The sequence below is a fragment of the Paenibacillus shirakamiensis genome, from assembly GCF_017874255.1.
Classification (GTDB): Bacteria; Bacillota; Bacilli; order Paenibacillales; family Paenibacillaceae; genus Fontibacillus; species Fontibacillus shirakamiensis.
The window spans coordinates 57,672-115,342 of record NZ_JAGGLD010000007.1 but is presented as its reverse complement, the minus strand read 5'-3'; the positions used below and the strand labels follow the sequence as shown (position 1 = coordinate 115,342).

Annotated in this window: 54 protein-coding genes and 2 pseudogenes (2 of these 56 cut by a window edge); 35 read left to right on the top strand and 21 right to left on the bottom strand. The window is 41.6% G+C overall.

What is annotated here, in order from left to right; genetic code table 11:
- The 8 genes and pseudogenes from J2Z69_RS16485 to rlmH form a co-directional block, all read left to right on the top strand.
- Positions 1–375 carry the final stretch of a S1C family serine protease gene (locus J2Z69_RS16485; protein ID WP_209865142.1) on the top strand. The gene continues 882 nt to the left of window position 1, outside the view, so only the last 375 of its 1,257 coding nucleotides appear in the window; its start codon lies off the left edge, out of view; the stop codon is at positions 373–375.
- Between the two features lie 15 nt (positions 376–390).
- On the top strand, positions 391–1,881 hold the full coding sequence (gene glpK, locus J2Z69_RS16480) for a glycerol kinase GlpK (protein ID WP_209865139.1): 1,491 nt from the start codon (positions 391–393) through the stop codon (positions 1,879–1,881).
- Between the two features lie 110 nt (positions 1,882–1,991).
- On the top strand, positions 1,992–3,731 hold the full coding sequence (locus J2Z69_RS16475; RefSeq protein ID WP_209865137.1) for a glycerol-3-phosphate dehydrogenase/oxidase: 1,740 nt from the start codon (positions 1,992–1,994) through the stop codon (positions 3,729–3,731).
- A 114-nt stretch (positions 3,732–3,845) separates the two neighbouring features.
- Positions 3,846–4,013 carry a CxxH/CxxC protein gene (locus J2Z69_RS16470; protein ID WP_209865134.1) on the top strand — a complete coding sequence of 56 codons (168 nt, stop codon included), beginning with the start codon at positions 3,846–3,848 and terminating at the stop codon, positions 4,011–4,013.
- A 229-nt stretch (positions 4,014–4,242) separates the two neighbouring features.
- Positions 4,243–5,250, top strand: coding sequence for an agmatine deiminase family protein (locus J2Z69_RS16465; RefSeq protein ID WP_342591607.1), 1,008 nt, complete (start codon positions 4,243–4,245; stop codon positions 5,248–5,250).
- A 388-nt stretch (positions 5,251–5,638) separates the two neighbouring features.
- On the top strand, positions 5,639–6,514 hold the full coding sequence (gene aguB, locus J2Z69_RS16460; protein ID WP_209865128.1) for an N-carbamoylputrescine amidase: 876 nt from the start codon (positions 5,639–5,641) through the stop codon (positions 6,512–6,514).
- Between the two features lie 207 nt (positions 6,515–6,721).
- Positions 6,722–6,955: pseudogene (locus J2Z69_RS16455) on the top strand (serine hydrolase domain-containing protein); the annotation flags it as partial.
- Between the two features lie 103 nt (positions 6,956–7,058).
- Positions 7,059–7,538, top strand: a complete 480-nt coding sequence (gene rlmH / locus J2Z69_RS16450; RefSeq protein ID WP_209865121.1) for a 23S rRNA (pseudouridine(1915)-N(3))-methyltransferase RlmH — start codon at positions 7,059–7,061, stop codon at positions 7,536–7,538.
- Positions 7,539–7,674: 136 nt separating this feature from the next.
- Here the strand turns inward: rlmH and J2Z69_RS16445 are convergent, their stop codons facing one another.
- Positions 7,675–8,550 carry an Abi family protein gene (locus J2Z69_RS16445; RefSeq protein ID WP_209865118.1) on the bottom strand — a complete coding sequence of 292 codons (876 nt, stop codon included), beginning with the start codon at positions 8,548–8,550 and terminating at the stop codon, positions 7,675–7,677.
- A 481-nt stretch (positions 8,551–9,031) separates the two neighbouring features.
- On the opposite strand from J2Z69_RS16445, the gene J2Z69_RS16440 reads away from it, so the two are divergent.
- Complete coding sequence (locus J2Z69_RS16440; RefSeq protein ID WP_209865116.1) at positions 9,032–10,762, top strand: ATP-dependent nuclease; 1,731 nt, start codon at positions 9,032–9,034, stop codon at positions 10,760–10,762.
- Positions 10,763–11,381: 619 nt separating this feature from the next.
- On the opposite strand, the gene J2Z69_RS16435 is transcribed toward J2Z69_RS16440, so the two are convergent.
- Both J2Z69_RS16435 and J2Z69_RS16430 read right to left on the bottom strand, forming a co-directional pair.
- Complete coding sequence (locus tag J2Z69_RS16435; protein ID WP_209865113.1) at positions 11,382–12,572, bottom strand: hypothetical protein; 1,191 nt, start codon at positions 12,570–12,572, stop codon at positions 11,382–11,384.
- Between the two features lie 814 nt (positions 12,573–13,386).
- Entirely contained in the window at positions 13,387–13,827 is a 441-nt protein-coding gene (locus tag J2Z69_RS16430) for a MarR family winged helix-turn-helix transcriptional regulator (RefSeq protein WP_209865111.1), read from the bottom strand.
- A gap of 386 nt (positions 13,828–14,213) precedes the next feature.
- Between J2Z69_RS16430 and J2Z69_RS16425 the strand changes: the two genes are divergently transcribed.
- From J2Z69_RS16425 to J2Z69_RS16410, 4 genes are all read left to right on the top strand, one after another.
- On the top strand, positions 14,214–15,185 hold the full coding sequence (locus J2Z69_RS16425) for an aldo/keto reductase (protein ID WP_209865109.1): 972 nt from the start codon (positions 14,214–14,216) through the stop codon (positions 15,183–15,185).
- A 690-nt stretch (positions 15,186–15,875) separates the two neighbouring features.
- Positions 15,876–16,544, top strand: coding sequence for a Type 1 glutamine amidotransferase-like domain-containing protein (locus tag J2Z69_RS16420; protein ID WP_209865107.1), 669 nt, complete (start codon positions 15,876–15,878; stop codon positions 16,542–16,544).
- A gap of 500 nt (positions 16,545–17,044) precedes the next feature.
- Positions 17,045–18,583, top strand: coding sequence for a GNAT family N-acetyltransferase (locus J2Z69_RS16415; RefSeq protein WP_209865103.1), 1,539 nt, complete (start codon positions 17,045–17,047; stop codon positions 18,581–18,583).
- Positions 18,584–18,601: 18 nt separating this feature from the next.
- Positions 18,602–19,477, top strand: coding sequence for a carbon-nitrogen hydrolase family protein (locus J2Z69_RS16410; RefSeq protein WP_209865096.1), 876 nt, complete (start codon positions 18,602–18,604; stop codon positions 19,475–19,477).
- Positions 19,478–20,703: 1,226 nt separating this feature from the next.
- On the opposite strand, the gene J2Z69_RS16405 is transcribed toward J2Z69_RS16410, so the two are convergent.
- Positions 20,704–20,961, bottom strand: coding sequence for a GlsB/YeaQ/YmgE family stress response membrane protein (locus tag J2Z69_RS16405; RefSeq protein WP_209865273.1), 258 nt, complete (start codon positions 20,959–20,961; stop codon positions 20,704–20,706).
- 187 nt (positions 20,962–21,148) lie between these two features.
- Entirely contained in the window at positions 21,149–21,625 is a 477-nt protein-coding gene (locus J2Z69_RS16400; RefSeq protein WP_209865086.1) for an SRPBCC family protein, read from the bottom strand.
- 111 nt (positions 21,626–21,736) lie between these two features.
- Between J2Z69_RS16400 and J2Z69_RS16395 the strand changes: the two genes are divergently transcribed.
- The gene (locus tag J2Z69_RS16395; RefSeq protein WP_209865084.1) at positions 21,737–22,156 is read left to right on the top strand and encodes a winged helix-turn-helix transcriptional regulator; all 420 of its coding nucleotides are present in this window, start codon (positions 21,737–21,739) and stop codon (positions 22,154–22,156) included.
- A 59-nt stretch (positions 22,157–22,215) separates the two neighbouring features.
- Here the strand turns inward: J2Z69_RS16395 and J2Z69_RS16390 are convergent, their stop codons facing one another.
- Entirely contained in the window at positions 22,216–23,274 is a 1,059-nt protein-coding gene (locus J2Z69_RS16390; RefSeq protein WP_209865081.1) for a bifunctional transcriptional activator/DNA repair enzyme AdaA, read from the bottom strand.
- Positions 23,275–23,540: 266 nt separating this feature from the next.
- Between J2Z69_RS16390 and J2Z69_RS16385 the strand changes: the two genes are divergently transcribed.
- A complete protein-coding gene (locus J2Z69_RS16385) occupies positions 23,541–24,125 on the top strand; it encodes a hypothetical protein (RefSeq protein WP_209865079.1) in 585 nt (194 codons plus the stop codon).
- A gap of 199 nt (positions 24,126–24,324) precedes the next feature.
- Here J2Z69_RS16385 and J2Z69_RS16380 read toward each other — a convergent pair whose 3' ends face one another.
- Together J2Z69_RS16380 and J2Z69_RS16375 are read right to left on the bottom strand one after the other, a co-directional pair.
- Positions 24,325–25,650: a hypothetical protein gene (locus J2Z69_RS16380; RefSeq protein ID WP_209865076.1), complete on the bottom strand. Its 1,326-nt coding sequence runs from the start codon at positions 25,648–25,650 to the stop codon at positions 24,325–24,327.
- Positions 25,640–26,173 carry a sigma-70 family RNA polymerase sigma factor gene (locus J2Z69_RS16375; protein WP_342591606.1) on the bottom strand — a complete coding sequence of 178 codons (534 nt, stop codon included), beginning with the start codon at positions 26,171–26,173 and terminating at the stop codon, positions 25,640–25,642. Before J2Z69_RS16375 ends, J2Z69_RS16380 begins: the two co-directional genes overlap by 11 nt.
- A gap of 485 nt (positions 26,174–26,658) precedes the next feature.
- Between J2Z69_RS16375 and J2Z69_RS16370 the strand changes: the two genes are divergently transcribed.
- Together J2Z69_RS16370 and J2Z69_RS19210 are read left to right on the top strand one after the other, a co-directional pair.
- The gene (locus tag J2Z69_RS16370) at positions 26,659–26,886 is read left to right on the top strand and encodes a helix-turn-helix transcriptional regulator (protein WP_209865073.1); all 228 of its coding nucleotides are present in this window, start codon (positions 26,659–26,661) and stop codon (positions 26,884–26,886) included.
- Between the two features lies 1 nt (position 26,887).
- Positions 26,888–27,240: pseudogene (locus J2Z69_RS19210) on the top strand (DUF2178 domain-containing protein).
- Between the two features lie 312 nt (positions 27,241–27,552).
- Here J2Z69_RS19210 and J2Z69_RS16365 read toward each other — a convergent pair.
- From J2Z69_RS16365 to J2Z69_RS16355, 3 genes are all read right to left on the bottom strand, one after another.
- Positions 27,553–28,206, bottom strand: coding sequence for a cysteine hydrolase family protein (locus tag J2Z69_RS16365; RefSeq protein WP_245339411.1), 654 nt, complete (start codon positions 28,204–28,206; stop codon positions 27,553–27,555).
- A 302-nt stretch (positions 28,207–28,508) separates the two neighbouring features.
- A complete protein-coding gene (locus tag J2Z69_RS16360) occupies positions 28,509–29,888 on the bottom strand; it encodes a DUF1214 domain-containing protein (RefSeq protein WP_209865070.1) in 1,380 nt (459 codons plus the stop codon).
- 324 nt (positions 29,889–30,212) lie between these two features.
- A complete protein-coding gene (locus J2Z69_RS16355; RefSeq protein WP_209865067.1) occupies positions 30,213–31,565 on the bottom strand; it encodes an MATE family efflux transporter in 1,353 nt (450 codons plus the stop codon).
- Between the two features lie 135 nt (positions 31,566–31,700).
- Between J2Z69_RS16355 and J2Z69_RS16350 the strand changes: the two genes are divergently transcribed.
- On the top strand, positions 31,701–32,399 hold the full coding sequence (locus J2Z69_RS16350) for a TetR/AcrR family transcriptional regulator (protein WP_209865064.1): 699 nt from the start codon (positions 31,701–31,703) through the stop codon (positions 32,397–32,399).
- 399 nt (positions 32,400–32,798) lie between these two features.
- Here the strand turns inward: J2Z69_RS16350 and J2Z69_RS16345 are convergent, their stop codons facing one another.
- A complete protein-coding gene (locus J2Z69_RS16345) occupies positions 32,799–33,668 on the bottom strand; it encodes a helix-turn-helix transcriptional regulator (RefSeq protein ID WP_209865061.1) in 870 nt (289 codons plus the stop codon).
- 35 nt (positions 33,669–33,703) lie between these two features.
- Between J2Z69_RS16345 and J2Z69_RS16340 the strand changes: the two genes are divergently transcribed.
- The gene (locus tag J2Z69_RS16340; protein WP_209865058.1) at positions 33,704–34,408 is read left to right on the top strand and encodes a DUF4386 domain-containing protein; all 705 of its coding nucleotides are present in this window, start codon (positions 33,704–33,706) and stop codon (positions 34,406–34,408) included.
- A gap of 391 nt (positions 34,409–34,799) precedes the next feature.
- Here J2Z69_RS16340 and J2Z69_RS16335 read toward each other — a convergent pair whose 3' ends face one another.
- Entirely contained in the window at positions 34,800–35,249 is a 450-nt protein-coding gene (locus J2Z69_RS16335) for a VOC family protein (protein ID WP_209865056.1), read from the bottom strand.
- A gap of 148 nt (positions 35,250–35,397) precedes the next feature.
- Between J2Z69_RS16335 and J2Z69_RS16330 the strand changes: the two genes are divergently transcribed.
- The 3 genes from J2Z69_RS16330 to J2Z69_RS16320 all read left to right on the top strand — a co-directional run bounded on the left by J2Z69_RS16330 (position 35,398) and on the right by J2Z69_RS16320 (position 36,979).
- Positions 35,398–35,832 (top strand): Lrp/AsnC family transcriptional regulator, encoded by a 435-nt coding sequence (locus J2Z69_RS16330; RefSeq protein ID WP_209865053.1) that lies wholly within the window; start codon positions 35,398–35,400, stop codon positions 35,830–35,832.
- Between the two features lie 205 nt (positions 35,833–36,037).
- Positions 36,038–36,529, top strand: a complete 492-nt coding sequence (locus J2Z69_RS16325; RefSeq protein WP_209865050.1) for a MerR family transcriptional regulator — start codon at positions 36,038–36,040, stop codon at positions 36,527–36,529.
- A 12-nt stretch (positions 36,530–36,541) separates the two neighbouring features.
- Positions 36,542–36,979, top strand: coding sequence for an SRPBCC family protein (locus J2Z69_RS16320; RefSeq protein WP_209865048.1), 438 nt, complete (start codon positions 36,542–36,544; stop codon positions 36,977–36,979).
- 345 nt (positions 36,980–37,324) lie between these two features.
- On the opposite strand, the gene J2Z69_RS16315 is transcribed toward J2Z69_RS16320, so the two are convergent.
- The gene (locus tag J2Z69_RS16315) at positions 37,325–38,152 is read right to left on the bottom strand and encodes a MerR family transcriptional regulator (RefSeq protein WP_209865045.1); all 828 of its coding nucleotides are present in this window, start codon (positions 38,150–38,152) and stop codon (positions 37,325–37,327) included.
- A gap of 123 nt (positions 38,153–38,275) precedes the next feature.
- On the opposite strand from J2Z69_RS16315, the gene J2Z69_RS16310 reads away from it, so the two are divergent.
- The 10 genes from J2Z69_RS16310 to J2Z69_RS16265 all read left to right on the top strand — a co-directional run bounded on the left by J2Z69_RS16310 (position 38,276) and on the right by J2Z69_RS16265 (position 49,351).
- On the top strand, positions 38,276–38,728 hold the full coding sequence (locus tag J2Z69_RS16310) for a GNAT family N-acetyltransferase (protein WP_209865043.1): 453 nt from the start codon (positions 38,276–38,278) through the stop codon (positions 38,726–38,728).
- 221 nt (positions 38,729–38,949) lie between these two features.
- Entirely contained in the window at positions 38,950–40,365 is a 1,416-nt protein-coding gene (locus J2Z69_RS16305) for an AcpB/EbpR/MafR family transcriptional regulator (RefSeq protein ID WP_245339410.1), read from the top strand.
- A 172-nt stretch (positions 40,366–40,537) separates the two neighbouring features.
- Positions 40,538–41,245: a purine-nucleoside phosphorylase gene (gene deoD, locus J2Z69_RS16300; protein WP_209865036.1), complete on the top strand. Its 708-nt coding sequence runs from the start codon at positions 40,538–40,540 to the stop codon at positions 41,243–41,245.
- A gap of 40 nt (positions 41,246–41,285) precedes the next feature.
- On the top strand, positions 41,286–42,470 hold the full coding sequence (locus tag J2Z69_RS16295; protein ID WP_209865032.1) for a NupC/NupG family nucleoside CNT transporter: 1,185 nt from the start codon (positions 41,286–41,288) through the stop codon (positions 42,468–42,470).
- Positions 42,471–42,974: 504 nt separating this feature from the next.
- On the top strand, positions 42,975–43,988 hold the full coding sequence (locus tag J2Z69_RS16290; protein ID WP_209865030.1) for an ABC transporter substrate-binding protein: 1,014 nt from the start codon (positions 42,975–42,977) through the stop codon (positions 43,986–43,988).
- A 21-nt stretch (positions 43,989–44,009) separates the two neighbouring features.
- Positions 44,010–45,005: a FecCD family ABC transporter permease gene (locus J2Z69_RS16285; protein WP_245339409.1), complete on the top strand. Its 996-nt coding sequence runs from the start codon at positions 44,010–44,012 to the stop codon at positions 45,003–45,005.
- Between the two features lies 1 nt (position 45,006).
- Positions 45,007–45,822, top strand: coding sequence for an ABC transporter ATP-binding protein (locus J2Z69_RS16280; protein ID WP_209865027.1), 816 nt, complete (start codon positions 45,007–45,009; stop codon positions 45,820–45,822).
- A gap of 12 nt (positions 45,823–45,834) precedes the next feature.
- Positions 45,835–46,335: a HugZ family pyridoxamine 5'-phosphate oxidase gene (locus J2Z69_RS16275; protein ID WP_209865024.1), complete on the top strand. Its 501-nt coding sequence runs from the start codon at positions 45,835–45,837 to the stop codon at positions 46,333–46,335.
- Positions 46,336–46,347: 12 nt separating this feature from the next.
- Positions 46,348–46,809, top strand: coding sequence for a DinB family protein (locus J2Z69_RS16270; RefSeq protein WP_209865021.1), 462 nt, complete (start codon positions 46,348–46,350; stop codon positions 46,807–46,809).
- Between the two features lie 433 nt (positions 46,810–47,242).
- Positions 47,243–49,351: a TerD family protein gene (locus J2Z69_RS16265; RefSeq protein WP_209865019.1), complete on the top strand. Its 2,109-nt coding sequence runs from the start codon at positions 47,243–47,245 to the stop codon at positions 49,349–49,351.
- 29 nt (positions 49,352–49,380) lie between these two features.
- On the opposite strand, the gene J2Z69_RS16260 is transcribed toward J2Z69_RS16265, so the two are convergent.
- From J2Z69_RS16260 to J2Z69_RS16235, 6 genes are all read right to left on the bottom strand, one after another.
- The gene (locus tag J2Z69_RS16260) at positions 49,381–50,073 is read right to left on the bottom strand and encodes an ABC transporter ATP-binding protein (RefSeq protein WP_209865016.1); all 693 of its coding nucleotides are present in this window, start codon (positions 50,071–50,073) and stop codon (positions 49,381–49,383) included.
- A 22-nt stretch (positions 50,074–50,095) separates the two neighbouring features.
- On the bottom strand, positions 50,096–50,881 hold the full coding sequence (locus J2Z69_RS16255; RefSeq protein WP_209865013.1) for a hypothetical protein: 786 nt from the start codon (positions 50,879–50,881) through the stop codon (positions 50,096–50,098).
- Complete coding sequence (locus J2Z69_RS16250; RefSeq protein ID WP_209865010.1) at positions 50,878–51,492, bottom strand: hypothetical protein; 615 nt, start codon at positions 51,490–51,492, stop codon at positions 50,878–50,880. The genes J2Z69_RS16255 and J2Z69_RS16250 overlap by 4 nt, the downstream gene beginning before the upstream one ends.
- A gap of 148 nt (positions 51,493–51,640) precedes the next feature.
- The gene (locus J2Z69_RS16245; RefSeq protein WP_209865007.1) at positions 51,641–52,438 is read right to left on the bottom strand and encodes an ABC transporter permease; all 798 of its coding nucleotides are present in this window, start codon (positions 52,436–52,438) and stop codon (positions 51,641–51,643) included.
- 165 nt (positions 52,439–52,603) lie between these two features.
- Positions 52,604–53,929 (bottom strand): sensor histidine kinase, encoded by a 1,326-nt coding sequence (locus tag J2Z69_RS16240; protein ID WP_209865005.1) that lies wholly within the window; start codon positions 53,927–53,929, stop codon positions 52,604–52,606.
- The gene (locus J2Z69_RS16235; RefSeq protein WP_209865002.1) at positions 53,926–54,663 is read right to left on the bottom strand and encodes a LytR/AlgR family response regulator transcription factor; all 738 of its coding nucleotides are present in this window, start codon (positions 54,661–54,663) and stop codon (positions 53,926–53,928) included. Before J2Z69_RS16235 ends, J2Z69_RS16240 begins: the two co-directional genes overlap by 4 nt.
- 258 nt (positions 54,664–54,921) lie before the next feature.
- Here J2Z69_RS16235 and J2Z69_RS16230 point away from each other — a divergent pair, with 258 nt between their 5' ends.
- Positions 54,922–55,782, top strand: coding sequence for an MBL fold metallo-hydrolase (locus J2Z69_RS16230; protein WP_209864999.1), 861 nt, complete (start codon positions 54,922–54,924; stop codon positions 55,780–55,782).
- Between the two features lie 96 nt (positions 55,783–55,878).
- Here J2Z69_RS16230 and J2Z69_RS16225 read toward each other — a convergent pair whose 3' ends face one another.
- Complete coding sequence (locus J2Z69_RS16225; protein ID WP_209864997.1) at positions 55,879–56,214, bottom strand: MerR family transcriptional regulator; 336 nt, start codon at positions 56,212–56,214, stop codon at positions 55,879–55,881.
- A gap of 74 nt (positions 56,215–56,288) precedes the next feature.
- On the opposite strand from J2Z69_RS16225, the gene J2Z69_RS16220 reads away from it, so the two are divergent.
- Complete coding sequence (locus tag J2Z69_RS16220; protein WP_209864994.1) at positions 56,289–56,975, top strand: type 1 glutamine amidotransferase domain-containing protein; 687 nt, start codon at positions 56,289–56,291, stop codon at positions 56,973–56,975.
- Positions 56,976–57,321: 346 nt separating this feature from the next.
- Positions 57,322–57,671, top strand: the start of a protein-coding gene (locus tag J2Z69_RS16215; RefSeq protein WP_209864991.1) for a protein adenylyltransferase SelO. The gene runs 1,117 nt beyond the window's last position; only the first 350 of its 1,467 coding nucleotides appear in the window; it begins with the start codon at positions 57,322–57,324; its stop codon lies off the right edge, out of view.

Below are 57,671 nucleotides of genomic sequence, written 5' to 3'. Positions count from 1 at the left end.
TTGAAGAATGGGCAAGTTGTTCGACCTTACCTGGGCGTGTATTCTCTGGATGTGAACAACACCTACTCCCCACTTACAGCAGAACAGAAGAAAGAAATGAATTTACCTGCCGATGTGAAGGAAGGCGTACTTGTACTTGAAAGTCATGGCCCTGCTGCTAAGGCTGGTATGAAGCTAAATGATGTAATCACAGAACTAGATGGCAAAGCGATTGTGTCTACCATTGAACTTCGTAAATATTTATATGAACAGAAAAAAGTTGGCGACGATATAGAAATTACGTTCTGGCGTGGGGGCAAGCAGATGACGCTTATGGCGACTCTGACGGTGAAGCCTGCGACTACAGATGAAGAGAACCCAGATACTCACAAATAAGAGGGGTGCCTGCCTGTGGATACTTATATATTGTCGTTGGATCAGGGAACAACCAGTTCTCGTGCGGTACTATTCGACAAGCAAGGAAGTATTGTCTATACTGCGCAGCATGAGCTCTCTCAATATTTCCCCAAACCCGGTTGGGTAGAGCAGAAAGCCGCTGAAATTTGGAGTTCAGTACTCGCAGTTATCGCTTCTTGTCTGTCGGAATCCGGCGTTAAGCCTTCGCAAATCGAAGCGATTGGTATTACCAATCAGCGAGAGACGACCGTAGTCTGGGATCGCGAGACAGGAACCCCTATCTACAATGCGATTGTATGGCAATCCAGGCAGACGATGGAGATCTGTGAGGAGCTTAAAGCAGCGGGCTGGAACGAGCTTTTCAAGCAAAAAACAGGTCTTCTTATTGATGCCTATTTCTCAGCAACCAAGGTCAAATGGATCCTAGATCATGTCGAGGGCGCACGGGACAAAGCGAATCGAGGGGAACTGTTATTCGGAACGATGGATACTTGGCTCATCTGGAAGTTATCCGGAGGTGCGGTGCATGTAACCGACTACTCTAATGCTTCGAGGACACTGATGTATAACATTCATGAGTTATGTTGGGATGAAGAGTTGCTATCTATTCTGGACATTCCAAAGTCAATGCTTGCTGAAGTCAGACCTTCTTCTGAAGTCTATGGTCATACAGCAGACTATCATTTTTTTGGACGCGAAGTTCCGATTGCCGGTGCGGCAGGAGATCAACAAGCAGCATTATTTGGTCAGGCATGTTTTGAAAAAGGCATGGTGAAGTCTACCTATGGAACGGGATGTTTCATGCTAATGAACACAGGCACGAATCCTGTGATGTCGGAACATGGACTTATCACAACCATTGCTTGGGGATTGGATGGTCAAGTAGAGTACGCACTAGAAGGAAGTATATTTGTGGGTGGCTCAGCCATTCAATGGCTGAGAGATGGACTCCGCATGTTTCGTCATGCAAAGGATAGTGAGGCCTATGCTACACGCGTGGATTCGACAGAAGGTGTCTATTTGGTTCCCGCATTTGTAGGGCTAGGAAGTCCTTACTGGAATAGTGAAGTCCGCGGTGCGATGTTCGGTATAACCCGAGGAACAACCAAGGAGCATTTTATTCGTGCGACACTTGAGGCGCTTGCCTATCAGACCAAAGATATCTTACATGTGATGGAACAAGACTCGGGTATTTCCGTATCTACGTTAAGGGTCGATGGGGGTGCAATTACGAATAACTTTTTAATGGAGTTTCAGTGCGATATGCTAGGGGTGCCTGTCGAACGCCCTGTTATTCATGAGACGACTTCGCTAGGAGCGGCATATCTTGCGGGATTGGCTGTTGGTTTCTGGAAAGATCGCGCAGATATTTGCGATAAATGGGCTATGGATCGGCGTGTTGAACCTACCATGACTGAGGCGAGAAGAGATGAGCTGTATAGCGGATGGACGAAGGCTGTTCAAGCTGCAATGAGCTTTACATAACCACAACGAAGATACCACATCACTCCGAACATGAACGCTTTGCGTCTGGATATGTGGTTTTTTGTCGTAGATATTGAAGTTCGTGATTAGAGGTAGGAGGGAAAGAGAGCATGGCTGGGGCATTCTCAAGTCTACATCGCAGAGCAATATTGGAGAGTATGGCACGCAGCACATTGGATGTATTAGTCATTGGTGGGGGAATTACGGGATCTGGTATTGCCTTTGATGCAGCTTCGAGGGGCATGAAGACGGGGCTACTCGAGATGCAGGATTTCGCTGCGGGCACGTCGAGTCGCTCGACGAAGCTAGTGCATGGCGGTCTTCGGTATTTGAAGCAGTTTCAGGTGGGCTTAGTAGCTGAAGTAGGAAAAGAGCGGGCGATTGTATACGAGAACGGTCCTCACGTGACCACCCCGGAGTGGATGCTGCTGCCTATCTATCGCGGAGGTACATTTGGACGCTTCACTACTAGAATGGGGCTCAGGCTTTATGACTATTTGGCTGGTGTGAAGCGGGAGGAACGCCGCAAAATGCTGTCGATTCAAGATACATTAGAGCGGGAACCTTTATTGAAGGAAGCGGGTCTAAAGGGTAGTGGATTATATGTAGAATATCGAACAGATGATGCTCGTCTTACGTTAGAAGTGCTTAAAGAGGCGGTGCGACAAGGAACGAAGGCCGTGAATTATGCCGAAGTGCAAGGGTTCCTTTATGATCAAGGTAAAATTACTGGAGTTCGCGTTCAAGATGCTGTGAGTGGCAAGCAATATGAGATTCGGGCTCGGCGCATTGTGAATGCCGCAGGTCCTTGGGTAGATCAACTACGCGAACTGGATGGCTCCAAAAAGGGAAAGCAATTGCAATTGACCAAAGGTGTTCATCTGGTCATGGATCAGAATTTCTTCCCACTTAGGCAGGCCATCTACTTCGACCATACTGATGGAAGAATGTTGTTTGCTATTCCTAGGCAGGGCAAGACTTATGTCGGAACGACTGACACCGTCTATACTGCGGATGTGGCGCATCCCCGGATGTTCGAGGAAGATCAAGCCTATATTTTGAATGCAGTAAATGCTATGTTCCCGCAGCTTCAGCTAACGAGTAATCATGTCGAATCTAGTTGGACGGGACTCAGACCGCTCATCTCAGAAGAAGGACGCGGACCCTCTGAAATCTCTCGCCGTGATGAGGTGTGGCAGTCTCCCTCGGGACTTATTACCATTGCGGGCGGCAAGCTAACAGGATATCGCAAGATGGCAGAGTCTGTTGTGAATCGGGTAGCTAAGCAGCTGGAAGCGGAAGGCAGTCCAACTTATCCGATTTGTCTTACAAAGCAGTTACCTATTTCGGGAGGACAAGTGGGTGGTGGTGCGGGGTTCGCACAGTTCTTAAAGCAAGCAACCCAAGAAGGGGAGCGCAGGGGATTATCGACGGAATTAGCCCACTGCTGGGCTGAGCGATACGGCTCCAATGTGTCGATGCTTTTCCGCTTGGCTGAACGACTAGGTGCGGGGCGACATGCGGGGCGTGCAGTGCCAGTAGCGGCTCATGCGCTACTTCCGCTGGAGGTACTAGTTCCATTGATGTATGCCATCGATGAGGAAATGGCGTGGAAGCCTTCAGATTTCTTCATTCGGCGTACGGGTGCGCTTTATTTTGACAGGGATTGGGTACATAAATGGAAGAACCCTGTCACGGAGTATATGGCCCGGACTTTAAAATGGACACCTGCGCAGGCCAGTGCTTATCGCTATGAACTTGACCAGTTGCTTGAACAAGCGGTACAGCCTTTACCTAAGAATCCTATATTCGAATCACCGCGAGAGCTTGAAATGGAAGGGCAGAAGTGAACAGGGAGGTTTTCTTTTGCTGTCAATTATGGTAGAACTGAAAGAGAGAACTAGAAACTTAACGGAATGACCATACTAGCAAGATGCAAGCACAGAAAGGATGCGCTTTGACTTATGTACGTTGTATGCAAGGATCATGTAGAATTAGCGATTGATATGTTCGTGGACGAATTTGAGGATGCTCCCGATATCGTGGATTTGAAGGAGACGGAATTCTCGGACTGGGACCCGCCTGTCAAATGCTCGCAGTGCGAAGAGGCTGCTGTGTTTCTCGTGGTATAATGCAACGCTTCAGCATAGATTTCGATTAAGGGCTCTATACGAGGGCCCTTTTGTTATGTCCAAAAAGATGTCCAGCCATGTTTCCAATCCCTATGTCCAGACGGGGATGTATCATTGAGGGTTAAGTGCTTTTAAGGTATGATGGTAGACGGTAAGACGAGCTAGATTATACGTGATGAAATCTATGATGAAGTGAGTGAATGCTATGAGTGAACATATAAGTTATACGATGCCGCCCGAGTGGGCTCTACATGAACGTACATTTATCTCTTGGCCAGTGCAGGATTCGATGGTCTATCCTGAAGATCATACGAAAGTGACCCAAGGATATGAGGATCTGATTAAGGCCATTGCGGAATTCGAACCCGTGACGGTCATTGTGAACCCTGCGGAAGCTGAAGCTATTCGTGCCCGTTTTACGGAAAATAATATCGATCTACTAGCCATTGAGCACAATGACGCTTGGTTCCGGGATAATGGTCCAACCTTTGTCTTAAATGACCAGCAGGAGATTGCCGGTGTGAATTGGGAGTTCAACGCGTGGGGCGGGAAATATTCGCCTTGGGATCTAGACAATGCAGTAGCCTCGCAGCTCCTAGCCCATTATGGGGTGAAGCAGTTGGACGTACCTATCGTACTCGAAGGAGGCTCCATTCATGTAGATGGAGAAGGGACACTGCTTACTACGGAAGAGTGTCTGCTGAATGTGAACCGAAATCCAGAGCTTAGCCGGGGAAAAATTGAAGAACAGGTCAAAGAAACCCTGAACGTCCAATCCGTAGTCTGGCTGAACCGAGGTCTCGATGGCGATGAGACCGATGGGCATGTGGATAATGCGGCCTGCTTCGCAGCACCGGGCCATATCGTTCTTCAAGTATGTCATGATCCCGAAGATGAGAACTATGCCATTACACAAGAAAACTTGGAAATATTGCGGAATGCTAGAGATGCGAAAGGTCGTACTTTTCAAATCACAGAAATTCAGCAACCGCCCAAGACGTTCTTTGAGGATCAGCGTCTGACGCTCAGTTATTTGAACTTCTATTTCGTGAATGGCGGCATTATCTTGCCGATTTTTGGGGGAACAGCAGCCGAGACCGACCGTCTTGCTCAAGACGTGCTTCAGCGCACCTTCCCTGATCGCCGCATCCGCACGATTGACGGCATGTCGATTATTAAAGAGGGCGGCAATGTCCACTGCACCACGCAGCAGATGCCTGCAAGTACGCGGGGTTAAGTTAAAAAATACGCGAACTCTCGTGTGTTACTTATGGATCGTATGGTGCCATGATGATGGAGAATAAAGAATAAAGAATAAAGAATAAAGAGTAAAGAGTAAAGAGTAAAGAGCGAGTGAAGATTTTAGAGTAAGGATAAAAATCGAGTAATGATCAGAGGAAGACCATAAATCTTCGAGCAAAGATGATACAAGATAGAAAAGTATAGATTAAAAGAGAATAAATAAATTGTGAAGATCAAAAAATCATCATGAAAAATCATAATTATAATTAAAATGAAGATAAAAAATTAGATTAATATAGCAGATAAATGGCGGTTCTTTTGAGCTATGGACATAGTTTTATTGAAATAACTGTTTTGAAATCTTACAGCGAGGTGATTGTACGATGAGAAAGGTAACCGTAGCCGCTACACAAATGAGCTGCTCTACCAATATGGATGAGAATATTGCTAAGGCGGAGAAATTGGTTCGTGAAGCCGCAGCAAAAGGCGCTCAAATCATTTTGATTCAGGAGTTATTTGAGACCCCGTATTTTTGCCAGAAAGAGAAGGCGGACTATTACGTCTATGCGACGGAGCTTGAGAAAAACAAGGCTGTGAATCATTTTAAAGCTATTGCGAAAGAGTTAGAACTCGTATTGCCGATTAGTTTCTACGAGAAAAAGAATTACGCTCGGTACAACTCGCTTGCGGTGATTGATGCCGATGGTGAAGTGATGGGATTGTATCGCAAGAGCCATATCCCAGATGGACCAGGGTATGAAGAGAAATTTTATTTTAACCCAGGGGATACGGGCTTCAAAGTATGGAATACACGATATGCCAAAATTGGCGTAGGTATTTGCTGGGATCAGTGGTACCCGGAAGCGGCACGCTGCATGGCTCTGATGGGTGCAGAACTGCTATTCTATCCAACCGCAATCGGCTCTGAGCCGCAGGATGGGGACATTGACTCGAAGGATCATTGGCAAATGTGTATGCTTGGCCATGCCGCAGCGAATCTGATGCCTGTCATTGCATCGAACCGAATTGGACGCGAAGAAGATGAAGAGTCCAGTATTGATTTCTACGGTTCTTCATTTATCGCAGGGCCGCAAGGCAACCGCATTCAAGAAGCTGGACGCGATGAAGAGACGGTACTCGTGGCAGAATTCGACCTCGATCGTCTGGAGCGAGATCGAATCGAGTGGGGTGTGTTCCGAGATCGTAGACCGGAGCTATACAAAGCGATTGCTACGTATGACGGGAATCAAATCGTATAAAATAAATGGAGACCATGAACCGGCGTAGAGGCTGGGGTTCATGGTCTTTTTTAGTGTCCGTTTTTTTGTATCCTTAGACTAAATACGGGAGTGAAGGTAACTAATTGATTACCTGTATAATTGGATGCTATATAAAACTATCGCGCAGAGATTTTAGTATTCATTTCACAAGTTAGTAAATGATTCAGTTAAATTATAAAAGAAAGTAGTTGGATTCGAGCATCAACAGCTATGAATGCTAATAAATACGGCTATTTCTGGTGGTTAGGGCAGGAAGAAGACGAAAGGGTTACTTTCTTAGCGGTAGGCGATGGAGGTCATGTTATTTGCTGTATTCCTGAGCTAGATGTAGTCGTGGCTATTGCATCAGAATTCATTCCTAGTCCCCGTGATCGGTGGATTCTAATCAAGGATTATATCATTCCAGCTATAGTAGACTAGGTATGTAAGAAATGAGATTAACCGGAAGGTCGCTACCTTTATAAGCATAGATGCACATGTTAAAATGAACCTCAACGAAGATAACTAAAGGGGCGGCCGTGCAGTGAATATACAAATGATATGTGTAGGAAAGTTAAAAGAAAAATACTTAGTACAGGGCATTGCGGAGTACAGTAAACGGCTTGCGCCCTATGTGAAATTATCCATCCATGAAATTCCCGATGAGAAAGCTCCCGAGAACATGAGCGACGCAGAAATTCGCCAAGTCCAGGAGCGAGAAGGGACAGGCATCTTGGCCCATATAAAGCCCGAGACTTACGTCATTGCCCTTGCGATTGGCGGTCAATTGTGGTCTAGCGAAGAACTCGCTTCCCACTTCGACAAGCTGGGTACCTACGGTACAAGCAGCATTGCCTTTGTCATCGGCGGCTCCAACGGACTGTCGGACGAGGTACTACGCCGCGCCCAGACGAAGCTCAGCTTCGGACGCATGACCCTGCCGCATCAGCTGATGCGCTTGGTGCTGGTCGAGCAGGTGTACCGTGCGGTGAAGATTAATCGGGGGGAACCGTATCACAAATAGTGGTAAAGCGGAAGATAGAGCTAGTAGTAAAATTAAATGAAATATAGGTATAAAAAATGTGACCCGAATTAACATTTTAAAGTGTTAATTCGGGTCACATTTTCAAATTGAGAGCTGTTCGAATGAATGTCCATTCTCACTTTTTTTCTAACAATCGGTGCCATTCCTCATTAAATCCCAATAATCGAATATCTACTTCTCTGTACTCTGTTATTAATGCTTCTAGCTTAGTGACCCAAGTGATCCAGATGCTATCCTTAATGAGGTACTTCAAGTTAAATATAACGGCAAAAAGTGTTCTATTAGTTATATCCAAATTCCTATCGATTGAACGAAATTTGATATCCAAACTTAGCGATTGATTAAACAGCCTGCTGTAGTGTGCGCAGCGATTTCTAACAACACTCAAAAGATGCAGCCAGTTAGATATTTCAGTGTAATCCAAACCTCTATAAAACGTCTTAGCGATGCTTTTTTGATTGTCGAGCAATAAGTTTTTATAAAGCATGGAAATAGACGAAAAAGTTAATACTTCAAAAGCAACCCATGAAGGAAATTGCCCTTGGTAACGTGTTCGATGCCATTCTATAAATGGATCTTTTGATTTATCAATTGATTTCGTCAGCTCATTAATAAACGTTTCATGATTAATCAGATTTCTAAAATGAGAAGAATTTTGATAACCTAATGGTCCAAAATTATTAGCGATTTCATGTGCGATATGGGTTCTAAATGCGATCTCGACATGCTCTATTATTTCCATTAAGATATTTCTTAATTTACTGTCAAATTCGTAATGGCGGTATATGGTTTCAAATGTAGTTCCAGGTGTAAAAATATCATTCTTTTTGAATGTCAATGCATATGCAGTTAGACGATAATAGCTTACTCGTTTTAGTATTTCTAAAGCTTCACTATCATCACTTACAATTAATCCTCGCTCCTTGAAACGATTTAATTGCTGGTCATAAGGAAGCGGCGGCTTAACTTGGGGTTGCTGAGCATCACTCATGAATTACTCCCATATAAAAAAATGGCTCGCCCTTATTACGCATGCTTTTTTCAAAGCAGAGGCTCGGCGAGATCTGTTGAGCTAATACTAATTGAAATTGATTTGTTTGTCAATTTAAAATTTAACGGATTCGCTCATTAATTGTGAAGATATCTTCCCCTATGAACAAACCTCAAATCACAATTGAGCGGAGAATCGTATCACAAATAGTGGTAAAGCAGAGAGTGGAACAAAAGGTAGACACTGCAATGATAAATTTAGAGAAGGAAGCAAGGTCACTTGTCATATGTTGGTTATTGCTCGCTAATCTTGGTAGCCAAACTAATTGTGGTGAGATATATTGGCGTAACTAAAGAGAGGTACTGCCTCTCTTTTTGCATTCTGTGAGGAATTAGCGATGAAATACGACAACTTTTGATATATATGACTAAAGAACCAACATATGGTATTATTAACCTAAATCATGAAAGGGGTGTATTAGGTGAGGCTATTGAGTTTTAGTGTGACAAATTACAAGGTGTTTAAGGATACTTTTACAATAGACTTTTCTAATGATTCTATTGTTATATTAACAGGAAGAAATAACACGGGAAAGTCTACTATACTAGAGTCAATTAATTGTTTTTTTCAGAGAGAAGCTAAAGCAAAGACTATCCCCAACGATTGTTTTTCAGATAGAGATAAGGAAATAGTCCTGAAAGCTGAGTTTGGTTCCGATAATGACAAAATCATTATTGTGAAAAAATACAAAGTTGAGTCCGCCCCTGCCTTTTACGATGAAACTGGTGTTGAAATTAAGGCTAGACATGAATTGAAGGAAAAACTGGACAAAATCCTGAGCAATCAGCCCTTTTACATAACTCCATCTATGTTACCTGACGACATCAATGCATTGATTCAAAATATATACTCCGAGATATTAAAAGGTGACTTACAAAAGCTTGAAAGATTTGAGGGTGACACAGAAAAGGAAAGAGAACTTTACTTACTAGCTCAAGAATATTCTCGACTACGGGAGTCTTACCCACAATTTCTGAGAAAAATTAAAATAAATACAGACAAGATACTTCAAAATGTTAGTAGCGATGTTTCACAAAATTTACAAATGCTTTTCTCAAACGAGCATTTATCATTAAATGTTACTGGCGGGGAAAGTGTAGGTTTTTCAGCATCAGATATACTAAAATCAACTAGTTCAAGCGTCCATATTGATAGTAGTAAGCAAACAGGGATGCCATTATCTAATCAAGGTACGGGATTACAAAGAATGAGTTTAATATACCTCATTCAGAATATGATTGAGAAAAAACTTATGGGTGAAGATGAAAACAAATTGCTACTAATAGATGAACCAGAGGCTTTTCTTCACCCCGAAGCTGTACGAGCATTAAGTCGGTCACTATACAAAATAGGTCGAAAAATGCCATTAATGATTTCGACGCATTCCCCAATACTGATAGACTTATCTGAAAAGCATACGTCTATACAAGTCTTTCGGATTGGTGAAAAAGAAGCTATTGAATTATTCAAATCAGTCAGTGAGCAGTTTGGTAAGAATGATATTAAAAACATGAAGGTATTAAATTATGTTGATTCATACGTGAATGAATTTTTCTTTGCAAATAAAGTAGTCATTGTTGAAGGGGATACTGAGTATATTGCCTTTAAACATTTTGCTAAGCAAAAAAATTATAACGTTCATATAATACGTGCCAGAGGGAAAGCGACAATTGCAACGTTAATGAAAGTTCTTAATCAGTTTAATTCTCATTATGTTGTATTACACGATGTAGATAACCATGATAAGCACTCCTCAACTACATTAAAAGCACAACTAACAAACTGCAAAAACATATTTGCTCTAAAAGCGAATGAAAATATAAGGGTTTTTTGTTCAATATCGAATTTTGAAAATGCTATCGGTATTGGCGATGTATCAAATGATAAGAAAACAAAAGTTATATACGAGCTATTACGTGAAAATGACGGTGAAGACTCTGTTTCGGATGAGTATACTGAAGCATATAGAAAAGTAGAAAATTTGTTTGAAAAAATAATTAACCGTGAAGAAAAGGCTGCACTCGATGTTGGGTTCCTTCAGATAAGTCAAGTGGAAGAATATGACGAATTGTTTTCGGAACTAATTTCAAAGAAAAGTGCTGCTGAGGAAGTAGAAAAACGTAAGAAAGACGAAGGCGCTCTTGTCAGCTAATTGATATTGAAGTATTGCATTTTGCAATCAACCGTATAAAAGAAAGGTGGAACCAGTGTGGATTGGGAGATGTTAAAAAAGGATGCAGATTCCAAAGCATCACTAATTGATCAAATTAACGAAATGAGAAAAGAAGAGGTTTCTATAATTTTGCGGAAAGAAATGGAGTAAGTATGGGATATAAGACAACCGTACTGGCTAAAAATTACTTATTCTATGGGCTTCATTCTTCAGGGGTAAAACGAAGAGTGGCGAAAACGTGAATCGCTTATATTATGTGTATGGAGTCTTTCTAAGTAAAGGCAGTAGCGTCTGTTTTTCCAATAGTATTCGGAAGGATACAGCCGAAACGGAGGTCATGAAGCGGCTAAAGCAGGTACTGTCTAAAGACCGTATCTTAAAGGCTATCGTGGCTAAAATAAACCAAAAACTCGTAACCCGGACAGTACCGCCCCAAGCGGAATTATCGCATATTTCCGTAGATATGAAGAGAAGAATAATTAGCGGTAAGCAATCCTTCCGATCATAGGAAGGATTGCTTTATTCTAAAAGTAAACCTGCCCTAAGTGATCGACAAACTTACATATTAAAGCGATGATTTAGCCTATATTATAGTCTTTCAATAGATAGTTAATAGGTCTTTCTCCAAGTCATAATCAAAATTAGGAGTTTTAAATTCTTTGATTAGCTCTCCAGTATGAACATTACTTAGGCAAACAACGTGCTCAAAATTTTTATTAAAGTTATGCGTAATTATTTTATCCTCGTCTAAGGCTATAATCCCGTAACCATTAATTTGCACTACCGTATTACTAGTTAAATCTCGGACGCTAAACCTAATATTCTCGTCGTTCACTGGTTGTACTACGAAGTACTTATCAGTGGTACATACGATCTCGCAAGAGTCTTCAATTTCTTTTCTTTCGAACATCTCGGAGTCTAACTTATACGTAATAATAACATTTTTACCTTCTTTGAAATGATGCTTCATAAAGGTAAGCTTATAACCGTCCCAACCACAAAATGAAATAGCGCTAGTATAATCAGAGCTATCCAAAATACCCGTCAGTTCCTCGTTACGTTTAATCCTATCAATAAACAATTCTGTACTTACAAAAACCAAGCTTTCATTTTGATCAAAATAACTTGGAATTTCACCATTTTCAATACTCTTATCCCAAAATTCTCTCTTTTCAAATATTTGAATTCTACCTGTTTTTATAATTATATTCTTGGTATCATTAACTACCCATATATCTTGCAGTTTTAAAAGGCTATCTCCGTTTATAAACCCGTCTTTTACAGTTATAATTTTATTTTCAAAAGAGTCAATTAGCAGACACTTAGAAAAATAACTTGGTCCGTACTGAAGCTTTTCACAAGGTGCAAAAAATAAGCAGTATCTTTCGTTAATCCCTACAATTTTACTATTCAAGGCTACATAATTAAGCGGCTCATCTTGATCTTTAATATCAATTTCAATAGCGCCCAAATATGTATCTTTCATAGTTTCCAAATCAAGTTTCCTTAACCAAACATTGACGCATGATTTATTATCCCCTAATTCTAATTGAGCATAATAAAACGTATTCTTAGAATTTGTTGAGTTTATTATTTTAGTGTTACTCGGTAGGATATATTGCATAGTATCCATCGATTTAATATTAACAACCAATACGGCTTTATATCCAAATTCACCGCGCTCTGAGTAGTCAGAAGGTTTTATAAAAACTAAGTTATCGTTAAATTCATTATGCACTTTTTCTACTTGATAATTGAACAGGATACAGGCGTCCATAATTTTAATCATATTAACCTCCATGATAATAGAGAAGCACAACACATAAGTATTGGGTCTTATATAGGGAGAGTACTTTAATAAGAGAGGAAAAGACGAACATTACCGCGCTTACTTTCATTACCTTTACAGTTTGTTGATGATAATGATTATAGTATACTCGACCAAATTCATCGTCTGTTCCGTGTAATTCTGGCCTAACAGGAGTGCCAAAATTATTGGCTAAGCTCAAGGCTTTAATTTGGTTTTTACTCCATACGTCCTGACCACCGCCAGCCCGATTATAGCAGTATCTTCGTCAATCGGGTTTCCAATTGCTATTTCATTTTAAAGCATATTCGATTTAAGCTTCATAGTAGTTAGGGGATTTATTTTAAGAGTATCGGAAATCGTAGTAGCTATGCAAAAGATACAGCGACGATTCTCGTCAGGTAGGCGACAAGCGCCTGTCCTAAAATCTCACCCAGTCCCCAAACAATAGGAGCCTGTGCTTTAACTTTGGTATTATCGATTTTAAATTCTTGCTTAGTATCAATATCGGTAACTGCTGCTACCAGTGTAGTCCCTTTTTCTTACTGATCTGCACGTTCATCTTTAGGGTGAACCGTATCATAAGTAGGGGCAAGTTTCTTTCATTTTGGGTTGGTGAGTCTTAGTGATAAAAACTTGGATTATAGTCAGAACGGGGTTCAAGCACGTGGTGGATCGGGAAGGGGAACATATGACAAGGATGCCTGCGGAGAATCTTCCCTCTGCCGATAAGAAAGAAAATGCCCCCTCCGCTATTTTGGCGGAAGGGGCCGGTTCCTTACATCAAGAACAGCAATCAGGATTTTGTTGTTCTTTCCGCCAATGTAGTAATCGACTCAATGTCTTGATCGGTTAATAGATTTAAAAAATGCTTGCGTATTGCCTTTGAGACTATGGGGAGGGCTTCGTCTAAGGCTGACCTTCCGGCGGAAGTAATGATGACTTGAACACCACGATCTGTGTCTAGAGGTTTCCTCAGAACTAGACCTCGTTTTTCCATCCGCGTTAGATGATGTGATAGTCGGCTCTTATCCCAGTCCATCGAGTCAGCTAATTCCTGTTGGCGAAGCTTACCATTGCCATATTGGACTAACCTGTCTAATACTCCAAAATCACCCTCTGAGAGTCCTGTGTGTTCAGACATTTCTTTTACAACGCAACCGAAGATTCGTTTAAAGGAGCCTTTCCACATATTCCATATCCGCATTTCATCTTCGTTAAGTTCGTTTATATCCATACGAATATAATATCATGGTTGACGCATCAACCACAAGGTGTTACTATGTACTCATAGGTTGATGTGTCAACTTAAAGGAGTGGCATTTTTCTGAGGTTGATATATCAACTAAAATGGTATTTAGTGGGTCTGCAGATGATGCAAGGAAGGAAAGGGAAAATGCATATACCCGTCGCCTTGATCACTGGGGTCAACAAAGGAAACGGCTTCAAACATCCCGTGCGCCTTTTGCGCTCCTCGACGAGGACGGTCCGACGGGCACATTTTCAAACGAGAGACGTCAGCTTACTTGGTAATGTAATCACGAGCGACATACCACCGAGAGATCTACGAAACCTAAAGGCGTAACGCCTTCCCTAACAAATATATAAGGAGTGTGTTATTAAATGGAATATGTGAAGCTTGGACGCAGCGGGCTAGAGGTTTCAAAGTTAAGCCTTGGAACCATGAGTTTCGGTGTACCTGAACGCGGCAATACTCCATGGTCTCTGGATGAGGAGCAAAGCAGACTGATTATTAAGAGGGCACTCGAATTGGGCATCAACTTTTTCAGTACCGCCAACATGTATTCCGACGGAACAAGCGAAGAAATCCTCGGGCGTGCCTTAAAGGACTTCGCTCATCGTGACGAAGTCGTCATAGCTACAAAGGTATTTGTTCCGATGCGCAAAGGTCCGAATGCTATGGGACTTTCCCGCAGGGCCATCATGACCGAAATTGATAACAGTCTAAGACGACTCGGAACAGACTACGTCGATGTGTACCAGATCCATCGGTGGGATCCAAATACGCCGATTGAAGAAACGATGGAGGCTCTTCACGATTTAGTTAAGGCGGGCAAGGTCAGATACCTCGGAGCATCTTCCATGCTGGCATGGCAGTTTGCGAAAGCTCAGCATGTTGCAGAGCGCAACGGTTGGACACGGTTCGTCTCTATGGAGAATAGATTAAACCTGCTCTACCGGGAAGAAGAAAGAGAAATGCTCCCCCTTTGCAGAGACGAGGGAGTTGGCATCACTCCATACCTGCCTTTGGCTGCGGGCCGGTTAACTAGGGATTGGAATGAACAGACCTCACGATCCGAGAATGACCAGATAGCTAAAGCGTTGTTTATTAAAACGGAAGAAGCTGATCGTAAAGTAGCAGAGAGAGTTGCGGAAGTCGCTGCTAACCAAGGAATTCCACGCGCACAAGTTGCTCTTGCATGGTTGCTGCAAAAAGAAGAGATTACCGCCCCAATTATCGGTTCGACCAAGACCAGCCATCTCGAAGATGCCGTTGCGGCGTTGTCGGTTAGATTGACACCTGAAGAAATTACCAGTTTAGAAGAACTTTATGTACCACATCCATTAGTATAAATTGGACACATCTATAGAAGGAATCCTATGTATTGAACTCTTCATGGATACAATCCATGAAGAGTTTGATGCATGGAAACTCCCACGAAAGGGGAGCCACAAAAGATGGTTGTAACACTTAAGAATTCTACGGCAGTTTCAAAAACATGCCGCTTCAGCTATCGCGGTGAGCCGTATCATAAGTAAGCACAAAGTCATCGTTAATGGAAGCGCCAAAGAAAAATTCATTGTCCCTGATGCTTTTTTTGTTGTTTCTTTCCAACGTTTACGGTGATTCTTTTATGATGAATTGTAATCAAATCACTTGGATCGAAAAGAAGTGTAAAATTTATGTAGTTTGGAGATCTGAAATAGCTATTTAAATATACTTGCCCATTTATGGGTATGAATTATTAGATGAACAACCACCAGGGGTATAGTTAAGCAATGCACCTTTTTGAGAAGCGGACAAAAGGTGACACATTTTCAGCGGCGCTTAATCGCATTATTAAGCTAACGGGCAGACGAACATGGAAATATAATTCATATACTAAGAATTTCATGTTATGGTAATGCCGAGTTGTTTCTATGAAAAGTGTACAAGGAGTATAAGCGAAAGGGCTAAATAACCTTTCATCTTTCTAGCGTGCAAAATATGTTTTATCGTTAAGAATGGATAAATGTAACTAGTACATATGGAGGTAATTAAGCTTGAATACTCGCTACTATTTAAGTTGGTTTAATGATTTATTCCCAGAGAAGCTGGTCAAATGGTTACATGAGGATATAACAGACAGAAAATCGCTTGTTATGATTAGCGCTCAACCGTCTGGCTTTAAGGGTGAGCAGCTCAACATTGATGATGTTCCTGAAAGGATCTGGTGTAATCAGGCTAACATTATTTTTGATGAATATCACTTAATTGATCTCCGCATGCAGAAAGAAGAAGCCCAGCGATTAATTCAAAACGCTTCTGTCATTTTTTTATGCGGTGGAAACCCTATTTTGCAGAACAATTTTTTGGCTGAATATGAAATAGCGGATGCAATTAAAAACAGTAAAACCGTGGTGATTGGTGCCAGCGCGGGTGCGATAAACATGGCTGCAAAATGGTTATGCTCGAAAAACAATGGCTATAAAGTCGAAACCACTACTATTTATAATGGTATAGGCTTTGATGATTTTGCCTACGAAACTCATTCTAAACTCGACTACGGGGCGCTAGTTCAAGGCTACCTGTTCCCCTTGTCTGAAAAGATTGATGTTTATGCGACAGAACAGGAGAGCACGATGCGTGTAAAGGACGGCAAAATAGACATAATCGGTAATGTATATTTAATTTCTCACTCAAAGATTCAAAAATTGGTTGAGAAGCTTTAATAAGGAAGAGTGGCTGTGATCTACAGAATTAATTCCTTTGAGCAAAATAATTTCAGATCTAGTAACAATATAAAAACAACTTAAATTCTTGCTCATTTTAGCATTATCTAGTCCAAACAAGGACACAAGGGGTTTCATAATGATATATACTAAATCTATAAAAAAATCATGAAACAATGAGGTTAATTGAGGGAATCCCCCCAAAAGGACGTAATCTCCCCTTCAGCGAGCAAGAAAGATGCTAAGTTTGTTTGGTAGAATGCTCCCCTATTTGGCTTGTATATGACCCGATCCTGATGAGGATTATGTTTAAATTCAGCGGATAATAATAACAGAGAATTCTGAATTCTCAGGAAACATGAGATTTAATTCGAACTAGATAATAAATATATCGAAAATTAACCTTAACTGTTTGATTCTTCAGCGGATTATTAGAGGTAATAAGTATATGTTAGTATATATGAATATTTAAACACATTTAATAAAGGGGTCTTATTTCTATGACAACCGATCAAATTTCGCAATTTGAAAAGAAAATTATTATCCGCAACATTGAACGCGAAGATTTCGATAATATTATCGCGCTGCAAAATATTTGTTTTCCGAACATGAGTCCTTGGAAGCTGGATCAACTGGAAAGTCACGTGCGTACGTTTCCCGATGGTCAAATGTGTGTCGAGCTTGACGGTGAAATTATCGGCTCCTGTTCAAGCCTGATCGTGAATTTTGACGAATATTTGGAGCAGCATACGTATTCTGAAATCACGGATAAGGGTTATATTCGCAATCATAATCCTCGGGGCGGGAACCTTTATGGGATGGAAGTGATGGTGCATCCCAATTTCCGTCGCATGAAGATCGGCAGAAGGCTATACGAGGCAAGGAAACGACTGGCGGAGCAGCTTAATCTCAAAAGTATTATCGTAGGGGGACGCATACCCGGCTATCACAATTATTCTGATCAGCTATCACCAAGAGCATATGCGGAAGAAGTGTTGCAGCAGAATATCTACGATCCAGTGCTGACTTTTCAGATGATGAACGGATTTACGCTGAAAAGAATTATTTCCAATTATTTGTCCGATGATGCCGATTCCGAGAATTTCGCGGCCCTCTTAGAGTGGAATAATATTGAATACAAGCCGAGCATCAACAAGACGCTGTATAAAATGTCATTTCCCGTCCGTATTTGCGTGGTCCAATATATGATGAAAAAAATCGATTCTTTCGAGGAATTTGCGAATCAGTGTGAGCATTACGTGGACGTGGCTTCGGATTATAAGTCCGATTTTGCCGTGTTCCCGGAGAACTTCACGATGCAGTTGCTTTCCTTCTTGGATGAACGGTCTCCGAGCTTGGCTGTCCGAAAGCTTACGACTTATACGACCCACTATGTTGAGTTATTCTCCGAACTCGCGGTTAAATACAACGTAAATATCGTAGGTGGTTCCCATTTTGTTGAGAACAACAACCGAATTTACAATGTGGCTCACTTGTTCCGCCGGGACGGCTCCATTGAACAGCAATACAAGCTACATATCTCTCCGAACGAGCGGAAGTGGTGGGGCATCAACGGGGGGAACTCACTCGGGGTGTTCGACACGGATTGCGGTAAAATCTCAATTCAACTCAGCAGTGACATCGAGTATCCGGAATTATCCCGTATCGTGGCGGAAGAGGGAGCGCAGATTATATTCGTTCCTTTCTGTGCAGAAGATCGCCAGACCTTCCTGAGAGTGAAGTACTGCGCACAAGCCAGAGCAGTTGAGAACCAAATGTTCATTGTAACCGCGGGAACGGTAGGAAATCTAACCCATGTAGATAACATAGACGTTCAGTACGCCCAATCCGGTATCTATACGCCGGCTGATTTCTCCTTCTCTCGCGACGGCATCGCAGGGGAGTGCAGTGAGAATACGGAGACCGTTATCATGGCTGAGGTCGACATGGAAACGCTTGAAAGGTACCGTAAATCCAATGATGCCTTGTCATTCAAGGATCGCCGGACGGACATCTACTCCTTACAAATTCGTACTTAAAACATACTAGAGGTGAATATGAAAAAATTAACGATAGCAACTACGCAATACGGTCTCACGGACATCCTTACCGAAAACGAGTTCTGGAGTGGAATCGATATGAAGGTTCGGGAGGCTGCCGAGCAGGGCGCCTCCATGATTGTATTCCCGGAATACATGACGGCTCACTTGCTAAGCTTAGAGCCATCGATGATGCACGATGAAGCGTGTTATTTTCTGAACAATATGACGGCAAAATATATTGAATTCTTCGGAGCGTTAAGCCGTGAATGCGATATTGCTATACTAGCAGGGACGCATATTTGCTTAGAGAAAGAGGGCAAATATTCTAACAAAGCGTTCCTCTTCTTATCAGACGGACGGGTGGAGACGCAGAGCAAGGTGCATCTTACACCGGAGGAGCAGATTCGCTGGCCACTGGTCGCAGGTGACGATCTTAATGTATTCGACACGGAATGGGGCAAAATGGCGATCTTGACCTGTTACGACATTGAGTTTCCGGAGCTGGCAAGATCAGCAGCGCTTCGTGGCGCAGAACTGATTCTATGCCCTTCCTATACCGATAGTTCCTTCGGGTACCATCGCGTGCGGCACTGCGCCCAAGCTAGGGCGATCGAGAATCAGCTGTTCGTCGTATTGAGCGGTCTTGTCGGATCCTTGTCCGAGGATCGTCCGCAGGTAGACATGGGCTTTTGCCAAGCGGGCATATTCACGCCTTGCGATGTACCTTTCGCCGCAGATGGCATCTTGCAGGTCGGTGAAACGAACGAAAACAGGACGGTAATGGCCGAACTTGACTTCCATAGGCTTAGAGAAAATCGTGAACGCGGAGCGGTAGCACCGCTCTACGACCGCCGCCCCGATCTATACGAACACCAAAAGACGCTACTGTAAACCGAACAGCCATAGAGCCTCTTCTTTGCGAAGGAGCGATGAAATCTTTGTATCACGACCTGCTGAGAGTGGAAATATGTTATATACTCCCGTCAGGATATTGCGGTATGCGGTAGCACGCAAGATGACGTAGACCAGTATCGCTTTTTACTTGAGTGCTGAATCTATGAGTTTTATAGGATAGGGATTTAAGCTCCGAATCGTCCTGATATTATAGACCAAAAGAGCTCATCGTAGGATGAGCTCTTTTTTGCTGCTTACCTCAAAAAATTAATTAGGATTGTGCTCTATAGATGTTATGGTGATCCATCTCATAAGTAGGGCGACTGCCTGTGCTGTTTCGTTTCGGAGAGGGCAAAAGGAGTGGTCTTCTGAAGCGTGGAAGAGGGAATTTGTTGCTTAGTAAGACTGTTTTAGTACTTGTGTCAATTTACATTTTTTCAGCATAGATAGTGTTAACAGGTAATAAAATTACTATTGTTATAATTGCAATTATAGCCATACTACTTCATCCTTTTCATCTTACTTTTTCAAATTCAACATTCTCTTCTATTAAAATATGTTATAAAATATATGTTAGTACAGAATTTAACAAATTTTGAATCAGAGGTGTTATACATTACATCTAATATAATAAAGTGGGTACTTATTAGTAGTTTACTGTTCGTAGTTATTCTTATATCCCTATTTTTTTATAATCATTCAGGATCTTCCGTAATAGAACATGCTAAAATTATAAAGATTATAGGTAATAAGATTACGGTTATAAATGATGCCAAGCGCATTACGACAATATCTGTTCCAAAAAATCTGATCGCTTCTGTTAAGCTTGGAGGAACTTACATTGTAGGTTATGATTCTAAGAAATTTCAATCTCCCCACTTGAATTCAATCGAACCTACAGATTGGTGAGTAGATGAACAAAAACTGACATGGCTGTACTGAGTGTGAGCTGCGCTTGCGGCGCAGATTGATGGTAGTAGGTATGTTGATTATAGATGTGCAGAATAACGGGGAATGTATTCCTCAAAAAAAGCCCAAGCAAACCGGTAGAGCATCGGTTCAGTTGGGCTTTTGGTCACTCATGAAATTCCTTCGATTTACTTCTTTAGCAACTATCCGTTAAAAAGGATTAATAATCGATCCAAACTCGATAAACAATTTATTTTCTTATCCATTAAAAATAAGGATTCCGACTTGGAACCCTTACTTTTTCCTTGCGATGGTTAACGTCTTCCAAAAGCACCGCCACGGGCCAGTGCAAAAAAGATCAGTAAGGCGATAATTGATCCAACAATAGCCGGAATGATATGAAATCCACCTATGACTGGTCCCCTCGCACCCAGCAGCTCTACACCTAGCCACGAACCAATAAAGCCTGCAATCACATTGCCTAGCACGCCTCCTGGAATATCCTTACCAATCAAGTTGCCACTTATCCAGCCAATCAATCCACCAACGATTAACACCCAGAGTAGATAAATTGTGTTGTCCCCCTTTTAGTCTTTTTATCAAGATATGTTTAGAATCGGGATTGGTGAACTCTTTTTTGAAAATATTTTTCTCTAAATCACCGCTACACCGGTAGGAAATAAGGAATGAATCGCTGGAAAGGTACATCTAGTTGCGAGGTTTACTTTATTTACTTTATCAAAAGAGATAAAAATATTTTTAATTATTGTTTTTTATGCCCTGTTTTTTTGCGATTCGCTCGCTTTGGTTGGGTTGGCCTTTACCGTTACTTATCAAATCGTGAAGGCTACCATTTATGTAATTGCCCCAGGAGTCCGAACAGATCTCGTAGCACTCATATGCAGGAACGAGGCCTAAGTGACTAAATCTAACTTCAGTTGCGTCGTCTTTCTTGTCAATCTCGAACACAATGTTGGTATCTTTCCACTCACTCTTATCCTTTACAAAGTTAAAATAGTTATCTGTAATGTGCCAGACAACCTTCTGACCTAGAATTAACTCGGTAATTTCGATCGTGCAGTGGTGAATATCTTGATAGTGATACTTAAATAGCCCAAGTTCGTCAGTATTGCCCTCAATTTCTTCTGACCACCATCCCCGAACGTTATTGATAGCAGCAAAAACTTCCTCGGGACTTTGGACTACTTTAAAAGAAGTACTGTAACTTTCATTCATACAAGTTAGCTCCCTTCATTAATTGATGAATACCCAAAGAGTATAAAACACGTACTTGCATATAACAAGTACAAACTTGTAAAATGCAAGCACGCATTGTATAATTCTCTAATGAAAAAGCGAACTTCTACAGTCTGTCCAATCGTATATGCGCTCGACATTTGGGGAGATCCATGGAGTCTGGTCATACTTCGTGATGTCCTTATCCATAACAAGCGGTATTACCGTGAGTTTCTTGGTTCAGTCGAGCATATCTCAACTAATATATTGAGTGCAAGGCTCCAAACCCTTGTTGATTCTGGTCTGCTCATCAGGACAGAAGGAGAATCAAACCGCGCGCAAACGATGTACCGACCTACACAAAAGGCACTTGAGTTATTCCCAGTCATTTTTTCCATTATGCATTGGGGTCTGAAATACAATCCTCATACCGATATGACCATTCCGATTATGCAAGAACTTATAACCAACGAAAAAGGTCTGGAGCTACGTCTGTTGCAGAATTTCGACGATATCAAAGATACTGTATAAATGCTGTATTCTACGCTGAAATAATGAGAGACCCTATAAGGGTCTTTTTTTTATGTTTGTTATTTTTCCACTATCCCTCTCTTCTCATGATTCAGAAGCCATGCTTTGCGTGCAATGCCTCCCCCATATCCCCCAAGCTCGCCACTCGAATTGATCACACGGTGACACGGAATTATGATCGCTAATTGATTTGCGCCGTTCGCTTGCGCCACTGCCCGATAAGCTGTCGGTTGTCCAAGAGACAAGGCGATATCGGCGTAGGAACGGGCTTCTCCCGCTGGAATTTGCATTAATTGATTCCATACTTTTTGCTGAAAAGGCGAACCGAGTAGATGTAATGGAGTCCTCCATTCTGTCAATGTACCTTCGAAATATTGTGTGAGTTCTCTTTCGATGGACTGAATAGGCGCGGTCTGTCCGGGAATAATTGCCGCTTTCATTTTGTTCCTTAGCCGCTCAACTTCGCGTTCTAGTCCTCTGCGATCTACGAACTCCAAAAGATACAGCTCGCTTTCATCCGCAATGGCTACCATAGGGCCAAGCTGCGTATCCAGCCACGCTGCTTTGAGAATGCGGGTATCGTCCAGACGTGTAGGAGGTGCACCCATAATGCGAGAAAATGCGTCTCTAAAACCACTACTGGATTCATAACCAGAAGCTAATTGTGTGTTGATCATTTTTTCCCCCGTTCGGATGCTCTTCAAGGCTAGTCCCATTCGGCGTGCCCTTGCATATTCCACAAAAGTCATACCAAAGCGCTTTTTAAATTGACGGCGTGCAGTAGATTCGTCGATAGACAAAGCCCTAAAGTCTTGCCCTTTCCAGCGCTTTTCCGGGTTCTGTTCAACCGCCTCGACGAGGAGCCGGACGATATCCGAGACTTGATTCGGATGCGACAAGGGCCGGCAGCGCTGACAGGGCCGAAAGGAAGCTAGAAGTGCCTGCTGCGCTGTCTCGTAGAATTCGCAGTTTGTGTACTTTGGTTTCCTCGCTGGACAAGTGGGTCGACAGAATACGCCAGTGGACGTGACACCGACATAGAAGACCCCTTCGTAATCGGATCTTTTCTCAACAAGTGCTTGATAATATTCGGCCTTGCGTTCATGGTTATCAATCATAGGGGCACCTTCAAACTCAGAATAAGCTTATTATATCCTGTGCCTAAAACTTCCGTAGCCGAAAATCAGGCATCTATTATAAATAAGAAATTCAATTAAATAAGCATATTTTCAAACGAAGAGCAGACTGATACAACTTTATACTGTAGTAGACGTTTATAAGTTGTAAGCATACATACTCACTCTTCTGTAATTCCATTAAGATGAACAATTTCAACTAATAACGGACACCATGTAACAAGAACAAGGTGAAGGCGGTAGTAGGGATGAAAAAGCATGTATATATTTTGGTGTTAGCCATTTTTTTTATTAGCAATCTTACAATAATATTCTCAGAAAAAGCCTATGCATGCAGTTGTGCGAGACAAGAACCACACGAAGCCATACAAAGTGCTGAAGCTATATTTGTAGGAAAAGTGTTGAACAGCAAACAGGAACGTCAACAAAAAGGAATAGTTGGAGCCATTGAATATAGAGATGCAAATTTGCTGGAGGTCCAAGAAACTTGGAAAGGTGTAAATCAATCACAGGTAATTGTGTACGATTCTGGTCAAGAGGAATCCTGTGGATTTAAGTTTGAGAAAGGCAAAGTATATCTTAGTTACACTTATAAAAGTAAAGAGGGCGATCTATATACAAGCTATTGTAGTCATACTGCGGGATTATCAAATGCAGGGGAAGGCTTGAAATTACTAGGTCAGGGGAAAGAGGTTGATAAAGAGGTAAATCTTGAAGGCGAGATGAATGAGATTTCAAATAAAGATTATGACACGGGAATTTTTATTGGAGGAAGTGTAGTTGTTTTAGCGATAGCTTTATTGATATTTAAGAAGGTTAGAAGAAAGCATTAATGAAATTTTTAAAGGTGTTAAAGAGGCTTTTATCAAGCCCCTTTGTAAGAAAGTTGTTCGTGCAAAAGAGAGCAACACGGAGTGCCATCCATTTCCGTTGCTCTCTTTTCTAGGCACTCGGCTTCTTCATTAGAAAAATTAAGCGTGTCATTTCGATGCAGTTGCCTACGATCATTCATTCAGATTAGAGAATCTGTGTTTATTTATGTTCGGTGAACTGCTTGCTCTTAAATTTATCTGCTGCTAGATTAAATATCCATGGCCCCTTTATATCAATAATTGGTCTGGATACAGTAACATCCAGTTTCTTTAATACATTAGAATTATAGTGAAGCGTAAAAGAAGTCAGTACGCCAGTTGTATCATCCGTTGACCTCCCTTGTTCAAGTCTGGTGGCATTGGAGACATCGAAATTCTTTAAAGAACGATTTTGTTGTTGCGTACTTGGCATCTCTACTGATATCTCTATCAGGTCTTCGTTTTGTGGCGATTTAATTTTTTTGAAATGAGTTAGATTTACGGAAAAACCAGCTATGTTGAAGGATTGATTTAATAGACCTTCTGTTCCGTCCGGAATGTTGATCGATACGTTAACTTCCTCATGACCGACACTCATTAATTGAGGGATGGTTAACGTGTATTGCTTAACTTCCGAGCTTCCCAAGTAGAAATAAAAATCTTTAAAAGGCCATGATATACCCTTGTTTTCAATTGAATAATCATGACCCAATTCATCTGTAATACTGAGATTGTCATTCAATATAAGATCGCCCTTCTCAGCAAAGCTTTCATCATATCTGAATGCATTTGAGTCTTCTGTATTCAAAAATATTCTGCCTTTATGACCTGAAGGGGTGGGAATAGCGGTAATCGCTAGATTTTGAATTTTCTTGGTTTCTCCGATTGCGTCTAAGCTTTCCATACTACTGACCTTACTTAGCGGAATAGTAACGACTTCTTGAGGACTGTCTGTAAAAAATAACTTCGCATGATCTTTAATATCAACAGGACCATTGAAATCATAAATGACATGTGAAGTGGAAAAGTCATCACCACCATAGGTGGAAATATGTGAGCTTTCATATACTTTACCAGCTTCGTTGATGATTTTAATCGGAGTAATATTTTTCTTAGTTACGTCCATTTCAATTGTAGCTGATTTCTTCTGAACCAACATAGCAGTGACGATACCGGTCTGATTGGAAAATTTAATATCAATGGGTTCTGTTAGCATATAAGAATCTTTGCTGTGGTCTAATTTCTGAACTATGCCTAACCCAGGAACGAATTGCAGTGCTTTTTGAATGGCAGCTGAAATATTCGGACCCATTACAGTTGCGCTTATGGAGAGTACACCAACTATAGAAGCAACAACAATTCGGTGCATGATCCGCTTGCTTCTCAATGGAACCGTTAATGCAGTGTCCCATTCTTCCTTCGCTTGGTGGATACCCATTAAACCTCTTTCATGAAGCATTGCTGGAATAGGAATGTCCTCCATTGCTTTTTTTATATTATTGTTCATATACAGATTCCTCCTTAACCACTTTCCTCAGCTTGTGCAAGGCGCGGTATAAAATGGTTTTGCCAGTACCGAGTGGGATTTGCAGGACTTCGGTAATCTCCTTGATCGTGAAATCATGATAAAATCGCAGTACAATTACGCTTCGTTCATCGTCATCTAATTGTTCAATTAGTTGTTGTAATGAAATCGAAAGCGGCACATCGTAATCCTCATTACTGACAGCGAAATCCAAGTGTTCAGGCGTAAGAAGAATGGCTTTTCTCCGTTGCCGAAGCAGATCCATTGCACAAGTGATGCAAATTCGAATCAACCATGTTTTAAAGTATTTAGGTTCCCTGAGAGTCGCAATTAGCTTGAATGAGCGATAAGCCGTTTCCTGAATAACATCCAAAGCATCCTGTTCATTGTTCACGTATACGAAGGCTGTTCGGTACAGTTGCTGCTCATATTGTTCAAATAGAATGATATAAGCATGGTGATCACCTGATTGTGCTTTGTGTACGATATTTTCGATTTTCCTCACCCTCTTTTAGTTCAGATATCTATTAGACGTACCCATGCAAGGATTGGCTTTATTGTCCACACTTTATTGTAAAAAGGTTAGAGGTCTAGTGAAAAAGTAGAAAAATGCAACTGACCTCTACCACCATAACAGAACCCAAGAAAATCAAGTCGATGGAAAGCCAGCCATACAATTCGAGATAAACGGAGAAATAGACAAAATTAAAATTAGCTATCTGATTACACTTGTAGAAACAAAAGGCAACTTCACTCAATTGCTATTCTGGACTCTTCAAAACCGAATGGATGAAAAACGTGACGTATTCGTCAAAGATGCGAGCAAGTAATGACAACTCGAAAGTCCCGCTCACTTGCTTCATATATGCTGGTCCGAGGTCAGAAACACAAGTAATCTAAGCCAAAAATAAAGGTTATTTTTATGTTTGTATAAGTTTAATTTACTTTTATAAAAACAAATTATATAATTTGAGTTAAGAGGTGACGGTCATGAAGCAAAATTTTGGTGACTCAATATCAAATAAAGTTTATGAATATCGTGTACTTGCCAGAATGTCTCAGCAAGAATTAGCAGAGAAAGTCGGGGTTTCCAAACAGACCATCTTTGTAATGGAAAAAGGAAATTATGTTCCGACTCTGTTGCTAGCTTTTCGAATTTCAGGATTTTTTAATGTCGATGTTAACGATATCTTTACTTATGTGAAAGGAGAGGAATGAAGTGAAAATTAATTCATTATCAGAAATATCAACTACAATCTTTTATCCCTTAAAAACCTGGGCAGATAAATCAACTAGTAATTGGAATATGCTTATTGGTATCGGTATTGTATTGCTTTTATTCGGAGGAATTCTGACATACGTATTTCGAAAAAAATGGGTGAGGCTGACGAAAGAACAAGTCAAATATCTTTAAGAAGTATCCTCATTATGTTATGTGCAGTAGTTTTGTGCGACGTGATTTTGCCGAAAGAATATATGTGGCAGATTTTCTTTTTATTTAAATATTCTCTTGCATTCTTGGCTTCAGGAATCTATCTAGCCATTAGATACAAAAAAGATTTTTTAAACTAAAGAATGAAATAGGAGGATTGGAAAATGCATGTACATTCAATTATCAAGAAATATAGAAGCATTGAAGTACTGGATACTTGATTGAGGAACTTCTAAAGGGCAATTATTTGATGTTTTGAATAAAAAGTAAAAGAATATTCTTTGGGAATGCAAAAGAAATTGGTAATTATCATAAGTCTATTGAATAAGCCAAGTTACGTCTAGATGATCCAACAAACAATATGTACATAGAAACATCCCTCGAAGTATTACAGCAATTAAGAAAAATGGCTAATGAGTGGAATGATTAAGTTTGAAATCTCAAAAAATAAACTATTTAAATCCAGCAGCAGTCACTTTGTCTGTAATATCTGATGTCTTTTCGATGATGACGCCGATATTAGACAGTTCGGTAATCCCTTTCTCGTATACCCCCGATATTGCATCTTGAGCCATGACAATCCGAAAGTCTCGCTCACTTGCTTCATATATGCTGGTCCGAGGACAGTTGGGAAAATTACAGCCTGAAAATACAACGGTGTCGATAGTCTGTTTCTTTAAGAAAGACTCTAAGTTGGTTTGGTAGAATGCTCCCCATCTTGGCTTGTACATGACCCATTCCTGATGACCTATCTGTTGAAATTCACCGGATAATAATAACTCGGGATTGAGACATGGAGCTCCTTCTGGTAAAAGATCAGGAACTAAATTCGATCCTTGGGAATATGGAACGACGATACGCTTGCCCTGCTCAATAGCCTCTTTCCGGCACATATCTGCATTAGAGCCGTCCTCCTTGTAGAAGCGGATGACATGAATAATAGGAAGATTGGCTTTTCGATAAGCATGAAGCAGGTTACTAATCTGTGGGATTACTTCCTGTGTACCAGGAATATGAGCGGGGGCATCCAGCAGTGTAAAATCAATCTGCATATCAATTGTAAATAACGCCGAAGTCGCCCAATTAGCTTTAGTATATGTACTCAAATGTCTCGCCTCTTTTTCAATAATATTGGTTAGAATTTTTCGATTGCTTTATTGGTAATATTATCTAAAAATTTACCGTAATTATAGCACATTAATGAATCATAGAAGCTGGAAGGTGACGCTTCGGGTTGGTTGCTAGCATCATGAAGCCTTTGTATTGCCGGAATTGCCTGTGCGCAAGCTTAACAAGCGTAGTGCATATCACATAAAGGCCCAAGGAGGACATCCTTGGGCCTTGAATTTTGTTCATAGCATCGATAGTAAAGTTGATACGTCTCTAGTGGAGAACGAGGCCTGTTATGTTAGCGAAGGGCATAACCGGCTGCTCGGTCTGCTAACTGCTTGCTACGCTGAGCCGAAGTCACGTATCGTGTATCAGCCGGCAACACCTTACTCAAGTCAGCCAGCTTCACCACCTGTGTCTGTACGGAGGGCCCCCCTGTTGCTGGCGTAGTATTGGGCAGGTTCTGCCAACGCAGCATGATGGTTCCCTCATGCAGTCCTACAGGGTCAATCCAGTTGGCTACGCCCGGGTCTTTGACTGACACTACGAATGTATAGTTCCCATTGGCATTCGATGTTGCCTGAATATTGTTAAGACTGGATTGATGATGAATAGGATCTACAGTCACCATCCAAGGATCTGTAACGGGGAACACGACATAACCTGCGCCGCCAGTTACTACCTTTGCGACCAGCGCTTCGTCATCCGCTAGTCTGAAATGACCGAACGAGCTAGCTTGCGTGACCAGCGTACCTAGTGTAGAGGATGAGGTCGGGCTGGACAATGTGTTCACAGGATTAGTGTGAGTTTTTAAACCTAACGCACCAATGCCATAATCGATGATTGATTCCTGTAGATTTGTCCAAGCATCGGCGGCAATGGCAAGCTGATTCTTAGGAGTATGCTGACTGCCGTCCGGTAGCCGTTCTACCGTAAGTGCATCAGGCGTCTCGGTATTCCAATTGCCAAGGTTATTGCGGATAAATAACTGCACAGCCTCACTCGTAGACTGTATATGGTTGATACGACCATTGGCCGGGTTGCTATCTACGGTGATGGTGTAGCTTCCATCTGCATTCACTACTAGATCGCTGCCGGTCAAATAGGTAATGGTCTGCTGCGAATTGGGGTTGCTAATTAGGGAGAACGTTACATCGGTCGGCCCGGGAAAAGTGCGTTTACCATGAATGATGTATTTGGACGAGCCATCAATGGGGATGGTGCGGTAAATATTGTCCGGATTATCATAAGAATACCGTCCTCCGGGTACGTTCAGATTAGGCCAACTACGTGGTGGGGTGTTTAACCAATATACTTTGGGGAAATAGGGATCATTGTTGACCGCTTTCTGAATTGCACTGAAAGCAAGCTCATTGATTGCGTTATCTAGACGGCCTTCCGCTTCTGTGCTCACCGATCCACCGTCTCCGTAAGCTTGTTTGTACGCCGCCTTAGCTTGGGCCTTCAATAAAGGATAATGGTTAATCTGATTGACCTGAACGCTCAGTGCATCCAGCTTTTGTTGATCTGTGGTCGCCAGCACCGAAGAAGATGCGTGAGCATTTTGCACCGTTACGGAGCTAATGGATACCAGAACGAGTACGCTTAACGTGAGTGTAAGCCACCTTTTATGAAGCTTTTGAGAACCGTTCCGCTTTTCCTTTAAGAGCATGTTCATAGTAATTACCTCCAAATAAATTTTTGCAAAGCTAAAAGAGGCATACTGTGTTAGCCCACTTTAATGGGTATAACTGCATGCCTCTGGTTAACCAGTCAGGTGTATTAAATTACCTTAATATAACAGATTTCCTTGCTTTAATGTAAATTATTCCGATATGTTTTGTCAACAAAATTTTAGAGGATATTACTTCTAAATTATTTTAGCAAAAGGGACAAGTCCTTAGTTTTGCGGCTGCAGACAGCGCGGTGAGCAGGTCATAGATAAAGGCAAAATATATATTATTGATCGGGCATAGCCTTGCCTTTTTGTAACGTAAAATTTTTATTGTACAAGACTATCCATATCCGGCTGTAATTTGTTCCGTAGCACATACAGCATGATAGCACCCACAAGGAAGGCAACGGTGTCCGCAATAACAATAGACCATACTACCCCGTGGAAGCCGTACAAGTGATTGGCGATATAGAGGACAGGGATCAAAGTAATGCCTTGGATGATGGCCATAATAAATGCGGCGGTTCCTTGCGCAGTAGCTTGGAAAATTCCCGTGAACAATGTGGTCATTCCTGTAATGAACAAGGATAAGAATGTTACATGCAGAATATAGCTGCCCATTTGAATTAATTGTGGATCATTCGTGAATAGGCCAATTAAGTTGTCAGAAATTAAATAGACAAGAATGCCGAAGACGACGGCTAAAGTTATAATCGTTTTGAGTGTGAATCCAATCGTCTGCTTCATGCGTAGTTTATTCGCTGTAAAAGTAAAGGCAATAAGCGGCACAACTCCCTCGCACAAGCCCATCACGATAAACTCAGGAAATTGCAATAAGCGGGATGAAATGCCGTAAGCCGCTACAGCCTGATCCCCATATTCGATAAGAAATCGGTTAAAGATCAATGACATGGCTCCCAAGAAGATCATCATAATAAAGACAGGCACGCCAATTTTGAATACATTACTTAGAATTTCCTTAGAAGCTTTGAACCATCTAAAGGATACAGTTAAAAATTGGCTCTTATTTTTCATATAGAAAATGAAGAACACACTTGCCACCAAGTTAGAGATAATGGTAGCAGTAGCAACGCCAGTTACTCCACCATGAAAGACGAAAATGACCAGCACATCGAGAATAATATTAACAACAACGCTGAGAATCATACCGGTCATCGAAGTAATGGCTGCACCTTCAGCACGTACAATATTCTCCAGTGTGAAGAATAGGACTACGACTGGCGAGCCTATAAGCATGACCGTAACATAATCCTTCGTGAATCCGAAAGATTCAGGCGATGATCCTAGACTATGAACAATGGGATCAATGAAGGGGAGACCGACAGCGATCACGATAATACCCAGAACCAAGCTGCTGTAAAAGGCGAATGAAGATACATGCTTGACATCATCATATTTCTTCTCGCCAAGCAAACGGGAGATGAAGGTACCACTACCCATGCCGATCAGATTGCCTAAGGCCATAATAATGGCGAATAACGGCAAGGTTAAGGCGAGTGCAGTCAACATGGCTGTATTATGCAGGGTGCCGAGGAAATAAGCATTTAAGATGGAATAAATGACGTTCATTGACGAGCCAAGCATCATCGGTATCGCGAAGTGAGCTACGGCTTTGGCGATGGGTGCTTTCTCAAAATAATGGAGGTTTTCTGCTTCCATGTGTATCACTACTTTCTTATATAGTTTGTGTTTATCTAACGGTGTAAGTTTGTGTCTTACAGTGTTAGATGATATCATGAACGTATTAAACTGTAAAGTAAAAACTTACACTGTTAGATAAAAGGACGGATAATCATGAAAAAGACTAAGCAGCAGCCTCAGATCACCGAGGAGAAAATCTTGGAAGCGTCATGGGCGTTATTGGGAGATGAAGGTATCGAGAAATTTAGTATGAGACGACTGGCCGATCGGCTGGGCATACAAGCGCCTTCTCTCTACTGGTATTTCAAAAGCAAGCAGAATCTTTATCAGCGTCTGGCCAACCAAGTATCGAAAATGATTTTGGAACAATTCCACTCAGAAGGGGATTGGAAGGAGCAATTGGGGGGACTTGCGGTAACAGTCCGGAGTGTACTCGGCCGATATCCTTGCTCCACGCAGCTCATGATGATGACTCTTCCTCATGAACCGGATATTATTCGGTTCACCAACCGTATGCTGCTTTGCGTAGAATCGACGCCGCTTGAACAAGAGCAGAAAATGCAAGTGGTTACTACCCTTGTGAACTATGTCTTCTATTTTGTTCTGGATGATTATCAGCATGAGCGTAATGTGTCTGCAATGATAAAGGATGAAGCGGAGCTTCCGGGTGATGAGATGATTCGTCTTTTGGACACTATGAATGAGAACGAGGCGGGTTTATTCCGGCGGATGTTCACCAACGGGCTGTTCGAACTCATGGGGACCGACGCGGCCTTCGAGTTCGGCTTGAAGCTAATTTTGCTGGGCATAGAACAGGTCATAAAGGAGCAAGAACACGCCAAACTGCAATAAAACGAATGAGAAAGTAGGCAGTAAACTAAGAATTAAATTAAGAAGTAATTAAGTAGTAAATTAAGGAGTTATATGAATTAAAATTTTAACGAAATAAATTTGATTCCAAAGAGTCCTTATCCATATCAATGGATGTGCTCTTAAAAGCTAGCTACTATCTATAATGAACGGACTCTCCTTGTGAATAAGGAAGTCCGTTTTTGTCGTAGTGACTGGTGATTGCTATTATTCCCTCAACCTAAAGTCAGGTATACCTATACTTTGCTAGACCAGAAGCAAAAATGAGCTGTCTCCTTCTTCTATATTGCACCAGCAGTAAGTAGTTAAGTGGATAATTACAGCAAGATCTGGAAAGTGTGGTGGGGAGCCCTATGATATCTTGAATTTATGGGAGTAGCGCTATTCCTCATCGGTATCGATAGGCAATTTTTTGATTGGAGCGAAGATGTGATAGGTTGACCCAAGGTCGTGTATATCTTCGAAATGTTGGATTAATTCAATATGAGAATCGCCCGTTTCCTGTCTGGAAACCTTCAGAAACCGCGCATAATCCGATTTCAGGACATTACCAATCTCAAGGAGATCCCCGGAGTATTTAAATTTAGCGCAAAAGAGTTGTGGTACGTCAACAGTGAAGAAGAAGGGCTTTTCAATCTGGATATCTAGCGGAACTCCGCAAATGACATTGAATCGGGTGGAATCAGGTTGACAATTCGAATAGACGACATAGCAAGGGCCACGAAAGGAACGGCCTATTTCCTGAATCAACAAGTTCGTATGGGAACGAATTGTCGTCTCATAATCTGTCGCCAAATCTACCTCAAACACGATCCCACTCAGCCGAAGTGGTGTCATTTCCATTAAGGTAAAATCCGCCACTACGTCACCATGGATGTTCTTGATGGGCCTTCGCACAATGGTTGGAATGGGTACGGGCAGAAGGGGGGATTGACTTGTGTTCATCGAGCTTGGCGTAGTGCCATACTGGCGATTAAAAGCGCGCGTGAATGAGGAAGGTGTTCCAAAACCAAGCCCATAAGCTATATCGGTCATCGATAGGTGGCCTGCTTGGATCAGTGATAAAGAAGCGTTCAGCCTGCGGGAGAGAACGTAGTGATTCAAGGAACATCCCATGATGGCAGAGAACAGCCGATGAAAGTAAAACTTGGACATATGAGAGGCCTGTGCCACGTAATTCAGCGATAAAGGCTGGTCCAGACGATCCTCAATAAAAATGAGTGCTTGCTCTACAATTTCATAATGTTCCATCAACGTGTCTCCAATCACATAAGGGGGTTAGAAGAATGACGCAAGACAAAAGAAAGGGTATATTCACCGGCATGATTTATATCGTAGCCGCTGTTACATCCGTCATTGCTGTTCTCTGTTACGATTCCGTGTTAAGAAACAATGGGTACTTGTCCGTCATAGAGGGGTACCAGACAGAAGTGTTAGTCGGCGTCTTGAATGATCTCTTGCTCATCTTATCCGCGGTAGGAACGGCAATCATGCTATTTCCTTATCTTCGCCGCTGGAATGAACATGTGGCTCTTGCCTATTTATGTCTAAGATTTATGGAGGCAGTATTTATTGCAATCGGAGTCATGTGTATTTTGGGACTAGTGTCGCTCAGCATTTACTATGAGGCAAACAGAGGGGCCAATCAAGAGAATCTTCTTGAAATAGGCTACCTGCTTCAACGGCTGTACCGCTGGACAGCAATGCTCGGACCTAACTTGATGCTCGGTGTGAATACCTCCTTGTATAGCTATCTGCTCTATCGGTCCAGATTAGTTCCTAGACCGTTAGCCATTTTTGGTATGGGGACTGCCGTGCTCGTGTTCGTGGCGGGATTGCTGGAGATGTTCGGTATAATTATGCCTTACTCAGCTACAAAAGGGCTTATGGCACTACCTGTAGGTGTCTATGAAATGAGTTTGGCCATCTGGCTAATTGCAAAGGGGTTTGACGTTCGTGATACGGGGATTAACATAAAGCAAGTGGCCTAGAGATGGCTCCGTAGGCTTTGTTGGATGGCGCTTTTAGTGGTAATTGGAGGGAAGTTTAAAAATTAGCTGTGCATTTCCATGCGGATATCATAGTTAATTTAAGTTACCTCTTAAGGAACAATATTTTATCCAGAAACTATAATTCAGATTGTGTTAAAGAGCTTTATACAATTAAGGCATCCAAATGGATGCCTTTTTAGCTAACCTATATCTGGTCATGATTAACCAACAATCCTATTCAGGCATAGGCCGCCGAACTCCTATGGGAAAGGTTAACCTTAAAGCGGATTAGGGATTAATTTCTAAAGGAGGTTCATAGTTTGCTTGCTCTTATCAACCTAGGTGTAAAATAAATCTAAGAAATGTAGTACTTAGAGTTTATTCCTTCATTTTAACCTGACCTATCAAAACTCACCTCTTCAATAAACTCAATCACTTCTCCGTTAGGGCTATGGATGACGGCATTCCTGACTACAAGTGGGGGTTCACCCAGTGAAAGCGAATCTGGTTCTATATAAGCCTTTGCTCCTTGAGCCAGGGCTTTTTGGTAGATTTCATCGACATTGTTAACATAGAAGGCCAAGTGCAATAATGCTCCGTGTGCTATATCTTGCTCTGACGGGGCTTTCTTCCCTTGGGCAGGGATAGTAGCTTCGTTATCAAAAATTTCAAGGCAGGTTCGTAGATCAGGGGCAATTAGCATGGACGCTTCTTTGATGTGAAAGGAAGGCAGACTCCACTGATGACCTACTTTAAAGCCTAATACATCTGTATAAAAAGAGATGGTTGCCTTGTAATCTTGGGCTTGGATCGCCACATGTGCAATTCCGTTGATGCTCATTCATTCATCCCCTTTACTAACAGTTGCTTATAGTATACAAATGTTAGATCATTGAAATACATAACAGATATGAGGAGATTAGGTTGTAAAGAGTATTAAAATAAGTTAATTTTGCTTTTATGCCTTAATTATGGGAGGTAGGATGAGAATGGAACATTTTATCGATGAAATAGATAAAAAGATATTGCAATTGCTTCTGCATAATGCGCGAATGTCTGTAGCTCAGATCAGCAAAGAAATCACTATGTCCCAACCTTCGGTGAAGGAAAGAATGTTGAAGCTGGAAGATAAACAGATTATTAACGGTTACAGGGCCGACTTGAATCTGAAAAATTTACATCGGGGTACAACAACATTTATATTACTCAAGACGGAGCAATGTCAGAATCTTGTTGATTTTTGCGAAGAGGCAAAGGAAGTCACCGACTTGTATCGAATAAGCGGGGAATACAATTATTTGATCAAAGTTCAAACGGCATCCATTGAGGAGCTGGCCGACTTTCAAGATTCTTTAATCCAGTTAGGGCCTTCTAAGTCTCATATCAGCATGAAAAATATAATGGAGCACAGGATTATGCTCTGATTAAATCCCGGTGGTCTTGATTTCGACACTGTTTTGTTTAATGCTGAAGCTAAATTAAACGTATTCTAAAAAATGGTTTTTTGTTCTTTATCGATAAATATTTTCCCTAAAATTATAATCAGGTATCTTGCACCTGACGTAGCGTCATGTTCTACAATGAATTTACCGGTACATAACAGCTAGCGCCAAAGGATGGAGGTGGTGAATGAAATCATTGTGGAAGGTTGGAGAACTTGCCAAGTTAACGGGGCTTACCGTAAGAACTTTGCATTATTATGATCAACTTGGATTGTTATCTCCATCAGGTCAGACGGATGCAGGCCATCGATTATATAACGAGATGAATGTATCGCGTTTGCATCAGATTATATCTCTGAAAGAGTTAGGTCTGTCACTAGAGGAGATCCAACTGGCCTTAAGCAGTGAACAGTTCAGTCCGCTTGAGATCATAGGCTTACAAATACATCAGATTCAAGAACAAATTAGGCAGCAACAGCAACTACTAGAAAAGCTCAGACACATTTCCAAACTTATGCAGGGTCAGAACAAAGTCACAGTGGAGGATTTCACAAGCCTATTACAAGCAATGAAGATAGATGTGGAGAAGCCCGTCATAGCTCGGCAGAGAAGTTGGGAACGACATCTAGAGCTACTGGGAGAATTGCTTACTAAGGAGAATGAGAGTCGAGAATCCTGAGGAGGAATAAGAATGAATGAAAGATTCGTCAAGCATGGTACGTTTGTGGTAGAGAGGACTTATGCCGCTTCGCCAGAACGGGTATATCAAGCATGGTCCGATTCAACGGTCAAGGCAAAGTGGTTCTCCAAGCCTGAAATCTTTGATTTTCGGATAGGTGGACGCGAGTACTCTGAGGGAGGACCGCCTGAAGGGCCAACTTTTATTTTCGATGCTGTCTATCAGGAGCTTGTTCCAGAGCAACGAATTGTCTACACCTATACAATGGATGCAGACAAAGTGCGTATTTCCGTCTCCGTGGCTACGGTCGAGCTTGTTGAAGTAGAAGGGGGAACGAGGCTCATTTTTACAGAACAGGCTGTCTTCTTGGATGGACAAGATACGCTTGAAATCCGGGAACACGGTACAACAATTATGCTGGATAACCTCGGAAAAGTAGTAGCACACTAGAGAACTTAATTATAAGAGGGATTAGAACAATAACCTTTATGTTCAGGATCATAGTTATTGGCTAGTTGGAAAATGAAAAGCGCGTAGACCGAACGCATGAAGTTACAATCACCTGACCAAGAGAATGAGATATTCACAAATTCATCAATTTTCGCCGTTCAGGAACTTCTAAGGGGCTGAACGGCGACTTGGCGTCAGCAGTAACTTCGAGATGCCACATAATCCGACATGCTTAACAATTAATTTGATCTTATACTGTGCAATAAAATGTTCCTCCGACTCCCAGAGTCTTTAAATTAGAGGATGTTGCGTGTCTTAACGAGAAATTCGGTCAAAGAACAGCCATCACTTAACTTCTAGGCTAATCTGTGTAACATAATCCTTTTCTTGTTGGACGCCCACCTCATCAATTAAATACTCCTCAAAAGAAAACTCACCCATAGAAAGTTTATTGTCAGTGATGTATACAAGCAATTTCTCATACGTGGCTCCGATGGTATCATAACCTCCATGATGAAAAGTTACAGCATATTTGCCCTTCGGTTTTACAAGTATAGTGGCCCTCTGTCGATCTTCATCCGTCTTTGTTTTGGCAAATAGATGACTTTTTGATTCGTAACGTCCAGCTAATACATGCTCACGGGATACCATGGAACCTACAAAAGAAGTGTTCATAGACAAAGTAAGATGTTCGAAATTTGTGAAAAAGTCCAACCATTCAATGGGATTGTCGCTATCCGATACTTGGATGGCGGGACTTACAATGATGTATTCTTCTTCATGCTCTTCAAGCCGAATGCCATCCTTCCATGCATTTAACCCTCGATTTGTATACAGAAGTGTTTCTTCAAAAACATGTTTGATTTTGCTGAGTTTAGCCATCTCCAAATCAACCTCATGAATCTTTTTTCTAGATAGATCTAGAATGAGTTCGGGTGTTCTTTGATCTATGTAGGTTTTGATTTCTTTTAAGGGTACACTTAATTCTTTTAATGAAGAGATCATCGTAAATAAATCCAATTGATTTAATGAATAATAACGGTACCCTTTATCATCGACAAAAGCTGGTTTGAACAGCCCAATTGCATCATAATGGAACAGCGTTTTTTTGTTTACATGGCAGATGTTCGCGAATTGGCCTGTGGACACATAATGTTGCGGGCGATGATCCATATCTAGTTCCTCCTACTTGACTATCCTGTTAGGGCACCCCTTAGTCTAGATGTATGTACAATTAAAATCAAACCAAAAGGACGGAACACACGTATTCTTCTGGACTCCAAGAGGGTGGCACACATGAAGATAGCAATTAAGGAAGTAAATCAAGATAACATGGACGACATTATTTCATTGCGTGTAGATGAATCCCAAAAGACCTACATCGAAACCCCGCTACAATGTTTGCAGGAAGCGGAAGAGTGCACATTTTTCAGGCCGGTAGGATTGTATATTGATGAGCTGTTGGTCGGGTTTGCGATGTATGGATATTTCCCACAAGAGAAGCCCAATGGGCGGGTATGGTTAGATCGATATCTTATAGATATGAAGTATCAAGGCCAGGGATGGGGCAAAATTCTGCTACAATCGCTCATAGATCATCTGGTCCGTCTGTATGACTGCGAGCAAATCTATCTCAGTCTTTATGATGACAATGAAATAGCCCTAAAATTATATCAGAAATTCGGTTTCCGTTTTAATGGAGAATTAGACGTCAATGGAGAACGAGTTATGGTTAAACAACTGAATTAATTAAAGGAGATCTAATACTAATATAGTCACTCCATTGAAATGTTAAAATGATACAAGTAACAGACTCAAAAGTCGATTCTTCCCAACAGGAGGGATCGACTTTTTGGTCTCTTTCCTGCACAGTAGAATAACGTCAAAAGGCTAAAACATGGATGCTTGTTTATACTATATATATACAAACTATACGAAACAGGGTGGGGAACATGGACAAGGGGTTCACATTGGCTAGCCAACTCCTAACGATGCTGGATATGGAACAACGATGGTTTACCTTAACCGAAATAGAAAAAAGTCTAGGGATTTCCGTGAAAACTGTAAGCAAGATGGTCGAGGAGATCAGCAAGCAGTTACCCAGTGCGGTAACCATTGAGGTCTCCAGAGGGAAGGGGATATTTCTGCGTCGTGAGGGGGGGAATACAACCCTTAGTGAAGTATTGTCTACAATGTTCAGAAATACCATCTTTTATAGGTTAATGCATGTTCTGTTCATAAATGGGGGTAGCCTGTCCGTAGAAGAGTTAGCTGGAGAAATGTATATGAGCACCTCTTCTCTTAAGAAACTGATTGTACAGCTGAATAATCAAGATCTCAAGGCGTATAAGTTACGGATTACCTATTCGACTCCTATGATCAAAGGGAATGAGATGAACATTCGCTATTTCTATTGGAAATTATATGGCGATGCGTACGAGTTCACAGGATGGCCCTTTGAACAGGTTGATTTTGCTTATATCGATCAGTTCATTACGAATATAGAAAATGAGAAAAATATCGTGTATTTTATCAATTCCAAAAGAAGATTGGCTTTCCTGCTAGCCATTATGGTCGAAAGAGTAGCCAAGGGAGAATGTGTTAACATCGACGAACATCGTTACCCTTGGGAAAAGGGGTTCTTTTATGTACCCGTAACTACTCTAGCGAAGCGTCTGGAGGATGCGTTTGCCATTGAATTCTCCAAAAGTGAGATCTTCTTCATCCAGTCTCTGGTTAGTCTCAGTCAGTATCATTACTACGAAGGCTCAGATATCACACCGAATCAAGAAATTGAATTACACAAGGCCAGAGAAGAATATTCCATGGGCAATCTACTTATTAAGTTATTGACTGATGCCTTTCCGAATCTAGATACGAGTGAACGATTTACTTTAGAGGTGTACGGATTCTTTGACAAGCTATTAATCGATAATGCCATTCCTGAATGGATGTTGATCTCCCAAAGCAATTTATCTACCTATGTGCAAAAGGAATGCCAGTCCATTTACCAAGAGCTACAGACCTGTATGCACACGTGGAATGAAGCCTACCCATCAGTCTCATACAATGATGTCCATATTACCAAACTAACATTAATTGTTCGTTCAAGCCTACGTTATAAGAGCAAGAGGGCATTCTTGGTCATTGGAGAAGAATTCTCCATTCGTCACTACATCGCAGACATGATTAAGAAGGAAATTGGTGATCAATTGATTATAGATACTTCCATTATGAAAGGCTTAACAGACGAGATGATGCAGCATCATCACATTGATTTTGTGATTAGTAACATCCCCGTGGAGCTTGAGACTGTGCCTGTTGTTATCATCTCCACTATTCCGTCCCGAAGAGATTTAGACAACATTCGACAAGCTTTGCTTTAAACATTTGACCAATTATTTTCCGTATCTTACGTAAGTTTTTGGTCTAGTTTGTCCTGATGAAAAACCTTATGCTCAAAGTAGTTTCGGAACTGTACTACTTAACAGCAGCTCAAGTGGAAGCGTTTTCGGAAAGATTTAATTAAGACGAACATGAGATAGTGGGGGATGAAATATGAGTAGGCATTTGGCCGCAAAAAAGGGCGAAATCGCAGAACGAGTGTTGCTTCCAGGAGATCCTTTGCGTGCAAAATTTGTAGCAGAACATTTTCTAGATGAAGCCTATTGTTATAACGAAGTTAGAGGCATGTATGGATATACAGGAACCTATAAGGGTATGCCCGTGTCTGTTCAGGGGACAGGGATGGGGAACCCATCCATGAGTATTTATGCAACAGAATTGATTGTGGATTATGAAGTGAAGAAGTTAGTGCGTATCGGTACATGTGGCGCCATGCAGAAAGAACTCAAACTGCGTGACATTATATTAGCTCAATCCGTGTCTTCGGATAGTAATATGACGGAAAAAATCTTCCATGGTTGCAACTATGCACCTACGGCTGATTTCTCCTTGTTAATGGCGGCTTATCAGCAAGCCCAAAGCAAAGAGGTTAATGTCTTCGTGGGTAACATCTATAATTCTGATGAATTCTACCGTGAAACCATGGATCGACTTCACAAATTTATGGATTTCGGTGTTTTGGCGGTTGAAATGGAGAGCACAGCCTTATATACGTTAGCCGCTAAATATGGTGTACAGGCACTATCTATGTTAACTGTAGGCAGTCAATTGTTGACCCAGGAACACTTAACCCATCAAGAAAGTGAACAATCTTTTCATGATATGGTCGAAATTGCACTGAATACCGTATTGGGTAACTAGGGTCACGTAACACACAATTGATACATTTGGGGGAAACACGATGCATTATCTAATTTCTGTAGTCGGCCTGGTTATTGTCCTGTTGTTGGCATGGCTTGCTAGCAATGATAAGAAAAAGATTAAATACAGACCTATCGTGATCATGATTGTGATCCAGTTTGTTCTGGGGCTTCTAATTCTTAAGACCAGCGTAGGTGAATTCCTAATCAAGGGATTTGCTGATAGCTTTAAAAAATTAATTGATTATGCCAATGAAGGAACGAACTTTGTGTTTGGTGGGATTGCGAATGAAGGCGCCCATACGTTCTTCCTGTTTGTCTTAATGCCTATCGTATTTATGTCTGCATTAATCGGAATTTTGCAACATTATAAAATTCTACCTTTTATCATCAGATATATTGGTCTAGTCTTAAGTAAAGTAAACGGCATGGGAAAATTGGAATCGTATAACGCGGTTGCAGCAGCCATTGTAGGGCAAAACGAAGTATTCATTTCGGTGAAAAACCAGCTTGGAGCCTTGCCGAAACATCGCCTGTACACACTTTGTGCGTCTGCAATGTCAACGGTATCTATGTCCATTGTAGGTTCATATATGACAATGCTTCAACCTAAATATGTAGTAGCAGCCTTGATCTTGAACTTATTTGGTGGCTTTATCGTCTCATCCATTATCAATCCTTATGAAGTAACGCCTGAAGAAGATATTATTGAAGTACAAGAACAGGAAGAGAAACAAACGTTCTTCGAAATGCTTGGCGAATATATTATGGATGGTTTCAAAGTAGCCATCGTAGTAGGAGTTATGTTAATTGGTTTCGTAGGGATCATTGCTTTGATTAACGGAGTCTTTAGTGGCGTATTCGGCATATCGTTCCAAGCTATTTTAGGATATGTATTTGCTCCTATCGCTTTCCTTATCGGTGTACCTTGGAAGGAAGCCGTTGATGCAGGTAGCATTATGGCGACGAAGCTTGTGGCAAATGAGTTTGTAGCTATGCTTGATTTTGTTAAGATTCAAGGTAACTTGAGTGAGCGTACGGTCGCTATTGTATCCGTATTCCTAATCTCTTTCGCGAACTTTGGTTCCATTGGTACGATTGTAGGTGCAGTAAAAGGATTGAATGAGAAACAAGGTAACATTGTGGCACGCTTTGGTCTAAAATTATTGTATGGCGCCACAATTGTAAGCGTTCTATCTGCAATTGTCATCGGTATTATATTCTAATAGAGTCATAGGTAAGAGACTCGTATAACTAGAGATCCAACCCACCCCCAAGATCAATTATCTTGGGGGTTTTTTCTGATTATTTTGTAGATCTATATTTACTCATATCTTAGGTAATGGATTAAATGATAACAGAGAGGCGAAAGCTAATTTTGATACATTTTTAGATAAGAGAATCTGCCCAATGGGACACAAATACATGGTTTGAAGAATACAGAACCTATGCTCTATTGGCGATAAACTCAAGCTCGAAAACAACGGCCCCTTCTTCTAACCAGAATATATAATAAGTGATGGCCCCTTTGTTTATAATTTAGCACAGGGTCATCACTTGAAATTGTCTCTTTGACACATACATGGAATGCGAAGAAAGCTGCACAACGGAAGTTTTGTATATTTATGCATAATTTCTCTTTAAAAATAATATTTTTATTGCTTGGTAGCCATATATATGATAATCTTAATTGATAATGATTATCAATATTAAAGGGGCCTAGACATACTATGACTTCAAAATTCAAAAAACCATCACTACTTCTAGCTTCAATTCTTGCACTGAGTGTTCTAGCGGCATGTGGCAACAATAATGCAACACCGGCGGAGAGCGACTCTAGCAAAACTACAAACAATCAAAATGTAACTCCTTCAACGCCATCAAGCGATTCAACAACGGCTGTAGCTGTAGACGAGACAAAAGCTAAAGAACTTCAAGCAAAATTTGGCGACAAGAAGCCTGAGAAAGTTGTGGTTACATCTGTAGCTATCGCTGAGATGCTGGATGCACTTGGCGTAGTACCTGTTGGTGTACCTACTTCCAAAACTGCGCTTCCTGCCGCGTTTGATAGCGTTACTAAAATTGGTTCAGCACTTAAGCCTGATGCCGAAGTCATCTCGAGCCTGCAACCCGACGTTGTATTAGGTCCAGAATCCATTGAAGATAGCCTGAACAAACAACTCGGTGCTTCCAAGCTTAACTTGATCTATCTTCCGACAGATTCACTCGATGACTTGAAGCTCTCCCTTGTAGTACTAAGTCGGGTATATGGTCAAGAAGCCAAAGCTACTGCACTGATCAATCGTCTGACACAGGAAGAAACGGCAGCAGTGAAGCAAGCCGAAGGGAAAACTGCGCCTAAAGTGATGTTCCTCTTCGGATCTGCAGAATCATTCATGCTTATGAATGAGAGTACATTCCCGGGTAGCTTGGCGAAGAAGCTGGGAGCTACGAACATTGTATCTTCCGTGCTGAAGTCCAAGGAAACTTATGTACCGCTTGATATGGAGAGTGTTGTGACAGCGAATCCGGATGTCATTTTGCTTGTAGCCCATGGAGACCCAGAAGCAGCGAAGAAAGCATTTGAAGCTGACGTGAAAAAGAACGGGGCTTGGGAGAAAATGAATGCTTTCAAAAATAACCGTGTTGAAGCGCTTGATTATAACTTGTTCGGTGTAGCTTCTATTGTGAAAGCTCCTGATGCTTATAAAGAAATTGCAAGCAAGCTATTCCCAGCCAACTAAGACATCCCGGAGGAACAGAAGATGAAATCTCCAACAATGCGACCGTCGAATAGAGTTACCCAGGTTATCACTTTTGTAGTATTAGTAGCCGTTGTGATCGTTTCTATTGGCTTGGGAAGTGTCAAAATTCCAATTGGAGACTTGCTAAGTACATTGTTCGGCCATTCAACGGGTCAATACGACACGATTATGTGGGACATTCGTATCCCTCGTGTGATGCTGGCACTCTTCATCGGAGCGAATCTGGCTATATCCGGAGCGATGCTCCAAGCGGTGATGAACAATCCGCTAGCAGACCCCGGTCTAACTGGTGTATCGAGCGGTGCGGCTGTTGCCGCCCTGTTCGTACTACTCGTAATGCCTGAATTTGGCTCGATGTTGCCGGTTGTGGCCGTTGGCGGAGGCGTGATTGCCTCGGCTATGGTGTATTTACTCTCCTGGAATAAGCGTGGTATAACGCCGATTCGTGTAATTCTGTCAGGTGTGGCTGTTAATGCGATTTTCGGTGGTTTTATTGGTCTGATGTCGATTTTGTACAGTGAAAAGCTTCCAGGCGCGCTGCAATGGCTGAATGGTAGTCTATCTGGTAAAGGCATGGGCGACGCCATGACGATCGTGCCTTATTCGCTCGTGGGTTGGATTGCTGCTTTCTTCTGCATTCGCAAAGCCAATACATTACGGCTTGGAGAACAAGTTGCTGTGAATCTGGGGGAGAGCATGACGAAGGTTCGTATTTTGCTCTCTCTCGTGGCCGTATATCTCGCGGCTGTCTCTGTTTCTGTGGTTGGCTTGATCGGTTTTGTTGGCCTAGTTGTACCACATATGGCTCGTATTTTCGTGGGATCTAATTATAGTCGGCTCATCCCGATGAGTCTTATGCTGGGGGGTATCGTTCTAGTAGTGGCTGACACAGTAGGACGTACGTTATTTGCACCACTGGACATCCCGGCTGGAATCGTTATGGCGATTGTAGGTGGCCCGTACTTCTTGTATTTAATGCGCAAAGGAGAGGTCTGACATGATCGAAGCACAGTCTGTCGCCATCAAGTATGATGGACGCACGATTATTGACAACATTACGCTGCAAGTACAAGAAGGCGAAATTGTATCTATTATTGGCCCTAACGGCTCAGGCAAGTCCACGTTACTTAAAAGCATGTCTCGTCTAATTCCGTGCGAACGAGGTTGTGTCCGAATTGGTGGTCAGGAAATTGGAACCCTGAGTAATAAGAGAGTGGCCCAACTGTTGTGTATGTTATGTCAGTCTAATCAGACACCTGGGGATATGACCGTGGAAGAGCTTGTGTCTTATGGAAGATTACCTCATAAAAAATGGTACGAACGGCTAGATGCTAGCGACAAAGAAGTCGTAGACTGGGCCATAGATCGAACCGGCCTTGCTACGTATCGCGAGCGCTTAGTAGGATCATTATCGGGAGGCGAGGCTCAGCGAGCATGGATCGCTATGGCGCTAGCCCAACGACCGAAAATTTTAATGCTCGACGAACCAACGACCTATCTGGATATCGCTCACCAGCTTGAAGTGCTTGAACTGGTTCGTTCCATTAACCGAGAGTTAGGCATTACCGTTGTCATGGTCTTACATGATCTGAATCAAGCCAGTGCCTACAGCGATCGGATTTGTGTGCTACGAGACGGACAGGTCATGATGACCGGAAGTCCAAAGGATGTATTAACCCCGGAGTTGATTCGAGATGTATATGGCGTGGAAGCAGAAATTACACATCATGCTGTGGATGACAGCATGCGAATCTATATTAATAAAAAAACGGAAGCTGCAAGTACTCGTACTGAGCTAGCTCCCTTACACTAGGAGGACCTACTTATGAAACAACCGAACATTGAAGAAACAAAACAAAAATTTTTAGCGTTCATTGATAGCCGCAAATCCCTTGTGATTAGTTCCCAAGATGAGCATGGCGTACCTTTCGTCAGCTATGCACCTTACGTTCACCTGAACAATAAGCTTTACATCTATATCAGCCGTATTTCGGATCATTATCGTTATGTAGAGACGGGTCCTAAAGTTCATGTCATGCTGATTAATGATGAAGCTGAGGCTCAGAACATTTTTGCTAGAGAGCGTGCACGTTGGGTATGTACGACTAAGAATCTAGGGAATGAAGGGCACGAGGAGATTTTTGCGGCATTCGATTCAGCATTTGGAGATAAAATGATGGGTATGCTTCGCGGCCTAGACTTCTCCTTGTTCGAACTGACCCCTCTTGAAGGGCGCTATGTAATTGGATTCGGACAAGCATTCGACGTTGATTTGAGCGGCGATCGCTTCGAACATGTTGTCGTGGATAAGAAAGATGCAAAATAGGAGTGTGACGGTATGAGTTACGTAGAAATTCATCCTGTATGGCGTACGATACGTGAAAGGTATCAGAAGATGATTCAAGGCTTGCCGCAGGAAGACTTAGGTTTACGCCTTGCTCCCGACGCATCGTCGATCGGTCATATGATTCGGCATAATGCGGAAGTGGAGTATATGTTCGCAAGCTGGTTCTTTGGAAGCCCAGTCCCTGAGCATATTGAGTATCTTGCTAATGGCAAGGGTGGATTGGACAATGAAGCGGAATACACGGCCGAAGAGATAGTTGCCTTCTCAGCTGCTTCCGATGCTCACTTGACGGATGCTATGCGCAATCTACCAGAGCAGGCTTGGGATGTAGCTGTAGATTCCCCAATTGGTCCTTCCACTCCGCGTGAAGCTTTAGGTAGAACGATGTACCACTCAGGCCTACATGCAGGACAGATTTCTTTGATTCGTAAGCATGCGCTGAGAGTTGAATAATTTTAAGTGTAATCGAGTGTAATAGCTCTGAAAAATATTGATAGGTTGCGACTGTTTTCTGGCCACGGGCTGGGGAGCAGTCTTTTTTATTGGGGTAGCTATCATTTTGTTTAGTTAAATATGGAGGGTTCTGTGCAGTTTTGGAGATGGGTAAGAGGGTACTTTTCCAGACAATTAATGATATCGTAATACTTTCACCCTGTTTGGCTACAGTGAGGTATGGGATGATGAGCATATCAAAGATTCGGAATCAATGATTCTGAATGTTGATCTTCAGGCTATGGCGATCCTTCCTTCTCACTCCCTTAGATTTAGGGTCGCGGCTTTCCTGATGCATCTCATTTACGAGAGGAGGTGTCCAGGCTATCATAATCCTTCCTTCTAGCGGATTTTCATGAGGATATTAGGGTTATGGCTTTCCTGGACTCTTTTTATGACGAATAATTCTATCTATGTAAGAAGAGCGAATAAACTGATAGTCGATGAGAATAAAGGGTTTGCTGCTCAGCTTCCGCAGTCTCATGTGGCAACAGCTATGAAAAATATAGAATATCTCGGTTATACCTTCTCCTATCCACTAATGCAAGCTTTACGATCATTAACAGTAGAGCAATTCGAATCCTTATATGATCAATTAATTGATGATCTAAGGGTCATGGTAGGGGCACATGTGGCATACTGTCCGATGTATCCTAATTTCCCAGATCAGGTCATGCAGATGCATGATGCTGACTTGTATCTGAATGAGATATACCATTATATTACATTAGATATGCAGGCGTATGAGGTTAAAGATAGACCTGTATTTGTAGATAATATTCAGCTAAAAGTAATTGATCTAGGAAGCAATGCGGAGTTTTACACGATGATACGTCAACTAATTCAATCTAAGGGATCGATCTCTGACACAGATAAAAAAGATATAGATTTGGCCATAGCCTCTGCAAACCCCGAAGACATAGTAGAGATTCTTCCGTTAGAGATCCCTTTCAAGGAGAATGTAGGATTTGTGGCCGCAGCATTATTGAAGCACGACAAGGCGAGTCTAGAGATGGTTGGACGATATATGAGAACGGCTACTGATGTGCTTCGTCTGGCTGTAGCTTGGTCAGATGGCGATGTTAGTCTATCTCAGGCTACGCGTTTTCGCAAATTCAAGCGCAGTGAGAGAAGATGGCTACTTGGTCTACTCGAACGCTGTCATCCTATGACAGAGGATATGCTGAAATACCGGGATCGCTGGGTACGATTAGGTGAAGTTTTGCATCCATCGGAGTATAAGCATAAGTTCACAAACTGTAAGGTTGCGTTTGATGTACTGCGTAATAAAAAACCTTTTTCGACGTTTAACGGAAGCGTTGAACTGGCCTTTCGGTATCGTCAGTTCGAGGTTTTGCTCGATCTGCTTAAGGAGCGACCTGGTGAATTTGCAAGACGATTAGATCAACTATTGCGTTCAACCGAGCCAACGAAGGATGTAGTGCAGGCTTTCGGTGAAGTTGCGGATCAAGTGTCGACACCTGTATTACTTCAGGTGATCAGCCATTTTAACCATCGCCATGCACCGCCTGAACTGCGAGTATTCTTCCCAAAAGGAAACGTGGCTAAGGCCTTTGCTATTCCGAATATACTTCCTAAGATCGAAATAGAGATCTGCCAAGCTGTAGTGCAAGCATGTGAGCGTGTACTTGTAGAACGTTTCGCTAAGCTTCCTTCGCTGGGAAAAGTATATTTGGATGAACGATTGATGGAATATAATGTACCTTTCTCCCAGAGATCGGCAAGCAAAGCTTTGCATACAATTGTTCGTGGGAGCCAAGTCGAGTTACGGGAAGGCAATACCGTGCGTTTTTTCAGTTGGTGGAAAGAGGGGATGGTACAAGGTGTATCGACGGACCGAGTAGATATTGATCTGTCCGCGGTCATATATGATGCGGAGTGGAACTATGTGGAGCACATTTCTTATACAAATTTGCGATCCTCAAAGTACCAAGCTATCCATAGTGGAGATATCGTAACGGCTCCAGAAGGGGCATGCGAATTTATTGATCTCCATATCCCCTCGACTGTCCATTATGGTGGGCGTTATGTTGTAGCTACTCTTCATTCTTTCACGAATCAACCGTATTGTAACTTGCCGGAATGCTTTATGGGATGGAGTATGCGTAAGGAACCAGGTTCTGGTGAACTATTCGAACCGCTTGCAGTAGCTAACAAAATAGATGTCACTGCTGATACGCAAATTGCAATACCGATGATTCTGGATCTGGTCCAGCGCAAGGTAATTTGGACAGATTTAGCGCTAAGCCGAAATCCACATGACTACAACAATGTAGAAGGGAATCAGAAAGGTATGATTCTAATGGGCAAAGCGTTGACTGATTTACGCAAACCGAATCTCTATGATTTGTTCAAACTGCATGCTGAGGCAAGAGGAGTGGGCGGCTTAGTCACCGCTGATCAGGCTGACACCGTATTTTCTCTGGATAACGGGATTACTCCTTATAATATGGAGCTGATTATGGCTGAATACATAGGGTGAGTCTAATACGATCCATATTCCTTAGATCCTTAGTAGAGGGAGGTTGAAGAAGATTCTCTTCGGAAGTATTTCCGTTTGAGTTCCTCGGTCAGTTGTTCCAGATGGCCGCCCTGAATGATATATAGGACATCACAGAGAGAATCTAGATCCTCGTAATTATGACTTGTGAGGAGCATGGTTTTATTCTCTGCTTTGAGCCGAAGCATGATTTCCTTGATATCGTTATAGGTCTGATAATCTAAGGCGTTAAATGGCTCGTCCAAAATAAGAATATCCTGACCTTCCATAATCGCTTGGGCAATGCCGAGTTTCTGCTTCATGCCGAGGGAGTAGTCGGCCACCCTTGTCTTAAGGTCAGGGTCTAGTCCCACAATACGCATGGCTTCTCTAATTTCATCTGTGCCGATATTGCGCTTAATGTCAGCCAGAAACTTTAGGTTTTTGAATCCGCTATAAATGCTAATATAAGCTGGTGAGTCAATGAGTACACCCATGTGTTCAGGGAAATCAATATCTTTCCCCAATTGTTTGTTCCTTACATATATGCTGCCTTGATCGGGAGCTATAAATCCACAGATGATTTTAAATAACACCGATTTGCCACTCCCATTCGCTCCTACAATGCCCACCGTGGTTCCTTTTTCAATCTCCAGATGAATGTTAGTTAAGACGGGTAGGCCATGAAAAGATTTGGATACACCTGCAACGTTAATTTCTGTCATGCTTGACACCTCACGTTCGATTTTATTGGAATCTTTTTTTGTAGCCAGCTAGCAGGATATAACTCAACAGGAGAGCTATTAATCCAGCAAGGAGTAGCAGGATAAAGTTCTCAGAGAGTCCTTGACTACCATTAGTAAAAAGGGAGTGCTGTGACAGACTAGACATGCCCACAGGCGTGTATTGGACCCATGAGAAGGGAAGTAGGTAAAGGCCATACAGGAGCAAAATGACAACAAACCCGATAGTCACTTGACGGTACAGTAGAAAAATAACGAACAGAAAGAAAAACTGCAACATGAGATCAAGTACCGTCATGCCCGTAATATATAGGACTAGTTCAGTAGTGCCTAGATGAGTATTCGGATGTTCTATGCTTTTTCCCAAAGGCATGCGAGCGATTATAGCGATGAAAAGGCTGCATGTAGGTAATAGAAGGGAATAACTAATCAAAAACAAAGTGCTAGTGCCGAGTATAGATAAAGCCCAGCGTCTCTTGGAGCGTAAGCGGACGGTGAGTATAAGGCTGTAGCCTTCTTGTTCATGTTCGAGAAATGTACTAAGCATATAGATCGGGAGAATATGACTCATGAACATCGCAAAAAAGGGAAGAGGTTCAACATAGCTATGCCCGTGTCCCCAAAAGGTATGAATTAGGACATCCTCTACCGTGCTATCCGGTATGGAACGCATCTCTACCAAGTTCCATAGGGTGAATGCAAGGACAAATACTATCATGAGGAGTCGGTTCATTGAGGAATACAGTTGCGCTAGGTAATAGGGTGTAATTCCTTTGCTTATCCACTTCATTTCCATGTAGTCCTTTTCTGCCAGTAATTATTAATGAAGAATACAATACCAGCCACAATCATGCTCAGTGAGATCAGACTCACTAGTAAAGCATAGGGATAACTTAAGTTATACATAAAAATAATATAGTTGTTAATGAATAGAAATGGGATACGTGTGAGTCCTTGTATTTTGGATTTCATAGCAAAGACCATGAGAATATACAGCATGATGGTAATAACAGCGACGGCCCTTTTTTCTAGAAAATGATGTAGTGTCATGAACAGTGTGGCTAGAATACTAAGTCCGAAAATCATATAGATTACGGTGATGCATATTGCCTGCCAGGGTGAACTGAAATACGTTCCTATAAGAAGTAAATAGTCTGGCGCATAAGGGGGAATGGTAGATCCTCTCGGCAATCCCATGCCTATAATAAGGAATACTGCTAACTGGATGAGTACGAATAGGGTCATGTTCACTGATAAGGCTGCTGCTTTTACTGCGAAATAACGGGAATACGATGTCATGCGAATAAGAACGTAGTCCAAGTCATCTTCGAAATAGTGATAGAGAATATAGAAGAACATAATCGTCAAGAAAGGAGTGATATAGTAGTGGTTGGAAATCATGGAAAGTATAAAATTGTCATAGGATAAGGGAAACCCTTGTCGTTCATTAAGAGTGAATAAGGCACACCCTAGGACTAGAAAAACTAATCTTCCTGACAGGAACCGGCGGACGTTTCGTATAAAAACAGCCTTCATATAGGTATCCCTCCTAAGACGGATAGACCGTTACTTTTTTAATTTTCCGGTAATATATATATACAAATGTAATGAATAATAAGGCCAACAATGGGCCGCATAATAGCGGAAAAGTACCAAATCTCTTTACATTATAGGAATCAGGATTGAAACTTATATAGATCCTATAGGGTTTCAAATTAAGCGTGTTGAGAATAAAATTTTCTACTATAACATAAATGAACGGCCCGGTCAGAATCACAAAAATATTACGGATATATAAGGAAAACACAAATCCTAATGTGGCCAAGATGGCGGATAAGATCCCCTGCCAAAAACTTAATAGTAATCCATATCGTAGTGGATGGTGAACAAAAAAACTGCCCATAAAATGATATTTCTCTGATCTAGGCATAGGTTGTCCAGTTATGGAATCTAGTAAATATAATTTCGGAATAATATCAGGCTTAATATATAATGCCGTAATCACACCAAAACTCATAGCTACGAACATGATGACAAATGAACTGGAGGCTACGACGATCCACTTCGCTAAAATATACTGCCCTTTACTAACCCTTGTTAAGGTGTACCATAGAAATTTGTCCTTCCTCTCGTAATACATCAGCCAACATACCGGAATGACAGCGATGATTGGAAATATAAATACAATAAATGAGATGCCTATCTCCCAAGCTTCTAAATCCTTTTCCAGCGAGTAGTCACGATAAAGGGTTCCAGTTAGGATGGAGACGGCAAGCGTTAAGGTTATAAGTGTGCCAAGTACAGGCCATTTTAATTTGGTCCATTCAAGCAAAAGCAAATTTTTCATAATCATCCTCCCTAAGTCTTACACCGCCGTACTCGTCAATAAAGCGCTGTTGTGTCTACACTATAGCTTGCTCCTACAGTAGGTACAATAGATTGGGCACGAACGAGGGTTGTACAGGAATGAACGTAGCTTCGTTCCCGTACAACCCTTATTCATACTCGTATATTATGGGATTAGCACACCTATGGAGATGTAAGGAATTCCACGGAACATGGTATTCCGGGTAATGATTTTACCTTGATGCTGGACTACAATTTGCTTCACATTATAGAGTCCATATCCTCTGGTCTCGTTAGAATCTCTCTTTGTGGTATAACCCGTGGCAAACATCTGCATGAATTCGTTGGTAGAGCAATGGGCATGAGGGTTCATGACGGTCATCTCTGTCCATAAATGCTCATCTGACCGCTGAACGGTCAGAACAATTTCATCCTGCGGAAAGGAAGATTCTATCGCGCTATCCAGCAAGATCCCCAAAATTTCCAACACTTGATGTTCGTCCGTAATCATCGGTATAAAGCCAGCGTGAATGTGGGTAGTTAATTTAATTTTTTTGAATTTCGCTAACTTCATTTTTGTATATAGAAATCCTCCAATAACTTTATTATCCATTTGTAAAATTTCGCGAATTTCGATCTGCATCATGACATCTTTGGTATAGGTAGATATGAGGGATCGCGCCTCAGGGAGGCTGACCGAAGTCTCGACAATACTATGAATCGCAAGCAGCTTATTATGGAATTCATGCTGTCTTGCCTGAACCTCCGAGACGAGTTCGTCAATAACCGGTAGATACTGCTCCATCGCGGCGAACTTGGTCTCTTGCCGAGCTCGTGTACGGTGCTCAAATATAATCCAAATGTTCATACTAATCACAAAGGAGAACGCAATAACAATGAACAGTAGATTTTCTAACACAAAGGATGTACTGAAGTTGGAATAGCCGAGGATAATAAGGACTGCAATAGAGGATTGAATAATGATAATTTTTGTGAACAATCCACTGAGATCCGCTAGGAAGCGATGGCCATTTCTTATGATGAGGAAGTAATACAAAAGGGTGGCCAATACTATAGTAAATACTTGATGAACATAAGGGTAGGCTATATGGTTCATACTCAGAACCATAGCAACTGCTGAGATGCTGAAGGTTCGGATCAGAATCCATATCAGGAAACTTAGCATCGTGACCACAATCACTTTTATATTTGATAGAGGACGAATATATTCACTGTTCAACATGAACAAGCAAAGTATTAATACTATCAAAATAAAGGGATTATCTGCGGGTAAGAGATCAAAGTTGTTCATTTCAAGACCTGCAAATGGATCAGGGCTGCTAGTACCTAGCATACGAAGCCAGAGATTTAAGATGCTGAACCATAGAAACCAAGTTACGGTGGGTTTATTTAATCGAATAGCGTGCCCTGCCAGTGCGTAACAGAGGAACATCATAATTATGGAGTCCACTATGATTTGAAGATAGATCATTTCGCACCTCTGGTTACTAAGTTATCTTTATATTTTTGACCCATAGGGATAGGGTGAAGGGTATCTGTAAGTTCCACAATTCCATGGGTTTTGTCGATTCTAGTAATATATGAAGTATTAATAATATAGCTTTTGTGACATTGTACGAAAGACGAAGAACCTAATAGCTCTAACATCTTTTTTAGCGACAATCCCGAGATTCGTTCAGAACTTGTCTGATCTTTGCTGTTCCTAAGATGAAGCTCTAAATTTTTGCCAAAAGATTCAATATATACAATCTGCTGCAGCTCATATTCGAAAATGTGACTTTTTTGCTCAATACGAAGTGTGTGCTTTTGCTCATAGGTAAGGTGCTGACTATAGCGAATGGTGTCTGTTAAGACGCTAATTACCTCATCTTTCGTGAATGGCTTGATTAGGAAACCGTAACACTTAATCTCCCGGAATGCGGTTAATTCATTGCCCGCGAGTGCGGTTGCAAAGAGGATCGGTGTATAGCTATATGGAGCCATGATGCGTAGTTGATGAGCAAGCGTCGTTCCTTTGTAATCAGATAGCTGAATATCAAGGATGAACAGGTCAATCTGATCCTTGCAGGCAATGCTCCAAGCTTCACCTGATTTTGTAGCAGTGATTACACGGATAGAGCCATCTATTTCATCAATACAGGACAGTAACAGCTTGGTTATGTAGGGGTCATCTTCCACAATCAGTATGTTCAAGCGAATAGACATCCTCTCTGAGCCTCATAATAGATTCCATTATTTATGTTTTAGTAGGGAGAATCAAGTAGATTTGTATATATTTATTATAATAAACGGGTACTAAGATGAGATCAGTTTGACGAGTAAGATCTATCAGATCAGATAGACTGGTACACTACGAAATACCGAATTTAGATAATTTCGAACAAACGGATATAATAAACAGGGTCGAGATTTAATTATTAAATTTTAAAAAATTTTAAATAACAAAAAAAGAAGGTATTTTCATTGCTAAAAAAGCTTTCAAATAAGGTGTATTATATGCCGCAGTATTCTGCAACAGATCGGCCGGCACTAGGCTTGATTTGTGGGAATACGTACAGCGTATTTGTGGATTCAGGAAATTCTCCTGCCCATGCAAGGGATTTCCTTCAGCTTGTTGAGGGGATGGATGCCTCGCCAGTTAAGTTCGTCGTCATTACGCACTGGCATTGGGATCATATATTCGGAATGGATACGATGGGACTATTATCGATTAGTCATGATCTAACGAAGGAGAAAATTCAGTATTTAACAACGCTAGCATGGGATGACGCCTCACTAGATGCTCGGGTAGAAACCGGCGAAGAAATTGAGTTCTGCAGCAGTATGATCAAGCGAGAAATGCCAACAAGGGACGAATTGAAACTGAAGACCCCGGATATTTCTTTCAACAGCAAAATGGAGTTAGATCTAGGCGGGGTCACTTGCATCGTTGAGCATGTGGGGGGAGTCCACGCACAGGATTCATTGATTGTATATATTCCAGAGGAGAAGATCATGTTTCTGGGGGACTGTATTTATCAGGACTTTTACAGCGGAGAGTGGAGTTATGATCTGGACGAACTCACGATCTTATTAGATAAAATAAGAAAGTATGATGTTGATTACTATGTAACAGGCCATCAGGAGCCAATGGCGCATGCGGAATTATGGCATTGGATGGATGAATTGGTGCGAGTAGGTGAGATTGTGGATCTTGAGGTTTCAATGGATCAAGCCGTTGCTAGATTTAATGAACATGAGAAGGTAATGCCTACGGAAGAGCAATTGGAGTATATTCAAAACTTCATAAGTGGGAGTCAGAAGAAGCTCTCCGAAACTAAATAAAGTATAAACAAGCCGATATTCTGGATGTCCAGAACGTCGGCTTTTCGCAATGTAATATCAATGATCTAGTAATAACAAATCACATCCAAACGCCAGTTACACTACAATTTTACCGGCAATTTCGTCGATATAAGAGTTCAAAATGAGAATCTGTTCTTCTAAGCTTTTTTTATGTTGGATCAAAATGGAGTTCGTATCTATATTCTCATATTCCAAATTAATATTCGTTATACTTCCTCGTATCTCCTGAATGGGCATACCTAAGCGGCGGAAACACTTGATCAATTTTAGGATTTCGATATCTTTATCATCAAACGTACGGATGCCTTGTGGGTTTCTTTTTAGGGGTGGAACGAGTTTGATTTTCTCATAATATCGAATGGTGCTTGAAGGAATTTGAGATAGCTCACTTGCGGCTTGAATGGAATACATCATATTCCCTCCTTGACTTAAAGTATGGTTTAACCTTTATGGTTATACTACCACATAAAAAGGAGTAGATATCAATGGGAAACGTATTAGTAGTAGTTACGAACGTATCTAAATATCCAGATCAGGCGCGCGCAACAGGACTATGGCTTGGCGAAGCAGTACACTTTGTAGATGAAGTAGAGAAAGCAGGCCACCATGTGGATTATGTTAGTCCGAGCGGTGGTTATACTCCGATTGACCCACATAGTCTTGAAAAAGATCAAATGACTGAATTAGATTGGACCTATTACCAGAATAGCGAATTCATGAATAAGCTAGGCACGACACTGGCGGCTGGAGATATCAATCCTGAAGATTACGATGTAATTTACTTCACGGGTGGACACGGTGTAATGTGGGATTTCCCAGATAATCAGAAATTGCAAAATATTGCAATGAAAATACATGAGAATGGTGGCATTGTCTCGTCGGTATGTCATGGTGCAGTAGGTTTGCTAAATATCAAGAACGACGCAGGCCAGCATTTGATTGCCAATAAAAAAGTTACAGGCTTCGCCAATAGTGAAGAAGTAGCTGTGGGATTAGATAAAGTAGTGCCATTCCTGACCGAAGACGCGCTTGTTAAAAGCGGGGCACAGTTTGTAAAAGGTGAGGATTGGGCATCGTTCGCTGTGGTTGACGGACACCTCGTCACTGGACAAAATCCGGCATCAGGCGGTAAAGTGGCGGAAGAAGTCATTACACTGCTGAAATCTAACTAATAATATTACTGTGAATAAGACTAAACTACTCTCAGCGGGCCCTTTCTTGATCGATATTGATCAGGAGGGGTTTTTTTTCATAAATTATACATACAAAAGACGGGATAGATTCTATGATGAGGTTTATTGAACGATTAGATAGAAGAAGGCATGCTTCTGAATCAGTAAAAGCAGGATGGGTTGGTCGTTTAGAATGGACACTGAACAAAGACTTTAGATGTTTGTCTTTAGAGAAATCAAGTATAACAGCATATATAGCTTCTGCTATCTAAGCGTATAATAAGAGAAGCTACAAGTAAGGTACTTGAGTTCAATAGTTAACAGATCACAATTAAAAGGAGATTCTATGACACATAGAAATGAAGTAGAAACAGGTTGGAATATGGATCATAGTTATGCACGTCTTCCGCAATTATTTTATAGCTCTATCGATTTAACGCCAGCGCCAGCGCCTCAGTTGGTGATCTTGAACGAGAAGTTGGCGTCCTCCCTATCTCTGAGTAGCAAGGCACTGCAAAGTGCAGAGGGAATTGCAATTCTTGCGGGAAATCAAGTTCCAGAAGGTGGTTCACCTATAGCGCAGGCTTATGCTGGGCATCAGTATGGGCATTTCACCATGTTAGGAGATGGACGGGCGGTCTTACTTGGAGAACACATCACGGATCAAGGCGAGCGTGTAGATATTCAGCTTAAGGG

Excerpts from the sequence above, each read along its gene's own strand:
- J2Z69_RS16475 (WP_209865137.1), top strand. The coding sequence starts at position 1,992 with ATGGCTGGGGCATTCTCAAGTCTACATCGCAGAGCAATATTGGAGAGT.
- J2Z69_RS16470 (WP_209865134.1), top strand. The coding sequence starts at position 3,846 with ATGTACGTTGTATGCAAGGATCATGTAGAATTAGCGATTGATATGTTC.
- J2Z69_RS16465 (WP_342591607.1), top strand. The coding sequence starts at position 4,243 with ATGCCGCCCGAGTGGGCTCTACATGAACGTACATTTATCTCTTGGCCA.
- aguB (WP_209865128.1), top strand. The coding sequence starts at position 5,639 with ATGAGAAAGGTAACCGTAGCCGCTACACAAATGAGCTGCTCTACCAAT.
- J2Z69_RS16445 (WP_209865118.1), bottom strand. The coding sequence starts at position 8,550 with ATGAGTGATGCTCAGCAACCCCAAGTTAAGCCGCCGCTTCCTTATGAC.
- J2Z69_RS16435 (WP_209865113.1), bottom strand. The coding sequence starts at position 12,572 with ATGATTAAAATTATGGACGCCTGTATCCTGTTCAATTATCAAGTAGAA.
- J2Z69_RS16430 (WP_209865111.1), bottom strand. The coding sequence starts at position 13,827 with ATGGATATAAACGAACTTAACGAAGATGAAATGCGGATATGGAATATG.
- J2Z69_RS16425 (WP_209865109.1), top strand. The coding sequence starts at position 14,214 with ATGGAATATGTGAAGCTTGGACGCAGCGGGCTAGAGGTTTCAAAGTTA.
- J2Z69_RS16415 (WP_209865103.1), top strand. The coding sequence starts at position 17,045 with ATGACAACCGATCAAATTTCGCAATTTGAAAAGAAAATTATTATCCGC.
- J2Z69_RS16410 (WP_209865096.1), top strand. The coding sequence starts at position 18,602 with ATGAAAAAATTAACGATAGCAACTACGCAATACGGTCTCACGGACATC.
- J2Z69_RS16400 (WP_209865086.1), bottom strand. The coding sequence starts at position 21,625 with ATGAATGAAAGTTACAGTACTTCTTTTAAAGTAGTCCAAAGTCCCGAG.
- J2Z69_RS16395 (WP_209865084.1), top strand. The coding sequence starts at position 21,737 with ATGAAAAAGCGAACTTCTACAGTCTGTCCAATCGTATATGCGCTCGAC.
- J2Z69_RS16390 (WP_209865081.1), bottom strand. The coding sequence starts at position 23,274 with ATGATTGATAACCATGAACGCAAGGCCGAATATTATCAAGCACTTGTT.
- J2Z69_RS16385 (WP_209865079.1), top strand. The coding sequence starts at position 23,541 with ATGAAAAAGCATGTATATATTTTGGTGTTAGCCATTTTTTTTATTAGC.
- J2Z69_RS16380 (WP_209865076.1), bottom strand. The coding sequence starts at position 25,650 with ATGAACAATAATATAAAAAAAGCAATGGAGGACATTCCTATTCCAGCA.
- J2Z69_RS16370 (WP_209865073.1), top strand. The coding sequence starts at position 26,659 with ATGAAGCAAAATTTTGGTGACTCAATATCAAATAAAGTTTATGAATAT.
- J2Z69_RS16360 (WP_209865070.1), bottom strand. The coding sequence starts at position 29,888 with ATGAACATGCTCTTAAAGGAAAAGCGGAACGGTTCTCAAAAGCTTCAT.
- J2Z69_RS16355 (WP_209865067.1), bottom strand. The coding sequence starts at position 31,565 with ATGGAAGCAGAAAACCTCCATTATTTTGAGAAAGCACCCATCGCCAAA.
- J2Z69_RS16350 (WP_209865064.1), top strand. The coding sequence starts at position 31,701 with ATGAAAAAGACTAAGCAGCAGCCTCAGATCACCGAGGAGAAAATCTTG.
- J2Z69_RS16345 (WP_209865061.1), bottom strand. The coding sequence starts at position 33,668 with ATGGAACATTATGAAATTGTAGAGCAAGCACTCATTTTTATTGAGGAT.
- J2Z69_RS16340 (WP_209865058.1), top strand. The coding sequence starts at position 33,704 with ATGACGCAAGACAAAAGAAAGGGTATATTCACCGGCATGATTTATATC.
- J2Z69_RS16335 (WP_209865056.1), bottom strand. The coding sequence starts at position 35,249 with ATGAGCATCAACGGAATTGCACATGTGGCGATCCAAGCCCAAGATTAC.
- J2Z69_RS16330 (WP_209865053.1), top strand. The coding sequence starts at position 35,398 with ATGGAACATTTTATCGATGAAATAGATAAAAAGATATTGCAATTGCTT.
- J2Z69_RS16325 (WP_209865050.1), top strand. The coding sequence starts at position 36,038 with ATGAAATCATTGTGGAAGGTTGGAGAACTTGCCAAGTTAACGGGGCTT.
- J2Z69_RS16320 (WP_209865048.1), top strand. The coding sequence starts at position 36,542 with ATGAATGAAAGATTCGTCAAGCATGGTACGTTTGTGGTAGAGAGGACT.
- J2Z69_RS16315 (WP_209865045.1), bottom strand. The coding sequence starts at position 38,152 with ATGGATCATCGCCCGCAACATTATGTGTCCACAGGCCAATTCGCGAAC.
- J2Z69_RS16310 (WP_209865043.1), top strand. The coding sequence starts at position 38,276 with ATGAAGATAGCAATTAAGGAAGTAAATCAAGATAACATGGACGACATT.
- deoD (WP_209865036.1), top strand. The coding sequence starts at position 40,538 with ATGAGTAGGCATTTGGCCGCAAAAAAGGGCGAAATCGCAGAACGAGTG.
- J2Z69_RS16295 (WP_209865032.1), top strand. The coding sequence starts at position 41,286 with ATGCATTATCTAATTTCTGTAGTCGGCCTGGTTATTGTCCTGTTGTTG.
- J2Z69_RS16290 (WP_209865030.1), top strand. The coding sequence starts at position 42,975 with ATGACTTCAAAATTCAAAAAACCATCACTACTTCTAGCTTCAATTCTT.
- J2Z69_RS16285 (WP_245339409.1), top strand. The coding sequence starts at position 44,010 with ATGAAATCTCCAACAATGCGACCGTCGAATAGAGTTACCCAGGTTATC.
- J2Z69_RS16280 (WP_209865027.1), top strand. The coding sequence starts at position 45,007 with ATGATCGAAGCACAGTCTGTCGCCATCAAGTATGATGGACGCACGATT.
- J2Z69_RS16275 (WP_209865024.1), top strand. The coding sequence starts at position 45,835 with ATGAAACAACCGAACATTGAAGAAACAAAACAAAAATTTTTAGCGTTC.
- J2Z69_RS16270 (WP_209865021.1), top strand. The coding sequence starts at position 46,348 with ATGAGTTACGTAGAAATTCATCCTGTATGGCGTACGATACGTGAAAGG.
- J2Z69_RS16265 (WP_209865019.1), top strand. The coding sequence starts at position 47,243 with ATGACGAATAATTCTATCTATGTAAGAAGAGCGAATAAACTGATAGTC.
- J2Z69_RS16260 (WP_209865016.1), bottom strand. The coding sequence starts at position 50,073 with ATGACAGAAATTAACGTTGCAGGTGTATCCAAATCTTTTCATGGCCTA.
- J2Z69_RS16255 (WP_209865013.1), bottom strand. The coding sequence starts at position 50,881 with ATGAAGTGGATAAGCAAAGGAATTACACCCTATTACCTAGCGCAACTG.
- J2Z69_RS16250 (WP_209865010.1), bottom strand. The coding sequence starts at position 51,492 with ATGATTTCCAACCACTACTATATCACTCCTTTCTTGACGATTATGTTC.
- J2Z69_RS16245 (WP_209865007.1), bottom strand. The coding sequence starts at position 52,438 with ATGAAAAATTTGCTTTTGCTTGAATGGACCAAATTAAAATGGCCTGTA.
- J2Z69_RS16240 (WP_209865005.1), bottom strand. The coding sequence starts at position 53,929 with ATGATCTATCTTCAAATCATAGTGGACTCCATAATTATGATGTTCCTC.
- J2Z69_RS16235 (WP_209865002.1), bottom strand. The coding sequence starts at position 54,663 with ATGTCTATTCGCTTGAACATACTGATTGTGGAAGATGACCCCTACATA.
- J2Z69_RS16225 (WP_209864997.1), bottom strand. The coding sequence starts at position 56,214 with ATGTATTCCATTCAAGCCGCAAGTGAGCTATCTCAAATTCCTTCAAGC.
- J2Z69_RS16220 (WP_209864994.1), top strand. The coding sequence starts at position 56,289 with ATGGGAAACGTATTAGTAGTAGTTACGAACGTATCTAAATATCCAGAT.